Source organism: Nakamurella multipartita DSM 44233 (genome assembly GCF_000024365.1).
Classification (GTDB): Bacteria; Actinomycetota; Actinomycetes; order Mycobacteriales; family Nakamurellaceae; genus Nakamurella; species Nakamurella multipartita.
Genome location: NC_013235.1, coordinates 6,015,487 through 6,060,298 on the forward strand (window position 1 = coordinate 6,015,487; position 44,812 = coordinate 6,060,298).

General features: G+C 71.1%; 39 protein-coding genes (1 of these 39 cut by a window edge). 15 read left to right on the forward strand and 24 right to left on the reverse strand.

What is annotated here, in order from left to right:
- The 6 genes from NAMU_RS26665 to NAMU_RS26690 form a co-directional block, all read right to left on the reverse strand.
- Positions 1-879, reverse strand: partial view of a 2-oxoacid:ferredoxin oxidoreductase subunit beta gene (locus NAMU_RS26665; protein WP_015750440.1) — the 5' portion only. Its footprint begins 255 nt before the window's first position; only the first 879 of its 1,134 coding nucleotides appear in the window; its start codon is at positions 877-879; the stop codon falls past the left edge of the window.
- On the reverse strand, positions 876-2,924 hold the full coding sequence (locus NAMU_RS26670; RefSeq protein ID WP_015750441.1) for a 2-oxoacid:acceptor oxidoreductase subunit alpha: 2,049 nt from the start codon (positions 2,922-2,924) through the stop codon (positions 876-878). Before NAMU_RS26670 ends, NAMU_RS26665 begins: the two co-directional genes overlap by 4 nt.
- Positions 2,925-3,178: 254 nt before the next feature.
- Positions 3,179-4,873 (reverse strand): glycosyltransferase family 87 protein, encoded by a 1,695-nt coding sequence (locus NAMU_RS26675; protein WP_015750442.1) that lies wholly within the window; start codon positions 4,871-4,873, stop codon positions 3,179-3,181.
- A 74-nt stretch (positions 4,874-4,947) separates the two neighbouring features.
- Positions 4,948-5,346: a DUF5318 domain-containing protein gene (locus tag NAMU_RS26680; RefSeq protein ID WP_015750443.1), complete on the reverse strand. Its 399-nt coding sequence runs from the start codon at positions 5,344-5,346 to the stop codon at positions 4,948-4,950.
- 71 nt (positions 5,347-5,417) lie between these two features.
- On the reverse strand, positions 5,418-5,663 hold the full coding sequence (locus NAMU_RS26685) for a hypothetical protein (protein ID WP_015750444.1): 246 nt from the start codon (positions 5,661-5,663) through the stop codon (positions 5,418-5,420).
- A complete protein-coding gene (locus NAMU_RS26690) occupies positions 5,660-6,133 on the reverse strand; it encodes a MarR family winged helix-turn-helix transcriptional regulator (RefSeq protein ID WP_015750445.1) in 474 nt (157 codons plus the stop codon). Before NAMU_RS26690 ends, NAMU_RS26685 begins: the two co-directional genes overlap by 4 nt.
- 221 nt (positions 6,134-6,354) lie before the next feature.
- Between NAMU_RS26690 and NAMU_RS26695 the strand changes: the two genes are divergently transcribed.
- From NAMU_RS26695 to NAMU_RS26705, 3 genes are all read left to right on the forward strand, one after another.
- Positions 6,355-7,044 carry a PadR family transcriptional regulator gene (locus NAMU_RS26695; RefSeq protein WP_407669267.1) on the forward strand — a complete coding sequence of 230 codons (690 nt, stop codon included), beginning with the start codon at positions 6,355-6,357 and terminating at the stop codon, positions 7,042-7,044.
- Positions 7,041-8,120, forward strand: a complete 1,080-nt coding sequence (locus NAMU_RS26700) for an inositol-3-phosphate synthase (RefSeq protein ID WP_015750447.1) — start codon at positions 7,041-7,043, stop codon at positions 8,118-8,120. The genes NAMU_RS26695 and NAMU_RS26700 overlap by 4 nt, the downstream gene beginning before the upstream one ends.
- A gap of 263 nt (positions 8,121-8,383) precedes the next feature.
- A complete protein-coding gene (locus NAMU_RS26705) occupies positions 8,384-9,685 on the forward strand; it encodes an ISL3 family transposase (protein WP_015750448.1) in 1,302 nt (433 codons plus the stop codon).
- A gap of 84 nt (positions 9,686-9,769) precedes the next feature.
- Here the strand turns inward: NAMU_RS26705 and NAMU_RS26710 are convergent, their stop codons facing one another.
- The 5 genes from NAMU_RS26710 to NAMU_RS26730 all read right to left on the reverse strand — a co-directional run bounded on the left by NAMU_RS26710 (position 9,770) and on the right by NAMU_RS26730 (position 14,508).
- The gene (locus NAMU_RS26710; protein WP_015750449.1) at positions 9,770-11,221 is read right to left on the reverse strand and encodes an APC family permease; all 1,452 of its coding nucleotides are present in this window, start codon (positions 11,219-11,221) and stop codon (positions 9,770-9,772) included.
- Positions 11,222-11,331: 110 nt separating this feature from the next.
- Positions 11,332-12,204, reverse strand: coding sequence for an alpha/beta fold hydrolase (locus NAMU_RS26715; RefSeq protein WP_015750450.1), 873 nt, complete (start codon positions 12,202-12,204; stop codon positions 11,332-11,334).
- Positions 12,204-12,779, reverse strand: a complete 576-nt coding sequence (locus NAMU_RS26720) for a hypothetical protein (RefSeq protein ID WP_015750451.1) — start codon at positions 12,777-12,779, stop codon at positions 12,204-12,206. The genes NAMU_RS26715 and NAMU_RS26720 overlap by 1 nt, the downstream gene beginning before the upstream one ends.
- A gap of 4 nt (positions 12,780-12,783) precedes the next feature.
- The gene (locus tag NAMU_RS26725; protein ID WP_015750452.1) at positions 12,784-13,869 is read right to left on the reverse strand and encodes a lactonase family protein; all 1,086 of its coding nucleotides are present in this window, start codon (positions 13,867-13,869) and stop codon (positions 12,784-12,786) included.
- Positions 13,870-13,899: 30 nt separating this feature from the next.
- Positions 13,900-14,508 carry a TetR/AcrR family transcriptional regulator gene (locus NAMU_RS26730; protein WP_015750453.1) on the reverse strand — a complete coding sequence of 203 codons (609 nt, stop codon included), beginning with the start codon at positions 14,506-14,508 and terminating at the stop codon, positions 13,900-13,902.
- Positions 14,509-14,607: 99 nt separating this feature from the next.
- Here NAMU_RS26730 and NAMU_RS26735 point away from each other — a divergent pair, with 99 nt between their 5' ends.
- On the forward strand, positions 14,608-15,495 hold the full coding sequence (locus tag NAMU_RS26735) for an SDR family oxidoreductase (protein WP_015750454.1): 888 nt from the start codon (positions 14,608-14,610) through the stop codon (positions 15,493-15,495).
- A 26-nt stretch (positions 15,496-15,521) separates the two neighbouring features.
- Here NAMU_RS26735 and leuS read toward each other — a convergent pair whose 3' ends face one another.
- Entirely contained in the window at positions 15,522-18,458 is a 2,937-nt protein-coding gene (leuS, locus tag NAMU_RS26740) for a leucine--tRNA ligase (RefSeq protein ID WP_015750455.1), read from the reverse strand.
- A gap of 278 nt (positions 18,459-18,736) precedes the next feature.
- Here leuS and NAMU_RS26745 point away from each other — a divergent pair, with 278 nt between their 5' ends.
- Both NAMU_RS26745 and NAMU_RS26750 read left to right on the forward strand, forming a co-directional pair.
- On the forward strand, positions 18,737-19,348 hold the full coding sequence (locus NAMU_RS26745) for a DinB family protein (RefSeq protein WP_015750456.1): 612 nt from the start codon (positions 18,737-18,739) through the stop codon (positions 19,346-19,348).
- Between the two features lie 10 nt (positions 19,349-19,358).
- On the forward strand, positions 19,359-19,832 hold the full coding sequence (locus NAMU_RS26750) for an SdpI family protein (protein ID WP_015750457.1): 474 nt from the start codon (positions 19,359-19,361) through the stop codon (positions 19,830-19,832).
- 3 nt (positions 19,833-19,835) lie between these two features.
- Here NAMU_RS26750 and NAMU_RS26755 read toward each other — a convergent pair whose 3' ends face one another.
- Positions 19,836-20,417, reverse strand: coding sequence for a YqgE/AlgH family protein (locus NAMU_RS26755; protein WP_052308098.1), 582 nt, complete (start codon positions 20,415-20,417; stop codon positions 19,836-19,838).
- A gap of 118 nt (positions 20,418-20,535) precedes the next feature.
- Here NAMU_RS26755 and NAMU_RS30200 point away from each other — a divergent pair, with 118 nt between their 5' ends.
- Positions 20,536-21,915 carry an MFS transporter gene (locus NAMU_RS30200; protein ID WP_169312561.1) on the forward strand — a complete coding sequence of 460 codons (1,380 nt, stop codon included), beginning with the start codon at positions 20,536-20,538 and terminating at the stop codon, positions 21,913-21,915.
- 31 nt (positions 21,916-21,946) lie between these two features.
- Here the strand turns inward: NAMU_RS30200 and NAMU_RS26765 are convergent, their stop codons facing one another.
- Positions 21,947-23,365 carry a CCA tRNA nucleotidyltransferase gene (locus NAMU_RS26765; protein WP_052308260.1) on the reverse strand — a complete coding sequence of 473 codons (1,419 nt, stop codon included), beginning with the start codon at positions 23,363-23,365 and terminating at the stop codon, positions 21,947-21,949.
- Between the two features lie 221 nt (positions 23,366-23,586).
- Here NAMU_RS26765 and NAMU_RS26770 point away from each other — a divergent pair, with 221 nt between their 5' ends.
- From NAMU_RS26770 to NAMU_RS26795, 6 genes are all read left to right on the forward strand, one after another.
- Positions 23,587-24,063: an NUDIX hydrolase gene (locus NAMU_RS26770; RefSeq protein WP_052308099.1), complete on the forward strand. Its 477-nt coding sequence runs from the start codon at positions 23,587-23,589 to the stop codon at positions 24,061-24,063.
- A gap of 37 nt (positions 24,064-24,100) precedes the next feature.
- Positions 24,101-26,791, forward strand: coding sequence for a DUF6049 family protein (locus NAMU_RS26775; protein WP_041369502.1), 2,691 nt, complete (start codon positions 24,101-24,103; stop codon positions 26,789-26,791).
- On the forward strand, positions 26,788-30,441 hold the full coding sequence (murJ, locus tag NAMU_RS26780) for a murein biosynthesis integral membrane protein MurJ (RefSeq protein ID WP_015750463.1): 3,654 nt from the start codon (positions 26,788-26,790) through the stop codon (positions 30,439-30,441). Before NAMU_RS26775 ends, murJ begins: the two co-directional genes overlap by 4 nt.
- 147 nt (positions 30,442-30,588) lie before the next feature.
- Positions 30,589-31,656 (forward strand): thioredoxin-disulfide reductase, encoded by a 1,068-nt coding sequence (gene trxB / locus NAMU_RS26785; protein ID WP_041371763.1) that lies wholly within the window; start codon positions 30,589-30,591, stop codon positions 31,654-31,656.
- A gap of 70 nt (positions 31,657-31,726) precedes the next feature.
- A complete protein-coding gene (gene trxA, locus NAMU_RS26790) occupies positions 31,727-32,050 on the forward strand; it encodes a thioredoxin (RefSeq protein ID WP_015750465.1) in 324 nt (107 codons plus the stop codon).
- Positions 32,051-32,330: 280 nt separating this feature from the next.
- On the forward strand, positions 32,331-33,482 hold the full coding sequence (locus NAMU_RS26795) for an N-acetylmuramoyl-L-alanine amidase (protein ID WP_015750466.1): 1,152 nt from the start codon (positions 32,331-32,333) through the stop codon (positions 33,480-33,482).
- Here NAMU_RS26795 and NAMU_RS26800 read toward each other — a convergent pair.
- Complete coding sequence (locus tag NAMU_RS26800; RefSeq protein WP_015750467.1) at positions 33,430-34,239, reverse strand: GNAT family N-acetyltransferase; 810 nt, start codon at positions 34,237-34,239, stop codon at positions 33,430-33,432. The two genes, NAMU_RS26795 and NAMU_RS26800, sit on opposite strands and share 53 nt — an antisense overlap.
- Positions 34,240-34,482: 243 nt before the next feature.
- Here NAMU_RS26800 and NAMU_RS26805 point away from each other — a divergent pair, with 243 nt between their 5' ends.
- Both NAMU_RS26805 and NAMU_RS26810 read left to right on the forward strand, forming a co-directional pair.
- Entirely contained in the window at positions 34,483-35,823 is a 1,341-nt protein-coding gene (locus NAMU_RS26805) for an aminotransferase-like domain-containing protein (protein WP_015750468.1), read from the forward strand.
- A 72-nt stretch (positions 35,824-35,895) separates the two neighbouring features.
- Positions 35,896-36,843 (forward strand): D-alanine--D-alanine ligase family protein, encoded by a 948-nt coding sequence (locus NAMU_RS26810; RefSeq protein WP_015750469.1) that lies wholly within the window; start codon positions 35,896-35,898, stop codon positions 36,841-36,843.
- An 85-nt stretch (positions 36,844-36,928) separates the two neighbouring features.
- Here NAMU_RS26810 and NAMU_RS26815 read toward each other — a convergent pair whose 3' ends face one another.
- The 9 genes from NAMU_RS26815 to rpmH form a co-directional block, all read right to left on the reverse strand.
- Positions 36,929-38,062: a ParB/RepB/Spo0J family partition protein gene (locus NAMU_RS26815; protein WP_015750470.1), complete on the reverse strand. Its 1,134-nt coding sequence runs from the start codon at positions 38,060-38,062 to the stop codon at positions 36,929-36,931.
- Between the two features lie 40 nt (positions 38,063-38,102).
- On the reverse strand, positions 38,103-38,990 hold the full coding sequence (locus tag NAMU_RS26820; protein WP_052308262.1) for a ParA family protein: 888 nt from the start codon (positions 38,988-38,990) through the stop codon (positions 38,103-38,105).
- Between the two features lie 432 nt (positions 38,991-39,422).
- Positions 39,423-40,721, reverse strand: coding sequence for an aspartate aminotransferase family protein (locus tag NAMU_RS26825; RefSeq protein ID WP_041371766.1), 1,299 nt, complete (start codon positions 40,719-40,721; stop codon positions 39,423-39,425).
- Positions 40,722-40,890: 169 nt separating this feature from the next.
- Entirely contained in the window at positions 40,891-41,691 is an 801-nt protein-coding gene (gene rsmG, locus NAMU_RS26830; protein ID WP_217180676.1) for a 16S rRNA (guanine(527)-N(7))-methyltransferase RsmG, read from the reverse strand.
- A gap of 49 nt (positions 41,692-41,740) precedes the next feature.
- Positions 41,741-42,304 carry a Jag family protein gene (locus tag NAMU_RS26835; RefSeq protein ID WP_015750474.1) on the reverse strand — a complete coding sequence of 188 codons (564 nt, stop codon included), beginning with the start codon at positions 42,302-42,304 and terminating at the stop codon, positions 41,741-41,743.
- 120 nt (positions 42,305-42,424) lie between these two features.
- Complete coding sequence (yidC, locus tag NAMU_RS26840; RefSeq protein ID WP_015750475.1) at positions 42,425-43,582, reverse strand: membrane protein insertase YidC; 1,158 nt, start codon at positions 43,580-43,582, stop codon at positions 42,425-42,427.
- Positions 43,579-44,013, reverse strand: coding sequence for a membrane protein insertion efficiency factor YidD (yidD, locus tag NAMU_RS28770; protein ID WP_015750476.1), 435 nt, complete (start codon positions 44,011-44,013; stop codon positions 43,579-43,581). Before yidD ends, yidC begins: the two co-directional genes overlap by 4 nt.
- On the reverse strand, positions 44,010-44,402 hold the full coding sequence (gene rnpA, locus NAMU_RS26850; RefSeq protein WP_015750477.1) for a ribonuclease P protein component: 393 nt from the start codon (positions 44,400-44,402) through the stop codon (positions 44,010-44,012). Before rnpA ends, yidD begins: the two co-directional genes overlap by 4 nt.
- Positions 44,403-44,425: 23 nt before the next feature.
- Positions 44,426-44,563: a 50S ribosomal protein L34 gene (gene rpmH / locus NAMU_RS28775; RefSeq protein WP_010849920.1), complete on the reverse strand. Its 138-nt coding sequence runs from the start codon at positions 44,561-44,563 to the stop codon at positions 44,426-44,428.
- Positions 44,564-44,812 lie beyond the last annotated feature (249 nt).

A 44,812-nucleotide genomic window follows, 5' to 3' on the forward strand; every position in this document is an offset into this window, starting at 1 on the left:
GACCACCTCCAGCCGACCCCGGGCGTTGCGGATGACCCCGCGGTGCCCGCCGATGCCGAACCGGATCGGCTTGCCGTGCTCCAGCCGGATCGTCGCCTCGTCCTTGCTGGTGGCGTCCTTGAGCGGTTCGAACGCGCCGTCGTTGAAGATGTTGCAGTTCTGGTAGATCTCCACCAGGGCCGTACCCGGGTGCACCGCGGCCGCCCGCAGCACCGAGGTCAGGTGCTGGCGATCGGAATCGATGGTCCGGGCAACGAAGCTGGCCTCCGCGCCCAGGGCCACCGACACGGGGTTGAACGGGGTGTCCAGCGAGCCCAGCGGGGTCGACTTGGTCCGCTTGCCGACCTCCGAGGTCGGCGAGTACTGGCCCTTGGTCAGCCCGTAGATCCGGTTGTTGAACAGCAGGATCTTGAGGTTGACGTTGCGCCGCAGGGCGTGGATCAGGTGATTGCCGCCGATCGAGAGCGCGTCGCCGTCACCGGTGACGATCCACACCGACAGGTCGGGTCGGCTGATCGCCAGGCCGGTGGCGATGGCCGGCGCGCGGCCGTGGATGGAGTGCACCCCGTAGGTGTTCATGTAGTACGGGAACCGGGCGGCGCAGCCGATGCCGGAGATGAACACCGTGTTCTCCCGGCGGATGCCGAGTTCGGGCATGAACCCCTGCACGGCGGCCAGGATCGCGTAGTCACCGCAGCCCGGGCACCAGCGGACCTCCTGGTCGGACTTGAAGTCCTTCGCGGTCAGGACGCTCTCGGCCTTGGGGATCAGCTTGAGCGCCGGCGCCCCGGCCAGCGACGCGGCGGGGGCCCGCCGAGCGGGCCGGACGGCGGCCGGACTGCTGGTCGCGGTGGTGGTCGTGGTGGTGGGCTCGGTCATCGCGTGCCTCCGTTCGTGGCCGGGCCGGAACCGGCGGGCACCGGCTCCTGGTCCGGCACGGGGTCCGGTTCCCGATCGGGTGGGGTGTCCGCCAGCTCCGGATCGTCGCCGACGGTGATCGACGGGATGCTCGGGCCCGCGCCGTACCGGCCGGCGCTGCCGACCGCGGTGCGGGTGATGGTGCCGTCCAGGGCCGAGCGGATGGCGCCGACCAGGTCGTCGACCCGGAACGGCAGACCTCGCACCTGATTGATGCCGATCGCGTCTACCAGATACAGCCCACGGATCAGCAGGGCCAGCTGGCCCAGGTTCATCTCCGGCACGACGACCCGGCGGTAGCGGCGCAGCACCTCGTCCAAGTTGGCCGGCATCGGGTTCAGGTGCCGCAGATGCGCCCGGGCCACCGAGACGCCCTGGGCCCGCAGGACCCGGACCGCACCGGTGATCGGGCCGTAGGTCGAGCCCCACCCCAGCACCAGCAGGTCGGCCTGGCCGTCCGGATCGTCCACCTCCAGCGGCGGCACCTGGATCCCGGCGACCTTGGCCGCCCGGGTGCGCACCATGTGGTCGTGGTTGGCCGGGTCGTAGGAGATCTCGCCGGTGCCGTCCTTCTTCTCGATGCCGCCGATCCGATGCTCCAGGCCGGGGGTGCCGGGGATGGCCCAGGGCCGGGCCAGCGTGTCCGGATCCCGGAGGTAAGGCAGGAACAGCGGGCGGTCCTCGGTCCCGGCATTGGGCTCGGTGGCGAACTCGACCCGCAGATCGGGCAGCGAGGCCACGTCCGGGATCAGCCAGGGCTCGGAGCCGTTGGCCAGGTACCCGTCGGAGAGCAGGAAAACCGGGGTGCGGTAGGTCAGGGCGATCCGCGCCGCCTCCAGCGCGGCGTCGAAGCAGTCGGAGGCGGTCTGGGCGGCGACCACCGGCACCGGCGCCTCACCGTTGCGGCCGAACAGCACCTGCAGCAGGTCGGCCTGCTCGGTCTTGGTCGGCAACCCGGTGGACGGTCCACCGCGCTGCACGTCGACCACGACCAGGGGCAGCTCCAGGGCCACGGCCAGGCCGATGGTCTCGGCCTTGAGCGCGATGCCCGGGCCCGAGGTGGTGGTGACGCCCAGGCTGCCGCCGTAGGAGGCGCCCAGCGCGGCGGCCACGCCCGCGATCTCGTCCTCGGCCTGGAAGGTGCGCACGCCGAAGTGCTTGAGCGCGGACAGCTCGTGCAGGATGTCGGAGGCCGGGGTGATCGGGTACGAGCCCAGGAACAGCGGCAGGTTCGACCGCTCGGCCGCCGCGACCAGCCCGTAGGCCAGGGCCTGGTTGCCCCGGATGGTCCGGTAGCGGCCAGGAGGCAGGCTGGCCGGCTTGACCTCGTAATTGACCGCGAAGCCCTCGGTGGTCTCGCCGTAGGACCAGCCGGCCTCCAGCGCGACCAGGTTGGCCCGCAGCACCTCGCGACGGCCGGCGAACTTGGTCTCCAGGAAGCGGCGGGTGCCCTCCAGCGGGCGGTGGTACAGCCAGGACAGCAGCCCCAGCGCGAACATGTTCTTGGCCCGCTCGGCGTCCTTGCGGCTCACCCCGACCTTGGCCACGGCATCCACCGTCAGCGAGGTCAGCTTGACCGGGTGCACTTGGTAGTCGCCCAGGCTGCCGTCCTCGACCGGGCTGACGGTGTACCCGACCTTGGCCAGGTTGCGCTTGGTGAACTCGTCGGTGTCCACGATGATCGTGCCGCCGCGGGGCAGGTCGGCCAGATTGGCCTTGAGCGCCGCCGGGTTCATCGCGACCAGCACGGTCGGCGCGTCGCCGGGGGTGACGACGGAGTGGTCGGCGAAGTGCAGCTGGAACGCGGACACCCCGGGCAGGGTGCCGGCGGGGGCCCGGATCTCCGCCGGGAAGTCCGGCAGGGTCGACAGGCTGTTGCCGAAGGCGGCCGTCTCGGTGGTGAACCGGTCGCCGGTGAGCTGCATCCCGTCGCCGGAGTCGCCGGCAAACCGGATGATCACCTCGGAGAGGGTCTTGACCGGCTTGGGGGCGGTGTTGTTCGTCATAGGCATGTCTCCTGGGTCAGGTCGGCGGCTGCGCACTCGACCACGGCAGGCACCTGACCGACATCAACCACGCAGATCGGCGTTCGACGACGCCTGGTGGCAACCCGGCCCGGGCGGATTGCCACTGCACAGGATGTCACCATTCCGCAGGGCCGGTGACCGCGCCTCATCCGGGTTGGGTCGGTTTCACCGCTTTGACCGGCCCGGACCCCGGATCCGCCGACGGAATCCACCCGGTCAGCGCACCGGCCCTGCTACGAGCCGGGCTCGATCCGGGCCGGCGCGACGGCCACCGGTTCGCCGGTCCCGACCGGATCTCCGGCGCCCGACGAGCGACGCCGGGCCCACCACGCCGGGAGCGACGGGATGGTGAAGCGGTCGGGTGCGTCCTCGAGCACGCCACCGGACGGGTCGTCGTCGCCGGCGATCCGGACCAGGTCCTTGTCCGGCCGCAGGATGTCCCGGACCACCAGGTAGACCAGCATCAGCACCAGGGCGTCGCGGACCAGGGCGGCATTGATGAACGGGTAGATCGACAGGCCCTTGTTCGCCTCGCCGGCGAACGAAAGCATCAGCAACACCCAGACGACGGCCTCGGAGGCCTGCCAGAACAGCAGCGGTCGCCACCGGGGCAGCGCCAGCACGGCCAGGGGCAGCAGCCACAGCGAGTATTGCGGTGACCACACCTTGTTGGTCAGCAGGAATGCCGCGATCACCAGGAAGGCGAGCTGGGCGAACCGGGGGCGACGCCGGGCGGACAGGCCCAGCCAGCCGATGGCCACGCAGGCGACGGCGAACAGCGCCAGCGAGAGCAGGTTGACCAGGGTCGGGCTGTCGGCGCCGGGCGCCTTGTCCCAGATCGCGGAACGGGCCAGCGTGGCGTAGATGAAGTACCAGGAGTCGTACTCGGGGGGCCGCTCGGAGTTGAGCCGGATGAACTCGTACCAGCCGGCCGGCCAGGCCAGCATGACCGGCACGTTGACCACCAGCCAGACCACCCCGGCCGCCACCGCCGTGCGGGTCCACTCGCGCATCTTGCCGGTGCGCAGGCACAGGACCAGCAGCGGACCCAGCAGCAGCACCGGGTACAGCTTGGCCGCGGTGCCCAGGCCGAACAGCACCCCGGCCAGGACGGGTTTCTTCCGCGCCCAGGCGAGCATCGCGCCGGCGGTCAAGCCGATCGGCAGCAGGTCCCAGTTGGTGAAGGCGTGCACGACCAGCAGCGGGGCCAGGCACATCAGCGCGGTGTCCCAGATCCGGCGCCGGGCGATCTTGGCCGTGCAGGCCACCGCCCACAGGTAGAGCAGACCCAGGGCGATGGCGCCGATGGTGAAGTAGGCGGCCACGTCCAGCGGGACCGGCAGGCCGACCGCCTTGGCCACGGCGCTATACCCGTGGGACAGGCCAGACATCAGGTACATCCAGAAGCCGGTCAGCACCGGGTACTCCATGTACCGGACCTGGCCGTTGTCCAGCCAGCTGGCCTTGTAGGGCAGGGCCCCGATGTCCAGTTCGTGCGAGCCGAACAGCGGCACCACGTCGGTGTAGCAGGCGGCGATCCACGGCCGCTGCCCGCTTTGGTCGAGCGTGCCGTCGGCGCCGGTCTGGATGCAGGCCGCCTTGAACAGCCACCCCCCGATCAGGATGACGATGGCCATCAGCACGCACACCCGCAGCGGGGTGATGAGGCGATTGCGCCCGACCAGCGCGTGCCGGCCCATCGGACCACCGATCACGTCGGCCGCCCGACGGACGGTCGGGTCGGTCCAGCTCGGGATGACGCGCTCAGTGGAGCTCAGCGACGCCGCGCGCGGCAGGCTGTCCGGTTCGGTCGGTTCGGTCGGTTCGGTCTGCTCGGTCGGTTCCGGTGGTTCGCCCGGTGTGCCTGCCGCCCCCGCTTCGTCGCCGGGTCCCGCCGCAGTCTCGTCGGCCGGGGGGGTCGCAGTCACGGCGCGATGCTACTTGCCGGTCCTGTCAGGCCGGCGTTGCGATCAGGCCTTCCGACCGGTCGGCCGGGCCGGCGTCATTTGACGGCGCGCCGGCGGCGGGGCGCGGCCTCACCCTTCTTACCCATGACGAAGGCCGCCACCAGGTGGTTCCAGGAGCAGGTCCGGCACACCTCGACCTGGTAGACGGAGAACTCGCCGAACGTGCCGGCCATCGCCTCGAGCTCGTCGGGCACCCGGGCGGATCCGGCCATGTGCTTGATCTCGTCGCCGTACACCCAATAGACATGGGTCAGCGGTTCCTTGCGGCACATCGGGCAGACCACGTCGGTGGCGACACCGTGAAACTTGGCTGCCCGCAACAGGTACGGGGACGCGTCGCAGACGTCGTCGATGCCGGCGCGACCGGAGCGGACCTCGGCGAGAAGCGCACGACGCTGCAAGGCGTAGTCCACCAGTCCCCGCTGCGTCCGCACCCGGCCAAGGGTACGCGGGGGGCACCAGCTCGCATCAGGAGTCCCCGACCCGGCCCGACCGGGGGGGTGAGCTACTCCCGTCCGTCCTCGGCGGACCTCTCGGCCGCCGTGTCGGTCGCAGTGTCGGCCGCCGTGTCGGTCGGCGGCCGGACGGACTTGCGCTCGGCGGACCGGTCGTTCATCCGGGCGATGAAGCCCAGCCCGGAGACGACGGCGACCGACAGCACCATGCCCGCGACCAGCAGAATGGTGCCGACGCCGAATCCGTCACCGAACAGACCACCGTCCTGGGCCGCCTGGGCCGCACCGGCGATCATCGGGCAGCCACCGGGCTCGGCCCGGCCGCCTCGATGACCCGGGTCAGCGCACGGTGCAGGGCCTGCAGTTCCTCGATGGACATGCCCAACCGGTCGATCACCGCCGGGGGGACCTGCAGGGCCCGCTCCCGCAGGGCCTGTCCGGTCTCGGTGAGCTCGACCGCCAGGTGCCGCTCGTCGGCGGCGTTGCGCCGACGCACGATGAGCTCGGCCGCCTCGAGCCGCTTGAGCAGCGGTGAGAGGGTGCCCGGGTCGAGCTGCAGCAGTTCGGACAGGCGCTTGACCGACAGCGGCGCATGCTGCCACAGGGCGAGCATGACCAGGTATTGCGGGTGGGTGAGCCCCATCGGCTCCAGGATCGGCCGGTACAGGGCGACCACGCTGCGGGCGGCCACCACCACCGCGAAGCACACCTGCTGGTCCAGGGCCAGCGGATCCGCACCGACTGCGGGTTCATGAATCGTCGTCATCCCACGATCGTACCCCAACGATTGGTACCCCAATCATTGGGGCAAGGCGCGGAGATGGAGTCTGGCGATGGATGGGCGAGCCGCGTCGGGACCGCCGACGCCGCGATGTATCGTGGCGATATACCCAGCCGATGTAGCAGCGGGTCTGATGTGCCTTCACAGTGCCACAGCGGGCCCGACGACTCGCGGAGGCCGGCCCGAGCTCCCGGAGGGGGTGCGCGATCGCCAAGGAAAGTTCGACCGTCTTCGAGCTGGCCGTTCTCGGGCTGCTCGCCGAAGCCCCCATGCACGGCTACGAACTGCGTAAGCGGCTCACCGCCACCCTGGGCACCCTGCGCGCCTTCAGCTTCGGCTCCCTGTACCCGACGCTGCGCCGGTTGGAGGCGGCCGGGCACGTCTCCACCGAGGAACCGGTGGTCGACGCGGACGCGGTGCCGCTGTCCTCGCGCCGGTCCCGGGTCACCTACCGGATCACCGCGGACGGCAAGGAACGGCTGGCCGATCTGCTCGGCGACACCGGCCCGCAGTCCTGGTCGGACGACGGGTTCGGCGTCCATCTGGCCTTCTTCTCCCGCACCTCGGCCGAGGCCCGGATGCGGATCCTGGAGGGCCGGCGCCGCCGGGTCGAGGAGCGCCGCGAAGGGCAGCGTTCCGCCGTCGGGCGGGCCGTCGACCGGTTGGACACCTACACCGCCGAACTGCACCAGCTCGGGCTCGAGTCCTCCGACCGTGAGGTCCGCTGGCTCAACGAACTGATCGATGCCGAGCGCGGCCGGCTGCCCGCGGACGACATCCCCCGCCCGCCACCGGCGTCGGGCACCGTCCCCAACCCCACAGCCTCACCCACCGGAGCACCCGATCACGGGGGGAACCACCCCGCTCCGGTCGACCCACAGGAGGAAACCCCATGAGCAGCATCAGAGTGGCCATCGTCGGCGTCGGGAACTGCGCGTCGTCGCTGGTCCAGGGCGTCGAGTACTACAAGGACGCGGACCCGAAGTCGACCGTGCCCGGCCTCATGCACGTCCAGTTCGGCGATTACCACGTGCGCGACATCGAGTTCGTGGCCGCGTTCGACGTGGACGCCAAGAAGGTCGGCTTCGACCTGTCCGAGGCGATCAACGCCAGCGAGAACAACACCATCAAGATCGCCGACGTGCCGCCGACCGGTGTCGCCGTCCAGCGCGGCGTCACCCACGACGGTCTGGGTCGCTACTACCTGGAGACCATCACCGAGTCCCCGGCCGAGCCGGTCGACGTGGTGGCCGCGCTGCGCGAGGCCCGGGTCGACGTCGTCGTCTGCTACCTGCCGGTCGGCTCCGAGGACGCCGTCCGCTTCTACGCCCAGTGCGCCATCGACGCCGGCTGCGCCTTCGTCAACGCGCTGCCGGTGTTCATCGCCAGCACCCCCGAGTGGGCCGAGAAGTTCCGGGCGGCCGGGCTGCCCATCGTCGGTGACGACATCAAGTCGCAGATCGGCGCGACCATCACCCACCGGGTGCTGGCCAAGCTGTTCGAGGACCGCGGCGTCATCCTGGACCGCACGATGCAGCTCAACGTCGGCGGCAACATGGACTTCAAGAACATGCTCGAGCGCGACCGGCTGGAGTCCAAGAAGATCTCCAAGACCCAGGCCGTCACCTCCCAGGTCGACCGGGACATGGGTGCCCGCAACGTGCACATCGGGCCGAGCGACTACGTGCCGTGGCTGGACGACCGCAAGTGGGCCTACGTGCGTCTCGAGGGCCGCGCGTTCGGTGACGCCCCGCTGAACATGGAGTACAAGCTCGAGGTCTGGGACTCGCCGAACTCGGCCGGCGTCATCATCGACGCGGTCCGCGCGGCCAAGATCGCCAAGGACCGCGGCGTGGGCGGCCCGATCCTGTCCGCCTCGTCCTACTTCATGAAGTCCCCGCCGGTGCAGTACCCGGACGACCAGGCCCGGGACAACGTGGAGAAGTTCATCGCCGGCGAGATCGACTTCTGATCCCGCTTCTCCGGTTCACGGCCCCGTCCCGCCTTCGTGCGGGGCGGGGCCGTTGCCGTTCCCGGCGGCGTGGTCAGTGCGCCCGCCCCAGCCCCGTGCCCCCGCGCGGATGAAGTCGTCGACTCCGGTCCCACCAGTCACATTCGGTGGCTCTCCTGCTGAATCAGTGGGTCGTTTGTTGGGGTGGGGAATGGCAACACGCCGCTCCCGCGCCTAGGTTCTGGGGCTGTCTGAAGGTCCCGGAACGGTGGGCGGAGAGCGGCGTGCGCGGAAACAGGGTATGGCATCGGGCGTTGGGCCTGATGGGGGCGATCGTTGAGGACGTCGACGTCGATGATCCGGACTTGATCGTGGTGCGGGTCCGGCCAGTGAAGAGGTGGGCGGGGCGGTGTGGCCGGTGTCGACGCCGGTCGCCGTGGTACGACCGGGGCGCCGGCCGTCGGCAGTGGCGGACGGTGGACGTGGGGTTGTCCCGGGCGGTGGTGGAGGCTGAGGCCCCTCGAGTGTCGTGCCGTGAGCATGGTGTGGTCGTTGCGCATGTGCCCTGGGCCAGGCACGGCGCGGGCCAAACCCTGGTGTTCGACCGGACCGTGGCGTGGTTGGCCACTCAGACCTCGAAGACAGCCACGACCCAGCTGTTGCGGATCAGTTGGCGCACTGTCGGAGCGATCGAGTCTCGGTACTGGGCCGATCATGAACGGTTGCAGGACCGGTTACGCGGGGTCCGCCGCCTCGGGATCGATGAGATCTCCTACAAGCGTGGCCACCGGTTCCTCACCGTCGTGGTGGACCACGACACCGGTCACTTGTTGTGGGCGGCACCCGGTCGGGACTCGGCAACGTTGCACCAGTTCTTCGATCTTCTGGGGCCGGATCGGTGCGCTCTGCTGACCCATGTCTCGGCCGACGGCGCCACCTACATCAGCACGGTCGTCAAGCAGCGATGCCCGAACGCGGTCCGGTGTGCTGACCCGTTCCATGTTGTTGGGTGGGCTACCGACGCCTTGGACAAGCTACGACGCATCGTGATCAGCACGGCCCGTCGGCAGGCCCGCCGGGCCGCCGTCGACCGCATCGCGGGCGGCTCGAGCCCGGTCGTCACTGCCGGGCAAGCCGGCGCTGACCTGGTCAAGGGCATGGCCGGGGCCCGGTCGGCGTTGCTGCGAAACTCGGAGGACCTCACCGAGAATCAGCAGGTCAAACTGGCCTGGATCGCGCTGACCGACCCCGACCTGCACCGCGCGTATCTGCTCAAGGAAGGCCTTCGACTGATCTTCAAACTGCCGGTCGAGCAGGCCGCCACCGCCCTGGAGAACTGGATCACCTGGGCGCGGACCGCCGGCATCGGCCTGTTCAGCAGCCTGGCGAAACGGATCACTCGACATCGAGCCAGCATCCTGGCCGCGATCGAGCACCACATGTCCAACGGCCGCGTCGAGTCCGTCAACGCCAAGATCAGGCTGATCACCCGAGTCGCGTTCGGGTTCGCCTCTCCACACGCCCTCATAGCCCTGGCTATGCTCCGGCTGGGCGGACACCGCCCAGCACTCCCAGGCCGCGGCTAACCCACAGACACGGCAGGAGAGCCCATTCGGTGCGAGTTCAGCCGCGCCGGGGAAGTTGATCCGCGCGGGAGGGAGGACCCGGGGTCAGTTGCGGGGGCCGGGTTCTTCGGTCAGGTCCTTCAGATCCCGCCAGCGGCTCGGGGAGACACCCAGCTTCTTGTTGATCAACACGGTGACGAAGAACAGCACGACCCCGATCACCAGTAGCCAACCGGCGACGACGTACTGGGTGGACGAGCGGCCGGTGAACGGGGTGACCAGGTACAGGCAGGTGATCATCCCGATGATCGGCAGGGCCGTCGGGGCCCGGAAGTACTTGCGGTCGGGCACATCCCGCCGGAGCACCAGCACGGCCACGTTGACCACGCTGAACACGCCGAGCAGCAGCAACGCGGTGGTCCCGCCGAGCACCGCGACCGCGTCGGCGTTGCCCATGGAGACAAACACGATGAGACCGAACGCGAGCAGGGTGGTGAAGACGATCGCCGTCCAGGGGGTGCAGCGGGTCGGGTGGACCTTGCCCAGCACCGGCGGCAGCACCCGTTGGCGGGCCATGCCGTAGATCAGCCGGCTGGCCATCAGCATGTTGATCAGCGCGGAGTTGGCCACGGCGAACATCGAGATGAACGGCAACAGGGTGTCGATCGGCAGTCCGGGGGCGCCGACCTTGACCACCTCGACCAGCGGGGTGTCGCTGTCGGCCAGCACCCCGACCGGCACCAGGGCGACCGAGACGATCGAGACCAGCACGTAGATGACACCGGTGATGGTCAGCCCGGTCAGCATCACCTTGGGGAAGATGCGCACCGGGTCCTTGGTCTCCTCGGCCATGTTCACCGAGTCCTCGAAGCCGACCATGGCGAAGAACGCCAATGAGGTGGCCGCGGTGACGGCCAGGAAGATGTTCTTGTCGTCCGCGGTGTCGAAGGCGACCACCCGGCTCAGGTCGAAGTCCGCGCCGAAGAACGCCCAGAACCCGACCATGATCACCAGCAGCAGGCCGGACAGCTCGATCAGCGTCAGCACCACGTTGGCCTTGACGCTCTCGCCGACCCCGCGGAAGTTGACCACCGCCACCAGCGTCATAAATCCCAGCGCGATCAGCACGATCGTCCACGGGCCGGCCTCGAAGCCGAAGCCCTGGGCCAGGTTCGCGGCGAACGCCCGTGACGCCGTGGACGCCGAGGTGATGCCGGAGGACATCACGACGAACGCGACCAGGAACGTGAAGAAGTGGATGCCGAACGCCTTGTGCGTATACAGCGCCGCCCCGGCCGCCTTCGGGTACTTGGTGACCAGCTCCAGGTAGCTGAACGCGGTGATGGTGGCGACCGCGAACGCGACCAGGAACGGCACCCACGCGGCGCCGCCGACCTCGGCCGCGACATCCCCGGTCAGCGCATAGACCCCGGTGCCCAGGATGTCGCCGACGATGAACAGCAGCAGCAGCTTGGGCCCCATCACCCGTTTGAGCTCGGGCTGGCCGGAGGGGTCCGCGGGCGCCGCGGAGTTCTCGGCGGAACGTTCCTGGGTCATGACGTCACCGTCACCTTCGTCAGGACTGCTCGGGTGGCCCAGCGCCGACGCGTCGGACCGCCGCTCTGTTCCCGGCCGCGGCAGGAGGCAAACGGCCGACCGCCGAACGGTCAGGCCGGCGCCGCACCCGTCCCGGTGGCCCGGACGATGTCGGCGATCGCGTGCGGGTGGGTCATCGGCAGGCCGTAGTGGGAGGCGTCGGCCAGGGTGTGCACGGTGATCAGGGCCGATCGGGTGCCGGCCCGCCGGGCCGTCGTGCGAGCGTGCAGGACCCGGCTGCGACCGGCCAGCACCACTGCGGTCGGCGCCGTCAACGCGTCGAAGGCGGAGGCGGCGGGGATCCTGGTCGGGACCGTCGAGGTGAGCCCGAACGCGTCGGTGCCCAAGGCGGTCACCTCGAGCCACTGTTGATTGAGTGGCACACCGCGGGTCTCCCACTGGATCATCGCGGTCCGCCGGGCCCCGCTGGGCCGCATCAGGGTCGGGGTGGCCCGGAAGATGTAGCCCTTGAGCATCGGGGTGAAGCACATGGTCGGGTCGAGCAGGGTCAGCCCGGAGACCCGGCCGGGCTCTCCCAGGGCGAAGTTCAGAGCGATCCATGCCCCGTACGAGTGGCCGATCGGGTGGACCCGGGCCAGGCCGAGCCCGTCGAGCACGCCGACGAGCCAACGGCGCAGGTCGGCCGGGGTGGCCAGGGCGGCGTCCCCAGGGACGCTGCGGCCGGGGTCGCCGGGGATGTCGACCGCGTGCAGCCGGTGGTCGACGGCCAGATCCAGGGCCAGGGGGCTCCACTCGGCCGAGGTCGCCCCGTAGGCGGCCAGCAGCAGGACCGGCGGCGCCGATGGCGGCCCGCTCAGGTAGACCCGGGTGCGGCCGAAGTCCGAATCCAGATCCAGCGTCTCGGTGCCGGGCGCCCACCGCCGCATCGCCTCGTCGTAGGCCTGCAGGAAGGCGGCCCGGTCCCGCACCGGTGTGTCGGCCATCAGAGGGTGACCAGGTCGCCGATGCGGACGACGCCCTCGGTGGCGGCCACCGACCGGTACCCCCGGGCACCGTGATCCAGGTCGACCAGCGCCTGCCGGACGTCGGCGTTCACGGTCGAGGCGGGCTCCTGGCCCAGGCAGAACCGGCTGAACTCCACGCAGGGATCGGCGGCGCGTACGTCGTGCAGTTCCAGCGGCCCGTCGGCGGTCGTCACCGTGACCACCGGCGGCAGGCCCCGGCCGGCCAACCCGTCGGGCGCATCCAGCAGCACCGTCTCCCCGGCGATGCCGTCCACCACGTGCGGGCCGTAGCGCGCCCGCAGCGCGACGTAGTCGCCGGTGCCCATGAACAGCACCCCCGCCCGACCCTTGCGGTCCCGGGATTCGGGATGGTCCTGATGGTGCACGTCCAGGATCTCCGCGCCGTCCGCGGTGATCCCCCGCACCCCCCGCGGACCGGCCAGGATGCGGTCCACCGGCAGGATCGCCGCCGGCTCGTAGCTGCGCAGGGGCGCCCAGCCGACCTTCACCGGGCCGCGTTGCACCTGCAGCCGGACGATCCGGTACTCGGCCATCGGCTCATCTCCCGTCGTGCGGGCCGGGCACGGCCAGCAGCTGGGTGGGGCTGGGGGTGTTGAACGTACTCGTGGTGGCGCTCAGGGCGCCGGTCTCGGGATCGATCCGCAGCACGGTCAGCGAGTCGCTCTCCTGGTTGGCCACGTACACCAGGTCGCCGACCACCGTCAGGTCCCGGGGATGGTCGCCGCCGCAGCCGATCTCGTCGACCAGCTGAATGCTCTGGCCGTCCACCCGGAAGGCCGCGACGGTGTTCGGGCCCCGGTTGGCCATCAGCACGAACTGCCCGTCGGCGGTGCGCCCGACGCCGCTGGGGGCGGCCGGTTCCTCGGCCACGTCGGAGCCGCTCTGCAGGTCCAGCAGCTCGAGCTGCCCGGTCTGCCGGTCCAGCCGCAGCAGCGCCAGCTCACCGGTCAGCTCCCCGGCGACGGCGACCCGGTCGTGGTCCAGAGCGACCAGATGGCGGGGTCCGAACCCGGCCGGCAGCGGCGACGTCATCAGCGGGGTCAGGGTGGCGGCCGCCGGGTCGAGCCGGTAGGCGACGATCAGATCCGCACCGAGATCGACGGCGAGCACCAGGGTCTGATCCAGCACGTGGACCATGTGCGCGTGCGGGCCCTGCTGCCGGTCCGGGTGCGGGCCGCAACCCTCGTGCTCGACGAGCTGACTCAACTTGCCGATCCGGCCGTCCGGCGTCAGCCGATGAACCGCGATGCTGCCCGAGGTGTAGTTGGCGGTCAGCAGCACCCGGCCGGACGGGTCGACGGCCAGGTGGCACGGGTGCGCGCCGCCGGTGGAGGCCGAACCAAGCACCGACAACCCGTGCCCACCGGGGGCGACGGCGAGCGCCCAGACCTGCCCGTCGGAGACCTCACCGGCCGCGTACACGTGCCAACCGTCCGGATGCCAGGCCAGGTACGACGGCGACTCGGGCTGTTCGGTCGCGGACGCACCGGCCACCGGTTCGGCCAGGTCCCGGTCCGTGAGCAGCTCCCACCGGCCGGTCTGCGGATCGTGCGCGACCACTTCGATCCGCCGGCCGCGGCCGCCGGCGCCGAAGGTGTAGCAGCCGATCAGGAACTCGTGCATCAGGGCACCCTCGTCATCGTCTGGCCGTCTTCATCTGGCCGTCATCGTCTCGGTGGTGGACACGGCGGTCGTGGCCCCGGTCATCAGCGCGACGAGCTCGGCAGTCGTCCGCTCGAGCAGCTCGCCCATCGATCGTTGCTCGTCCGGGCGGACCCACTGGGCGACCGCGACCGAGAACACGGTGATCGCGGATCGGGCCGCCAGGGTCGCCGCCGGTTCGTCGACGCCCCGCTCGCGCAGCGCCCCGGACAGGGCGGCGGCCACGACGGCCATCTTGTGCTGCTCCCGTTCACCCAGGGCGGCATTGGCCGCGACGACCGACTGCCGCAGTCGCACGTCGGACCGCCGCTGGTCGGGAAACATGGTCGCCGCGGCCCGCAGGCTCGCCGTCACCAGTTCCAAGGGACCGGCCGACGCCGGGGCATCGGCGACGCCGGCCAGGAAGACGCCCAGGAACTCTCCCTGCCCGGCGAAGAGCACCTCGCGCTTGTCGGCGAAGTGCCGGAAGAACGTCCGCTCGCTCAGGCCGATCGACTGGGCGATCTCGGCGGCGGTGGTCTGCTCGTAGCCGCGGGTCGCGAACAGCTCGAGCGCGGCCGCATACAGCCGCTCCCGGGTTCCCGGTTCCCACCGCACCATCGGGCCAGCCTAGTTCAATGTCAGTCGCTGCCATCACGGGTCTACACTGATGGCAGTCACTGACATCAGGGTCATGGCCCGAGAGCAGGGAGTTGCGTCATGCACGTCTTCGTCACCGGTGCCTCCGGTTGGATCGGCCGCGCCACCGTGGAGGAACTGGTCGGGGCCGGACACGAGGTCACCGGCCTCGCCCGGTCCGATGCCGCCGCGGCCGCGTTGACCACCCAGGGAGTGCACGTGCGCCGCGGGCACCTGGACGACCCGGACGGCCTGCGGGCGGCGGCCACCGCCGCGGACGCGGTGATCCATCTGGCCAACAAGCACGACTGGTCGAACCCGGCGGCCTCGAACGCGGCCGAACGGTCCGCCGTGCAGGCCATCGGCGACGCACTCGTGGGCACCGGCAAGCCGTTCCTGCTGGCCTCGGGCCTGCTCACGGCGGTCACCGGGCGCCCGGCCACCGAGGACGACCCGTCACCGTTCCACGGCGCCGATTCGCCGCGTGGGGGCAGCGAGAACCTGGCGTTGGAGTTCGTCGACCGCGGCGTGCACGCCGTCCCGGTGCGCTTCCCCCCGACCGTGCACGGGGTCGGCGACCACGGCTTCATCGCCCACCTCGCGGACATCGCGCGGGCCAAGGGCGTGGCCGGCTACCCCGGCGACGGCACCAACCGGTGGGCCGCGGTGCACCGCTCGGACGCCGCCCGCGCCGTCGCGCTGTCCCTGGCCAAGGCCCCCGCGGGCGCGCGGGTGCATGCCGTCGGCGAGCAGGGCGTGCCCACCCGGGTCATCGCCGAGGCGATCGGCCGGGCCGCCGGCCTGCCGGTGACCTCGATCGACCCGGCCGACCTGACCGACCATTTCGGCTGGCTCGGCATGTTCTTCAGCCGGGACATGACCGCGCGCAGCAGCGCGACCCAGCAGCTGCTGGGCTGGCTGCCGACCGGCCCGACCCTGGTCGAGGACATCGACGCCGGCGCCTACTGACGCCGCCGCCTCCCGGCGAGCCGGGGCTACGGCACGATCGAGACCATCTTGCCGGGGACGACGACCACCTTGCGGGGCGTCGCCCCGGCCAGCAGTTCGACGATCCGCGGCTCGGCCAGCGCGGCCGCCTCGATCGCGGACACGGCGGCCGTGGCGTCGATGGTGATCCGACCCCGGACCTTGCCCTTGACCTGGATCGGGTACTCGACCTGCTCGGCCACCAGCAGGGCCGGGTCGGCCTCCGGGAACGGCCCGTGAGCCAGCGACCGGGAGTGACCCAGCCGCGCCCACATCTCCTCGGCGATGTGCGGGGCCAGCGGCGCCGTCATCAGCACCAGCGCCTCGGCCACCGTCCGCGGCACCGGCGCCCCGGACTTGGTCAGGTGGTTGGTCAGCACGATCAGCTTGGCGATCGCCGTGTTGTAGCCCATCGCCGCGTAGTCGGCGCGCACCCCGTCGATGGTGCGATGCAGCAGCCGCTGGGTCTGCAGATCCGGTTCGGCGTCGGCGACGACGGTGTCCCCAGTGGATTCGTCGACCACCAACCGCCACAGCCGCTGCAGGTAGCGCTGGGAACCGACGACGTCCCGGGTCTGCCAGGGCCGGGACATGTCCATCGGACCCATGCCCATCTCGTACATCCGGAACGTGTCGGCGCCGAAGCGTTCGCACATCTCGTCCGGCGTGACGACATTGTTCAGGGATTTGCCCATCTTCCCGTACTCACGGGTGACCGGCCGCCCCTGGTACTCGAACTTCTCCGGCGCCACCTCGGTGACCTCGTCGGCCGGCACGTACAGGCCGCGCTCGTCGGTGTACGCGTACGCCTGGATGTAGCCCTGGTTGAACAGCTTGCGGTACGGCTCCTCGCTGGAGACGTGGCCCAGGTCGAACAGCACCTTGTGCCAGAACCGGGAGTACAGCAGGTGCAGCACCGCGTGCTCGACGCCGCCGACGTACAGGTCGACCCCGCCCGGGTCGTTCGGCCGGTCGGGATTCTTGCCCATCCAGTACCGCTCGACCTCGGGATCGCAGAAGGTCTTGTCGTTGGTGGGATCCAGGTAGCGCAGCTCGTACCAGCAGGACCCGGCCCACTGCGGCATCACGTTCAGCTCGCGGGTGTAGGTCTTGGGCCCGTCACCCAGATCCAGCTCGACGGTGGCCCACTCGGTCGCCCGGGCCAGCGGCGGAACCGGCTGGGACGTGGCGTCCTGGGGATCGAACGACTGCGGCGAGTAGTCCGAGACCTCCGGCAGGGTCAGCGGCAGCAGCTCGTCGGGCAGGGAGATGGCCACGCCGTGCTCGTCGTAGACGATCGGGAACGGCTCGCCCCAGTACCGCTGCCGGGAGAACAGCCAGTCCCGCAGCTTGTACTGCTTGCGGGCCTGGCCGACCCCCTTGGCGGTCAGCCAGTCGATGATGGCCGCCTTGGCCGCCACCACATCCAGCCCGTTCAGGCTGATCTCGTCGTTCGCGCTGTTGATGGTCGGGCCGTCGCCGGTGTAGGCCTGATCCTCCGGGTGATCGGCCGGCGGCTGCACGGTGCGCACGATCGGCAGGCCGAAGGCGGTGGCGAAGTCGAAGTCCCGGGTGTCCTCGGCCGGCACCGCCATGATCGCGCCGGTGCCGTACCCCATCAGCACGTAGTCGGCGATGAAGATGGGCAGATCGGTCCCGGTGGCCGGGTTGGTCGCGTAGGCCCCGGTGAAGACGCCGGTCTTGTCCTTGTTCTCCTGCCGGTCCAGGTCGGACTTGCGCGAGGCGGCCAGCCGGTACTCGGCGATCGCCTGAGCCGGGGTGTCCGCCCCTCCGGTCCAGCGCGGGTCGGTGCCCCGCGGCCAGCGGGTCGCGGTGATCGACTCGACCAGCGGATGCTCGGGCGCCAGCACCATGTAGGTGGCTCCGAACAGGGTGTCCGGACGGGTCGTATAGACCTCGATGCCGGCCATATCGGAGCCGGATCCGTTGTCCGGCAACCCTTCCCGTGACGTTTCACGCGAAGCAACCGGGAACGAGACGGTGGCCCCGTAGGAGCGGCCGATCCAGTTGCGCTGCATCGACTTGACCGACTCCGGCCAGTCCAACCGGTCCAGGTCGTCCAGCAGCCGGTCGGCGTAAGCGGTGATCCGCATCATCCACTGGCGCAGGCTGCGCCGGAACACCGGGTAGTTGCCGATCGCACTGCGCCCGTCGGCGGTGACCTCTTCATTGGACAGCACGGTGCCCAGGCCCGGGCACCAGTTCACCGGGGCCTCGTCGATGTAGGCCAAGCGGTAGCCGGCCAGCACCTGGTGCTGCTCGACGTGCGACAGCTGCGCCCAGGGCCGGCCGTCCGGGGTCGCCCGGGTGCCGGCGGCGAACTCCTGGATCAGGTCGGCGATACTCCGGGCCCGCCCGGCCTGCTCGTCGTACCAGGCCTCGAACAGCTGGGTGAAGATCCACTGGGTCCAGCGGAAGAACTCGGGATCGGTGGTGGCCACGCTGCGCCGCTGATCGTGCGCGAAGCCCAGCCGCCGCAGCTGCGCGCGGTAGCGGGTGATGTTGGCCTCGGTGGTGGTCCGCGGGTGGGTGCCGGTCCGGACCGCGTACTGCTCAGCCGGCAGGCCGAAGGCGTCGTAGCCGATGGTGTGCAGCACGTTGCGTCCGGTCATCCGCATGAACCGGCCGATCACGTCGGTGCCGATGTACCCCAGCGGGTGCCCGACGTGCAGGCCGGCCCCGGAGGGGTAGGGGAACATGTCCAGCAGGTACAGCTTGTCCTTGGGGACCGGGGAACCGTCGGCCGGAGCCAGCGGTCCGGCCGGGTTGGGCGCCTGGAAGGTGCCCTCGGCCTCCCAGCGGTCCTGCCACCGCTGTTCGATGTCGGCCGCCAGCGCGGCGGTGTAGCGGAACGGTGGCGCGGCCTCGCTCGCCACGGTCGGCACCGCGGCCGGCGTCACCGTCTGGGTCGTCGGGCTGGTCATGGTCAACTCCTGTTCGTCCCTGCTCGGCGGTGATGACAGATCGGGCCACTGATCGCACAAAAAATCCCCCCTGAAGAACAGGAGGGATCGCCGCGTCCGGTCGGATCGCCCGGGTGGGCGGCCGATCAGCGCGGCCGGCGAAGGAGCAAGGACACCGCCATGGGCCGGAGTCTACCCCGATCGGGCCCGTCCTCGACCGGTCCGCCGGCTCGCGAACCGGCCGACTGTCGGGGTGGCGTGGTACCCAGGACCGGACTCCGAACGACAGGGGGACGCCCATGAACGGCCTCGATTGGACCGGCCAGCTCGCCGCGCAGCTGACCTGGCACTGGACGGCTCAGGCCCGTCCGCGCTTGGACGGGTTGACCGACGCGGAGTACTTCTTCGAACCGGTCGCCGGCTGCTGGAACGTGCGTGTCGCCGGTTCCGCCGGGGTGGCGCCGCACTACGGCAGCGGGCCGATGCGGATCGAGTTCGAATCCGATCCGCCGGATCCGGCCCCCGTGACCACGATCGCCTGGCGGCTGGGCCACCTGATCGTCGGCGTCTTCGGCGATCGGAACGCCCGGTACTTCGGCGGCCCGCCGATGGACTACCTGTCCTACGCGTACCCGGCCACCGCCGAGGGGGCCCTGGCCGCCCTGGACGACGGCTACGACCGGTGGATCGCCGGGGTCAATGCCCTGTCGGCGGACGAGCTGGCCGTGAACTGTCGGGAACCCGGCTTCGAGTCCGAGTCGATGGCGGCGCTGGTCCTGCACATTCATCGGGAGGCGATCCACCACCTGGCCGAGATCGCCCTGCTGCGCGATCTGTGGGCCCACGGTCTGCGCCGGCCCGGCCGCCCCGGCGCGGTGGACGGGGCGCCCGGACGAACGATCGCCCAATAGGATGGCGGCTGTGCCGACTGCCTCTCTCGCGCTGACCCTGCCTCTGGCCGCCGTGCTGCTCGTCGTGGCCGGGTTGGCCGGCTCGATGGGGCTGCGGGCCCGGTCCGGGTCGCTGACCCGGGACGGCCGGATGGGGGTGCGCACCCCGGCCAGCCTGGCCAGCGACGAGTCGTTCGGGGTGGCCAACCGGATCGCCGCCCCGGTCGCGTTGGGTGCGGCCGTCATCGCCGCCGTGCTGGCCGTGCTGCTGCTGGTCCTGCCGTTGTCCGCGGCCGCCGCCCTGATCTGTTTCGTGGTCGGCCTGGCCGCCGCGTTCGCCCTGCTGGTGACGGCCGGGGTGCTCGGCGACCGGGCCGCCCGGCATGTGCCGATCCCGGCCCGCCAGCCCGCCGCCAGCGGCGCCGGCTGCGGGGGGTGTGGGTGCGGCGGGGGCGGCTGCAGCAAGCTGACCCGCAACAGCTCCACCGCCGCCGATCCGGCCTGACGCTCAGTTCCGGGTCAGGTCGCCCGGGTGGTACGCCATCAATGACTGCGGGTACGGCTGCCGGCGCAGCACGCTGAACCACAGGTCCGTGCGCGGACCGGCCAGCACGTCGTCGGGCAGGCCCGGCACGACGTACCAGGAACCTTCGATGATCTCGTCGACCAGCTGCTCGGCGTCCCAGCCGGCCCGGCCGGCATAGATGCGGATACCGCGCAGCGACTGGGTCACCGTCGCCGGATCGCCGTCCAGATCGACCAGGACGACCGGGCCGGTCACCCCGACCACGCCCTGCACCTCCCGGGGGTTGGTGCCGATGCGGCACACCCCCAGGCACATCGCCGCCGACGTCTGCACCGGACCACCGGCGAAGACGGCGTGCGGTCGGGCGGTGTGCGAGGCCCAGCCGGGCAGCACGTTCTGCACCGCGGTCTCGCTCGGGCGGTTCAGGATGACCCCGACGGTGCCGTCGACACTGTGCGCGACCAGGTAGACCACGGTGCGCCGGAAATGCGGATCGCGCAGACCCGGGGTGGCCACCAGCAGCATCCCGGCCCGCAGCGACTCGATCTCCCTCATCGTCGCCATTCTCCGATCCCGGCTGCATCCGCGCGCACCGAACGAGGGTGAGTCGTGGCCCTCTTCCGGCCAGTGGCTCACCCGGGCGAGGTGGGAAAGATCGCCGGTTCGCGCGTACCGTTCCAGCGTGAGCGCAGGACCGCCGGCCTCGGAGCAGGGTTCGGCCAGCCGACCCTCGGTGCGGGGGTTGCTGCACCTGTTGCGGGTGCGGGCGCTGCGTCGGCTGGTCTACGTCCGGGTGCTCTGCGCGTTCGGCGACGGGGCGTTCCAGGGTGCGCTGGCCGTGCTGGTCCTGTTCAGCCCGGAGCGGCAGACCAACCCGGCCGACATCGCGCTGGGTTTCGTCGTGCTGCTGCTGCCGTACTCGGTGGTCGGGCCGTTCGCCGGGGCGCTGCTGGACCGCTGGTCCCGACGCCGCGTCATCGTCTGGGCCAACCTGATCCGCTGCGCCCTGGTCGGGATCGTCGCCCTGCAGATCGCCGCCGATCTGCCCAACATCGTGCTGTTCGTGACCGCGCTGCTGATCATGGGCGTCGGCCGGTTCGTCGGCTCGGGCCTGTCGGCCTCGATGCCGCACACCGTCGCCAAGGACTCGCTGGTCGGGGCCAACGCCCTGGCCACGACGTCGGGTGCGATCGCCACCGCGATCGGCGGCGGGTACGCGATCGCCCTGCGCGGGCTGCTCGGTGAGTCCTCGGGCCGGATCGCCATCATCACCGCCACCGTGCTGCTGTTCTACCTGGCCGCCGCGTTGATCGCGACGCGGTTCCGGTTGATGGAGCTGGGTCCGGACGAGACCGACGAGCCCGCGCAGACCATGCGGGCAGTGCTGCAGGGCTTCGCCAGCGGGCTGCACCACGTGATCGCCCGGCCGACCGTCGGGCTGGCCGTCCTGGTGGTGATGGCCGTCCGCTTCTGCTTCGGCCTGTGCACCATGGTCGTGCTGCTGCTGTTCCAGAAGCACTTCACCGAGGGCATGTGGGTGCTGCGGCCGGGTCCGACCGGGATCGCCGAGGTGCTCGCCGTCGGCGCCCTCGGGGTGTTCGGCGGTGCCGTCGTCACCGCCCCGGTGGTCCGGCGGCTGGGCCGCACCCGGTGGCTGGTCATCCTGCTCACCGCGGTCTCGATCATCGTGCTGGCCTTCGGTGGGCTGTTCACCATCTGGTCGACCCTGGTGACGACCTTTGCCGTGGGCTTCGCGTACCAGTCCAGCAAGGTCTGCATGGACTCGGTGGTCCAGGCCGACTCCGACGACGCCTTCGTCGGCCGGGTGTTCGCGCTCTACGACACCGCCAACAACCTGTCGTACGTGCTGGCCTTCTGTCTGGGCGTGTTGATCGTCCCGCCGCAGGGCAACGGGCTGGGCGCGGTCATCCTGGTCGCCGCCGTCTTCCTGGCCACCGGGTGGGGCTACGGCTGGGCGATGCTGCGGTTGACCCGGCGGCCCGGGCGGCCGGTCACCGTGCTCGCGCACTCCGAGTCCGCCCCGCCCGACCGGACCGAGTGACGCGAGCCGGCGAGATCGGGCGAGGGGTGGGTCAGCCGATCAGGCCCTCGTCCCTGGCCCACTGCATCAGGGCGGCCTCGGCGGTCTCGCGGTCCAGCGGCCCCCGCTCCAGGCGGAGCTCCTTGAGGTAGGCCCAGGCCTTGCCGACGATCGGCCCTGGCGGCACGCCGAGCAGTTCCATGATCGCGTTGCCGTCCAGGTCCGGCCGGACGCGGGCGAGGTCCTCCGCGGCGGCGATCTGGGCGATCCGCTCCTCCAGCGAGTCGTAGGAGCGTTGCAGCGCGGCCCGCCGGCCCGGGTTGCGGGTGGTGCAGTCGGCCCGCACCAGCTTGTGCAGGCGGGGCAGCAGCTCGCCGGCGTCGGTGACGTACCGCCGGACCGCGGAGTCGGTCCAGGCCCCGGTGCCGTAGCCGTGGAACCGCAGGTGCAGGAACGTGAGCATGGCGACGTCGTCGATCAGCGCCTTGGGCATACGCAGCGCCCGCAGGCGTTTGCGGGCCAGCTTGGCCCCGACGACCTCATGGTGGTGGAAGCTGACCCCGGCCCCCGGCTCAAACCGGCGAGTGGCCGGCTTGCCGATGTCGTGCATCAGCGCGGCCAGGCGCAGCGTCAGATCCGGTCCGTCGGCCTCCTGGGCGATGGCCTGGTCGAGCACGGTCAGGGTGTGCTCGTAGACGTCCTTGTGCTGCAGGTGCTCGTCGCGTTCCAGGCGCAACGCCGGCAGCTCGGGCAGGATCCGATCGGCCAGGCCGGTGTCGGTCAGCAGTCGCAGGCCCTCCCGCGGGTGCTCGCCCATGATCAGCTTCACCAGCTCGGCGCCCACCCGTTCGGGGGTGATGCGGTCGATCTCGCCGGCCATCGCGGTCATCGCGGCCACCACCCGCGGCGCGGGGTGGAATCCCAGCTGGGAGACGAAACGAGCCGCCCGCAGCATCCGCAACGGGTCGTCCCGGAACGACTGCTCGGGGGTGCCCGGGGTGTCCAGCACCCGCTCGGCCAGCTGGGTGAGCCCGTGGAACGGGTCGGTGAAGGTGTGCCCGGGCACCGACACGGCCATCGCGTTGACCGCGAAGTCGCGCCGCAGCAGGTCGCCCTCCAGGGTGTCGCCGAAGGTCACCTCGGGGTTGCGGGTCTCGCCGTCGTACAGGTCGGAGCGGAAGGTGGTGATCTCCACCCGGAACCCGGCCTTGGCCAGGCCGACGGTGCCGAATTCGATGCCGGTCTGCCAGATGCTCTCGGCCCACCCCTTGACCAGACGGAGCACCTGCTCGGGCCGGGCGTCGGTGGTGAAGTCCAGGTCGTCCTCGAGCCGGCCGAGCAGGGCGTCCCGGACCGATCCGCCGACCAGGAACAGCTGGTGGCCGGCCGCCGCGAAAACGGTCCCGAGCTCGTCGGCCACCGGCGCAATGCGCAGCAGGTCGGCCACCGCCGCTCGCTGCAGTTCGGACAGACGGGCGGATCGCCGGGGCAACCCGGCACCGGGCTGACCGGCAGGCGACGAACTGGACACGACCAGCCACTCTATCGACGTACGCGGGGCCGACCGACCACCCAACGGGGACCGGTGCGCCACCGGACGGCCGCGCCGACGCCCCCGACCAGGTGTTGCGGACGTGTTGCCGACGTCGTTGACAACACGGTCGCCGGGGTGCGTCGCACTACCATCGGCGCATGCCTCCAGCCCGTCGACGCGTGCCGGGGCCGCCCCGACCTCGCCGACCGGCCGACGAGACGTCCGCGGGCGGCCTGGTCGTGCGCACCCAGGACGGGGCCGCGGCCGCCGCGCTGATCGGGCGTCTGGACCGTCGGGGACGCCTGCGGTGGTCCCTGCCCAAGGGCCATGTGGAGGCCGGCGAGACCCACGAGCAGGCCGCCATCCGGGAGGTCGAGGAGGAGACCGGGATCAGCGGGCGGATCACCGCGCGGCTGGGCAGCGTCGACTACACCTTCGTCGCCCAGGGCCGGCGGATCCACAAGCGGGTGCACCACTACCTGATGGAGGCGGTCGGCGGGGAACTCTCGGACGCGGACATCGAGGTGACCGAGGTCGCGTGGGTGCCGCTGGCGGACCTGTCCAGCCGGCTGGCCTACGCCGGTGAGCGGCGCCTGGTCCGGCGGGCGGTCGAACTCCTGGCGGACACGGCATGAGCACCGACCCGCGAGCGACCGAAGAACGCTGTCCGGCGTGATCTCCCGGAGCGACCGGCAACGGAGCCGGCGGCCCAGGATCGGCGCCCGGCCCCGGACGGCCGCGGTGGTGTTCACCTTCCTGGCAGCCGTCGTCGGCACCCTGCTGGGTACCGCGCTGACCACGGCCGGGCCGGCGGCCGCGGCACCGGCCGCGCCGCCCTGGCCGGCCGGCCTGACCGCCGCGCACCTGACCGCCGCCCACCTGACCGCTCCGGACACCGACTATTCGACCCGGCTGACCTTCGCCGTGTCCAGCATCGACCCGACGGTGGTCACCGCCGGTGGCCCGGCCACGCTGACCATCACCGGCACCATGACCAACTCCGGGCCGGAGGATCTGGTCGACCTGTCGTACCGGATCCAGCGGGGCGAGGCGCTGCGCTCGACGGCCGCCGTGCACGACGAGATCGCCACTCCGTCCGAGCCGGTGGCCCGGGTGCCGTCCGGGTTCGAGCCCATCGCCGGGTCGCTGGCCCCCGGCGCGTCCGCCCCGTTCGCCTTCACCGCGGCACTGACCGGCGCGGACGGCCTGGACATCCGGCAGCCCGGGGTCTACCCGGTGATGGTGAACGTCAACGGCGCGGTGGTGCTGGCCAACGGCCCGCTGGAGGCGCGTATCGGCGAGCTGCACCTGCTGCTGACGGTGCTCGGCGTGCCCGGTTCCACCGCCCCGACCCCGACCGGGACGCCGACCCCGTTCAACTTCGTCTGGCCGATGGTCGACGTCCCGCATCTGGGCGTCGACGGGGTCTTCCTCAACGACGACCTGCTGACCGCCATCTCGCCGGGCGGCCGGCTGGCCACCCTGCTGGACTCGCTCACTGGGCCGACCATGTCGACCCTGCCGGCCGGGGCGCTCACCGTCGTCCTGGACCCGCAGCTGCTCGACGAGCTCAACCGGATGACCGGTCCCTATCGTGTCGTCGCACCGCCCGGGGCCAGCCAGCCGCCCCTCTCGGCGATCGACCAGGCCGCGGCCGCCGCCACCAGCACCGCCCCGCCGGCCGCGACGGGCTCGACCGCGCCGAGCACGAATCCGTCCGGTGACCCCGGCGACGCCGGCGCCCTGGACATTCCCGGGACGGTGGCCGGAACCGGTCAGCAGGTTGCCGCGTCCTACCTGACGAGGCTGCGCGCCGTGGCCCAGACCCACCCCGTGGTGCTGCTGCCGTACGGCGATCCCGACGTGGTCGCCCTGGTCCGCGCCGGCATGACCGGCGAGGTGACCGCGGCCCAGGAACACGGACGGGAGGTGGCACGGCAGGTGTGGGGTGATCTGGCCAGCGTGTCCGCCGGCGACCCGACCAGCACGACCGCCTTCCCCATCGACGGCGCGTCCGACGGCGCGACGCTGTCCACCCTGATGGCCGGCGGGGCCCGCACCGGCCTGCTCTCCCAGCCCTCCGTCGAGGTCCCCGCCGACGCCGGAGGCCGGCCCGCCTCGGCCGCCGTCATCGCCACCGACCAGGACGGGCCGGGACTGCCCACGGTCGTGGCCCAGACCGACGTCCTCGGCGGGCTGGACAAGTTGATCACCGACCACCAGCCGACCGGGTGGGCGACCAAGGTCAACGCGCTGACCGCGCTGCTGGCCCAGCAGCGCGCCGACGGCACCGCCACCCCGGCCGTGTTCGCGCCCACCCGCCGCTGGTCACCGGACAGCGCGGCCCTGGGCGGATTGGGACAGCTGCTCGGCGAGCTCACCCGCAGCTCGATGATCGTCGGCGCCCCGCTGGCCACCCTCACCCAGGGCGCGCAGCAGACCGGCACCACCGACTACCCGACGGCCGCCCGCGACCGGGAACTCTCGCCGCAGTACCTGCAGCGAATCGCCACCGACCGGGCCGACTTGGCTGCCCTGCGCACCGCCCTGACCTCGGTCAGCCAGCCGGCCGATCCGGCCACCGTCCTCGACCCGTTGGACGCGGCGCTGGACGCGGCCGCCTCGACGGCCTTCCGGACCGACCCGACAGTGGGCGAGGCGAACCTGGCCACCGTGGAGTCGACGGTGCAGGGGATCCGCTCGGGCGTGCAGATCGCCACCTCCTCGACCAACTACACCCTGGCCTCCTCCAGCTCGCCGCTGGTGCTGACGGTGCAGAACAGCACCGCCTACGACGTGCCGGTCACGGTCCAGCTCACCGGTGGGGAAATGGTCGGCCTGACCACCACCGACCAACCGGTGCAGATCATCCCGGCCGGCCGGTCCCAGCAGGTCAAGATCCCCACCGAGGTCACCCGCTCCGGCCAGTTCCAGGTGACCGCGACCTTGGTCGGCCCGGACGGCCTGACCTGGGGCGATCCGGTCCAGCTGTCCGTGCAATCGAGCGCGTACGGCGCACTGACCGTGATCCTGATGGCCGTCGCCGGCGGCGTGCTGGTGGTCATGGTCGCGCTGCGCATCCGGCAGCGGCTGCGCGGGCGCCGGGCCCGGATCGCCGCCGCCGCGCAGGGCACCGCCGGTCCCGCCGGCCCGGGTTCTGCCGACGCCGGCGGCGACGGACACCAAGACCAACCGGGCGACCGGCGCGGGGACCGACCGCAGGAGCGGCACAGCGACCGGTTGGTCGCCGAGTCCGTGCCGTCTCCCGGGCCGTCTCCCGTTCCGACTCCCGGGCCGACCCCCACCCCGCCCGCCAAGGCCACCCATCAGCGATCAGACCAGCGACAGGACTTCCGTTCGTGACGACCCCCGAGGCCCCCGGCCGCGACGAGCTGGTCCGGGCGTCCGATCACCCGTCGGACCAGCACCCCGATCAGCGGACCGATCGGTACGACGGTCCGGCCGAGACCGGCCGCCCGCACGACGACGTCGCCGGGATGAAGACCGCCCGGACCGCCGGCGTGGTCCGGGCCGGTGCGGTGATGGCGTTGGCCACCCTGGTCAGCCGGGCGACCGGTTTCCTGGCCAAGGTGGTGATCCTGGCCTTCCTGGGCTTCGGCCTGGTCAACGACGCCTACACGATCGCCAACACCCTGCCCAACATCATCTTCGAGCTGCTGATCGGCGGCGTGCTGACCTCGGTGGCCATCCCGCTGCTGTCCCGGGCCCGGGCCGATCGGGACGGCGGCGAGGGTTACACGCAGCGGTTGATGACCATGGCGATCGTCGGACTGATCGGCGCCACCGGTCTGTCCATGGCCGCCGCACCCCTGCTGACCAGGCTGTATCTGTCCGGCAGCGAGTTCGTCGACCACGATCTGGCCAACGGGCTGGCCCTGCTGCTGCTGCCGCAGATCTTCTTCTACGGGATCGCCGCGCTGTTCGGCGCGATCCTGAACACCAAGGAGAAGTTCGGCGTGCCGGCCTGGGCGCCGGTGGCCAACAACCTGGTCGTCATCGGTGTCGGCATCGCCCTGCTGATGACGACGAGCGACCCGCAGAACGTCGCCGACGTCAACGGCGCGCTGACCGGCCTGACCCGCCAGCAGTTCCTGATCCTGGGGCTGGGCACCACCGCCGGCATCGTGCTGCAGGCCGTGGTGATGATCCCGTCGCTGCTGCGCGGCGGGTTCCGCTTCCGCTGGCGGTGGGGCGGTGACCGGCGGTTGCTGGAGGCCGGGCAGCTGATGCTGTGGGCGGTGGCCTACGTGCTCATCTCGCAGGCCGGCTACATCGTCATCACTCGGGTCGCGTCGGCCAACCTCCAGGGCGGTGTCTCGCTCTACGCGTTCGCCTCGCTGCTGTTCCAGCTGCCCTACGGCATCATCGGCGTCTCCATCCTGACCGCGATCATGCCGCGGATGAGCCGGCACGCCGCGGCCGGGCAGTACGAGCAGATGAAGGACGACGCCTCCCTGGGCAACCGGCTCTCCATCGTCGCCCTGGTCCCGGTCGCCGCCGGCATGATCGTGCTGGCGATCCCGCTGGCCATCGTGGCCTCGCTGTACGGCAAGGTCTCGCTCGGCGACGTCGCCATGCTGTCGGCCACCCTGACCGCGCTGGCCCTTGGCCTGGTGCCGTTCGCGGTCACGCTGATGCAGATGCGGGTCTTCTACGCGATGAAGGATGCGCGGACCCCGGCCCTGATCAACCTGGTGATGGTGGCGGTACGGATCCCTCTGCTGATCGCCTGCACCACCTTCGCCCCGAGCCTGGTGGTTCCGGGGATGGCGTTGGGCACCACGGTGTCCTACCTGGTCGGCGCGATCGTCGGCGAGATCTGGTTGCGACGCCGCTACGGGGCGATGGGCACCCGGCGGACCCTGATCACCCTGGCCAAGATGGTGCTGGCCAGCGCGGTCGGCGCGGTCGTCGCCTTCGGCGTGGGCCGGTTGGTCGTCACCGGTGCGGTGGACACCCTCGGGGAGGCGCTGCTGCAGACCCTCGTCGGGGCGTCGGTCGGGCTGCTGGTGATCGCCGGTCTGGCGCTGGCCCTTCGGGTCGAGGAACTCGACCCGATCCGGCGGCGGCTGCTGGGCCGCTTGCCCGCCCGCTGGCGACCGGGTCCGCCGGCCGCTCGAACGCAGAAATCATCCGGATCGGTCAACCCCGATGCGCCTTCGCGCGTCCACGATGGCGGGCATGGCACGCTCGTGGAGAGTCACCGGTCCTCCGGTGACCCGTCCGCGGACGTCACCCTCCCCACAGTGCCCGGACCGTCGTCGATCAGCAGGGAGCAGGTGTCCGAACCGGTGTCCGACAACCGCAGCGGTGGCTCCGCCGCCCAGCAGACCCCGACCGCCGACGATCCGGAGGCGACCACCGAGGTCCATCTGGACGAGGTGAACCGTCCGGCGGACGCCGACGACGCGTCGTCGACCAGCACCCTGGAGAGCACCACCAACGGCAGCCCGACCGCGGCCCCCCACGGCAGCCCGGACAGCGCCGCCACCCAGGCGATCGGCGCGGCCGAGTCGCCGCTGAACCCGGGCATGATGGTCGGCGGCCGGTACCGGCTGGTCAGCCTGGTCGCCTCCGACGGCAACGGGCACTGGTTCTGGCGGGCCAAGGACACGGTGCTGCCGCGGGACATGGCGGTCACGATCCTGCCCGACACCACCGGCACCTCGGCCACCGTGGCCCGCACGCTGCGGGCCGGCCGGCTGCACCACGTCGGACTGCCGCAGACCCTGGACGTGGGCACCGACCACGGTCAGTCCTACGTGGTCGGGCAGTGGGTGGACGGGGCCACGCTGACCGATCTGGTCTCCGGCGGGCCGCTGGAACCCGACGTCGCCACCTCGGTGACCGCGAAGCTGTCCGAGGCCGTCGCCGAGGCGCACCGCAACGGTGTGTCGCTGGGCGCCATCCATCCCTCGCTGGTCCGGGTCAACTTCGACGGGCAGGTCCGCCTGTCCCACGTCATCGCGCATGCCTCGGCCACCCCGGACCAGGACATCCGGGCCATCGGCGGGCTGCTGTACCTGACCCTGACCGGCACCTGGCCGCTCAACGACCCGACCGCCGGCACCGGGGTGCCGCTGCCGGCCGCACCGACCCGGCTGGGCCGCGAGATCCCGGCCGACGAGGTCGTGCCGACCGTGCCCGAGGCCCTGTCGGCGTTGGCTGGCCGGGCCCTGCATCCCGAAGAACCGGACGGCATCCACGCCGTCGGCGCCATTGCGGCCCTGCTGCGCAGCCCGGAGACGACCGCCGGCGTCGCCGACGCCCCCGCGCCGGCCGAGGCCCGGCCACTGTCCGCCGCCGACCGCCGGCTGATCCGCGAGCGGCGGGCCAAGCTGAGCCTGGCCGGTGTCGTGCTCGCCGTCTTCGCCGTGCTGATCATGATCGCGCTCGGTGGGCTGGTGAACCAGTTCACCGCCTCGATCCAGAACAGCGCGCCGGAAGAACTCCCGATGATCGACGCGGGGGCCACCACCACGGCGCCGGCGGCCGAAGCCGCGCCGACCACGACGGCGGCGCCCTCGACCAACGCGGCCGCGGCCGGACCCGTGCCGATCGTGGGCGGGGCGGTCTACGACCCCGAGGGCGACGGCACCCCGGACTACAAGGACTACGTGGACCGGGCGTTCGACGGCAACGACGCCTCGTTCTGGCTGACCTGGGTCTACAAGCAGCAGCTGCCGACCCTCAAGTCCGGCGTCGGGCTGGTCGTCGAACTCGACCATGAGGTCACCCCGGCCCAGGTCACGGTCAAGAGCGCGACCGAGGGCACGGGCATCGAGGTGCGCAGCGCCACGTCGCTGACGCCCGGACCGCTGGCCGCCAACCCCGTCCTGGGCACCGGGACCGTCTCCGGCGGGGTCGCCACCATCGACCTGACCAATGCGCCCAAGTCCAAGTACCTGATCGTCTACGTCACCAAGCTGGGCACGACGCCGGACAAGCAGTTCCAGTCGAAGATCAACGAGATCAACGTCACCGGGAGCTGACCCACCCCGCCGGCGCCGGGAATATCCGGCTCCGGGCGTTGTTGAGCAGACTGAATCAAGGGCCCGGCCGGCCGCCGCTCTATCATCGTGCACGTCTGCGCGCGAGCCGGACCGGCGTGAGGAGATCTCGTGAATCAGTTCGTGTCCATTCCGGCACCCAGCGGCGACCCGGTCGCCGCCTCGGCCGACGAGCACATCCATGACGTGATCGTCGTGGGTTCCGGCCCGGCTGGTTACACCGCGGCCATCTACCTGGCCCGCGCCGAGCTGGCCCCGCTGGTCTTCGAGGGCTACACCTACGGCGGCGCCCTGATGAACACCACCGAGGTGGAGAACTTCCCCGGCTTCCCGGCCGGCATCATCGGCCCGGAGCTGATGGCCCAGATCCGCGAGCAGGCCGAGCGCTTCGGCGCCGACCTGCGCACCGTGGACGTCGAGCAGGTCGACCTCACCGGTCCGGTCAAGTCGGTCACCGTCGACGGCGTGGTGCACCGGGCCCGGGCGATCGTGCTGGCCACCGGCTCGGCGGCTCGTTACATCGGCCTGCCCGACGAGCAGCGGCTGCTCGGGCGCGGCGTCTCGGCCTGTGCCACCTGTGACGGCTTCTTCTTCCGCGACCAGGACATCCTGGTGGTCGGCGGCGGTGACTCGGCGATGGAGGAGGCCACCTTCCTGACCCGCTTCGCCCGCTCGGTGACGATCGTGCACCGGCGGGAGGAGTTCCGGGCCAGCGCCATCATGCTCGACCGGGCCCGGCAGGATCCCAAGATCTCCTGGCGGACCAACGCCGCGGTCACCGCGCTGCACGGCGAGACCAGCCTGACCGGCGTCACCCTGACCGACACCCGCACCGGCGAGCAGACGGAGCTGGCCGCCACCGGGATGTTCGTGGCGATCGGGCACGATCCTCGGTCCGAGCTGTTCCGCGATCAGGTCAGCACCGATCCCGAGGGCTACGTGCTGACCGGCCACCACGTGTCGGCCATCGCCTCCACCGGCACCAGCATCGAAGGCGTCTTCGCCTGCGGTGACCTGGTCGATCACACCTATCGGCAGGCGATCACCGCGGCCGGTTCGGGTTGTGCGGCCGCCCTGGACGCCCAGCACTACCTGGCCTCGCACCCGGCGCCGGCCGGCGACCTGGACGCCCACCGCACCACCGATCCGATGCCCGACGAACCCCGGGCCGCCTTCGAGGACGCGCTGAGCGTCTGACCCAGGCTCGCCCGGGTTCACCCCAGTACTCCCGATCCCCATCCGCAGCACCCACGAGAAAAGAGGCCCCATGGCCACCGTCAAGGTCACCGACGACAGCTTCACCACCGACGTCCTGCAGTCCGACAAGCCCGTCATCGTCGATTTCTGGGCCGAGTGGTGCGGACCGTGCCGCATGGTCGCGCCGATCCTGGAAGAGATCGCGACCAAGCACGAGGGCAAGGTCACCGTCGCCAAGCTGGACATCGACGCGAACCCGCAGATCGCCCAGCAGTACCAGATCCTGTCCATCCCCACGATGCTGGTCTTCCAGGGGGGCAAGCCGGTCAAGCAGGTCGTGGGCGCCAAGCCCAAGGCCGCGCTGCTGGCCGAGTTCGCCGACATCCTGGCCTGACCCACCACGCTGCGTCCGGACGCCGCCGCCGACCGTTTGACCTGGTCGGCGGCGGCGTCCGCGTGTGAGCGGGACGTCTCGGGGACGTGATGTCCGGCAATGCCGGGCATCCGCCCGGATCGGGGGCACAATGATGGACGGCGCGGGCGGGTTCGCCCGCCATGTGAGGTGAATACGGGGTCGGTGTGAACCCCCTGACGGCTGATGCGTCAGTCATAGGGGTGGCGACGACACCCGATGGTGGGCGCTCCGGCCCGCCCGACGAGACTGAGGGAGAGCGATGCTGCTGCGGCGCGGTGATCGAGGGCCGGCAGTGGCCGACCTACGGGATGCACTGGCAAGTCTGCAGCTGCTGCCCTCCCTGAACGGCGTGGATCGCGGATCGGTCGAGTTCGACACGACGGTGGACCGCGCGATCCGCGACTTCCAGCAGCGGCGTGGACTGATCGCCGACGGGATCGTCGGTCCGGTGACCGCGCGTTCGCTGACCGACGCCCGCTGGACGCTGGGCGACCGGGCGCTGTCCTACACCCTGTCGGCGCCGATGACCGGCGACGACGTGATGGCGCTGCAGACCCGGCTGTCCGAGATGGGTTACAACACCGGCCGGCCGGACGGCATCTTCGGGCCGCTGACCGATCTGTCGGTCCGCGACTTCCAGCGCCATCGCGGCCTGGCCGACGACGGGGTATTCGGTCCCCAGACCTACAAGGAGCTCAACCGCATCGGCCGCATGGTCACCGGGGGTCGCCCGCAGTACCTGCGCGAGTACCAGCTGGTCCGCCAGGCCGGCCCCCGGCTGCACGGCAAGCGGATCGTCATCGATCCGGCGCACGGCGCCGACGACCCGGGCTGGTGCAGCGGCGAGGCCCGCAGCGCCGACCTGACCTTCGACATCGCGCAGCGACTGCGCTCGCGGATGGTCACCGCCGGCATGGCCGTCACCCTGACCCGCGGGGCCCATCAGAACCCCAGCCAGGAGGAGCGGGCCGCCTTCGCCAACGACATCGGCGCGGACCTGCTGCTGAGCCTGCACATCGACGGCTCGCCCTCGCCGCATGCGTGCGGGATCGCGACCTTCCACTTCGGCACCGACTCCGGCGCCACCTCCACCGTGGGCGAGACGCTGGCCGGTCTGGTCCAGCGCGAGCTGGTCGCCCGGACCCGGTTCGCCGACTGTCGCGTCCACCACCGGCCCTGGGACATCCTGCGGCTGACCCGGATGCCGGCGATCCAGGTGGAGATGGGCTATCTGTCCAACCCGGTGGAGCGGGACCGGCTGCTGTCCTCCGATTTCCGCAACCAGCTGGCCGACGGCATCCTGGTCGCGGTCAAGCGGCTGTACCTGGACGGCCGGGACGACCCGCAGACCGGGACCTTCACCTTCTCCGATCTGCTGGCCCACGAGCGGCGCATCCGCGACTCGGCCTGATCTCGCACCCGGCCGGTCCGGTCTCGTCCCGGTTGCTGCCGGCGCCGACGAGTTCGCGCACGGCCGGCGGCGGCGAGGCCGGCACGGTCAGGCTGGCGAACAGCTCCTCCAGGGCGGCCTCGACTTCGGCCTTCCAGCCGATGTCGCGACCCAGTTCCAGTCGCAGCCGCGGGTAGCGGTGGTGCGGGGCCACCTCGACGAAGCCGACCGCCCGGGCGAAGCCGGCCGGCAGCACGCAGCCCGGGATGTCCGCATCGTCGGCCGCGTGCTCGGCCCACCGATCCGCCGGCCGGTCGGACAGGTTCTCGGCCCGGTCGTCGCCGGCCGCCGGATCGTCCTCACGACCGAATAACTCGATCGCCCGGACCCCGCGTCGGGTCAGCGTGCCGACGACGCCCTCGAACAGGAAACGGGCCAGGCCCTGCTGCCGGTAGGCCGGCTCGATCCGAGCGGTGGTCAGCAGCACCGCGTCGGGGGACACCGGCGCGGTCGGAAAGGCCGCGGCCCCGGGCACCGCGGTGGGGGGCGCGTACAGGGCGAAACCCACCGGTTCCTCGTCCACCGTGACGATCTGCCCGGCCGAGCCCCAGGTCAGCATCACCCCGGAGAGCCAGACCTCCTTCTCGAACTCGGCCTCGCCCGAGTCGGCGGCCAGCCGGGCCGCCGGCGCCTCCAGTTCCCAGGCGACGCAGCGACGGCAGCGCCCCGGAATCAACCCGATGGTCGACATCGACAGTGGCACCAGCGCTCGCGTCACACCGCTCCCTGTTGAGGTCTGGGCCCACCGTCGATCGTCGACGCGTGCGGGCGCCGGCCCCTGCCCGCACGGGGACCGACCAGACCAGAATATGTCGACTGGACCGGCCGACGATCCCGGGCCGTGGGGCGGCGGCCTCTACCATGAGTGCATCCTTGGTCCCACCACGGCCGCAGGCGTTCGGCAGCAGCCGGCGGTGGCGCATCGAGCCGGGACCTGCGAGCCGACCGACGAGGTGATGGCGTGAATGCAGGGACGGCCGGCGGCCGCACCCAGCCGGTCCATCGGAGCGCCGCCACGGGCACCAGCCTGGATCAGCACATCGACCGGTACGCCCAGCGCACCACCGGGATGCGGGCGTCGGCGATCCGGGCCCTGTTCGCGGTGGCCAACCGGCCCGAGGTGGTCTCGCTGGCCGGCGGCATGCCGTTCCTGCGGTCGCTGCCGTTGGAGGCGCTGGCCGTGGAGGCCTCCGAGCTGGTCGTACAGGACGGGCTGACCGCCCTGCAGTACGGCTCCGGGCAGGGCGTGCCCGAACTGCGCGAGCAGATCTGCCAGGTGATGGCCCTGGAGGGGATCACCGCGCACCCCGACGACGTGATGGTCACCGTCGGCTCGCAGATGGCGCTGGACCTGACCACCCGCATCTTCATCGATCCCGGCGACGTGATCCTGGCCGAGGCGCCGTCCTACGTCGGCGCCCTGGGCACGTTCCAGTCCTATCAGGCCCAGGTGGTGCACGTCGCCATGGACGACGACGGCCTGATCCCCGAGGCCCTGGTCGCCGCGATCGACAGCTGCCGGGCCAGCGGCCGCCGGATCAAGCTGCTGTACACGATTCCGAACTTTCATAATCCGGCCGGCGTCACCCTCTCCGACGCCCGGCGGGCCCGGATCGCCGAGATCTGCCGGGTCGCCGACATCGCCATCCTGGAGGACAACCCGTACGGGTTGCTCGGGTTCGACGACCGGCTGCGCCGCGCGATCCGGGCCGACGACGCCGACAACGTGATCTACCTGGGTTCGTTCTCCAAGACCTTCGCCCCCGGCCTGCGGGTCGGCTGGGTACTGGCCCCGCACGCCGTCCGCGAGAAGCTGGTGCTGGCCAACGAATCGGCCACGCTGAATCCGCCGGTGTTCAACCAGATGCTCATCTCCCGGTACCTGAGCGGCTTCGACTGGCGCGGTCAGATCAAGGCCTACCAGCAGACCTACGCCGAGCGGCGGGACACCATGCTGGCCGCCCTGGCCGAGATGATGCCCGAGGGCACCACCTGGACCACCCCGGACGGCGGCTTCTACGTGTGGGTCACCCTGCCGCCCGGGTTCGACACGGCCGCCATGCTGCCCCGGGCGGTCACCGCGCGAGTCGCCTACGTGCCCGGAACCGCCTTCTACGCCGACGGTCTGGGCACCCGGCAGCTGCGGCTGTCGTACTGTTTCCCCACGCCGGAACGGATCACCGAGGGTGTGCGCCGGTTGGCCGGCGTCATCGCCAGCGAGCTGGACGTCATGCAGACCTTCGGCACCAGCGCGGCCCGGCCGATCTCCGGCCCGTCCTCCCCGTCGCCCGACACCGCCTGATCCCGTGCCCGATTGCTCCCCGAACAGTCCCCGGAACGTCGACCGACCAAGCACGGCAAGGAGTGTGAACGAATGACCCGACACGTGGTGGTGCTGGCCGGTGGGCTGTCCCACGAACGGGACGTGTCGCTGCGGTCCGGCTCCCGGCTGCAGGATGCGCTGCACGGGCGCGGGCTGGAGGTCACCCCGCGCGATACCGACGGCGAGCTGATCGACTGGCTCACCGGGCAGCGCCCGGACGCGGCGATCGTCGCGCTGCACGGCAGCCGCGGCGAGAACGGGGCCATCCAGAGCATTCTGGAGATGATCGGGATCCCCTACGTGGGGACCACGTCGACCAACTGCCGCCTGTCCTACGAGAAGAACATCGCCAAGAACCTGATGCGGCGCCACGGATTCGCCACGCCGGCCTGGGTATCGTTGTCGCACAGTACTTTTCGCGATCTCGGGGCGCAGACACTGATGGGTCTGCTGGTCGGCCACCTGGGCCTGCCGCTGATGGTCAAGCCCCAGCACGGGGGTTCGGCGCTGGGCGCCACGCCGGTCCGCACCGCCGACGAGTTGCCCGCCGCGCTGGTCGGCGCGTTCGCCTACGGGGAGATCGCGGTGGTCGAACAGTTCATCGAGGGGACCGAACTGGCCATCACGGTGGTCGACCGACGGGACGGCCCCCAGGCTCTCCCGGCGGTCGAGATCGCCCCCCACAGTGGGGTTTTCGATTACGAGTCGCGGTACACCGCCGGCCTGACCACCTACTACACGCCGGCCCGGCTGGACGAGGCCGTGGCCACCGCGGCGGCCGAGCTGGCCATCGGAGCGCACCGCACCCTGGGGTTGCGGGATGTGTCCCGGACGGACGCGATCGCCGGCGCCGACGGTGCCGTGCACTTCCTGGAGGTGAACGTCTCGCCCGGCCTGACCGAGACGTCGCTGCTGCCGATGGCGGTCGAGGCCGCCGGCGGTTCCCTCGGCGAGCTGTACGCGGGCCTGGTGGAGCGAGCGGTCGCCCGCGGCGCCTGAGCGCCTGCGGACTCCCTGGTCCGGGCGTCGAAAAAGGAAGGGGGGTACCGGCTTGGCCGGTACCCCCCTTTTTCGGCGTGGTGCTCTATCCGGCGGCGCGTTCGGAGGCCGAGGCCGCGTCGATGGCCGAGGGAGCCATCACCGTGATCAACCGGCGCAGATCCTCCTGGGTGGCGAACTCCACCACGATCCGTCCCTTGGTCCGACCGATCTCCAGCCGGACACGGGTGTCGAACGCGTCGGACAGGGCGCCGGCCAGGTTCTCCAGTCCGGGGATGACCCGCTTGGGGGCGGTGACCCGGCGACGGGAGGTGGTCCGCCCCAGCAGCAGGGTGACGGCCTCCTCCGTGCCCCGCACCGACAGACCCTCAGCGACGATGCGAGCCGCGAGCTGTTCCTGATCGTCGGGGTCGGGCAGCGACAGCAGGGCCCGCGCGTGCCCGGCCGACAGCACGCCGGCGGCCACCCGCCGCTGCACCGGGATCGGCAGCTTGAGCAACCGGATGGTGTTGGAGATGACGGGGCGGCTACGGCCCAGCCGGGAGGCGAGCTCCTCCTGGGTGACGTCGAACTCTTGGAGCAGCTGCTGGTAGGCCGCGGCCTCTTCCAACGGGTTCAGGTTGGCCCGATGGATGTTCTCCAGCAACGCATCTCGCAACATCTCGGCGTCCTGCGTACGCCGGACGATGGCCGGGATGGTGGGCAGTCCGGCGCGCTGCGCGGCCTGCCAGCGCCGCTCGCCCATGACCAGCTCGTAACTCCCCGGTTCCAGTTCCCGGACGACGATCGGCTGGAGCAGGCCGAACTCGCGGATGGAATGGGTGAGCTCGGCCAGCGCGTCCTCGTCGAACACGGTCCGCGGGTTGCGGGCGTTGCGCTGGATCCGCTCGACCCGGATCTCCGCGTATCGCGGTCCGCCCGGAGTAGCTCGCACGGTCGGCGGCGTGGTTGAGCGTTCAACATCCGGCGCAGTGTCCGGACGGGCCGCCGCGGTGGTGTCGTGCTCGCCGTCGCTCGCCTCGCTCGGGCCGGAAGCCAGGACACTGTCAGCCTTTTCGGTGGCCGGCTCGGCCGACGGCGGTACCAGGGCGAGCGGCGGCGCCTCCCGCTTGGCCGGCGTGCCGTTGATCAGAACGTCGGTCACCGTCGTGGTGGTGGGTCCGGTCGGGATCAGTGCGGCCAGGCCGCGTCCCAGACCGCCTCGGGCCTTGCCGGTCATTCGGTCACCTCGTCGTTCCGGTCCGCTCGCTCGTTCACCGTCATGCCAACTCCCTCGTGCCTCGTTCAGCGATCTCCCGAGCCGCGTCCAGGTAGCTCATCGCGCCACGGGAACCCGGGTCGTAGGTCATCACCGACTGCCCGAACCCCGGCGCCTCGGAGACCTTGACCGACCGCGGGATCGTCGTGCGCAGCACGATGTCCCCGAAGTGGTTGCGGACCTCGTTCGCCACCTGGTCGGCCAGTTTGGTGCGTCCGTCGTACATCGTGAGCAGGATCGTGGAGACGATCAGCTCCCGGTTCAGGTGCTCCTGGACCATGCCGATGTTACGGAGAAGCTGGCCGAGACCCTCCAGCGCGTAGTACTCGCACTGGATCGGGATGAGCACCTCGTCCACGGCGGCCATCGCGTTCACCGTGAGCAGGCCCAGCGACGGCGGGCAGTCGACCAGGATGTAGTCGTAGTAGGTGTCGATCGCTTCGATCGCCTTCTTGAGGCGGGTTTCGCGTTCGGGCATCGACACCAGCTCGATCTCGGCCCCGGCCAGGTCGATGGTGGCCGGGATACAGCCCAGCCGGGGTGCGTCCGGGCTGGTCTGGATGGCCTCGGCCGGGGTGATCTCGCCCAGCAGCACGTCATAGACCGACGGGGTGCCGGATTTGCGTTCCACCCCGAGCGCGGTGGAGGCGTTGCCCTGCGGGTCCAGGTCGATGACCAGGACATGCAATCCGGCCAATGCCAGCGCGACCCCGATGTTGACGGTGGTGGTGGTCTTGCCCACCCCGCCCTTCTGGTTGGCCACCGAGAACACTCGGCGATGCCGCGGCCGCGGCATGGTCAGCTCACCCGACCTGATTTCCATGGCGGCCAATGACGCCCTGGCCAGTGGCGTGTCCTCGTCGGGGTCGATCCCGACGGCCGGCGCCATGTCGACGTCGATGCTCACGCTGTCGCCTCCTCGTCCGCGTCGCCCGGTCGGGCACCGTTGTTCAGGTGTCACCGGGTCGTTCCGCACGCTACGGGGCGCACTCGCTCCCGCCCGGACACCACGCCGGGGGGGCGTGGAACACGCGGATTTCGCGTTCGTCGATCGCCGTTTCACGTGGAACGAGCTCGGTCGGCGACCAGGGCGCCGTCGTCCAGGCCGGTTTCACGTGGAACCGTGTGGTTTCCGCCAGCCCGGGCCGCGTCTCGTCGGCTCGTTGTTTCACGTGGAACGCGACCGGAGCAGGCGTATCAACCACCGCGCCGGGTCCGGCCCGACCCCGGCGCCCTCGGCCACCAGACGCCAGCGGCCGGCCGTTTCACGTGGAACGGCCGGCCGCTGGTCGACGGCAACGACGCCGGGAATCAGCGCCGGCTAGAAGTCTCCGCGCCGGACGCAGTCCGCCAGCGCTTGATCGAGGATCTCGCAGCCCAGCGCGATCTCATCCGGCGTACAGGTCAGCGGGGGTGCGATGCGGAAGGTTCCGCCGAGCCCGGGCAACTGGACGACGTTCATGTGCAGGCCGAGCTCCAGGCAGCGTCGGGTGACCTGGGCGCCGAGCCGATCGGCGCCCAGCTTGGTCTGCCGATCGAGCACGAGCTCAACACCTTGTAGCAGGCCACGGCCGCGGACGTCACCGACCACCTCGTGCCGGTCCTGGATGGCCAGCAACCCGTCCCGCAGTTGACCGCCCAACGCGCCCGCGCGCTCGGCCAGTTGGTCCCGCTGCAGCACGTCCAGCACGGTCAGGCCGACCGCCGCGACCAGGGGGTCGGAGACATGGGTGGTGTAGAACAGGTAGCCCCGCTCGTGCGCCTGCTCCTCGATCTCGGCCGAGGTGATGGTCGCGGCCAGCGGCAGTCCCGCGCCCAGCGTTTTGGACAGGGTCAGGATGTCCGGGACCACCCCGTCCCGTTCGAACGCGTACCAGCTGCCGGTGCGGCACAGCCCGGTCTGCGCCTCGTCCAGGATCAGCAGCATGCCGCGCTCGCGACACTTGCGCTGCAGCGCGGCGAAATACCCGACTGGGGGCTCGATCACGCCGCCCGAGGACAGGATCGGCTCGACCAGGCAGGCCGCCAGCGCGCCGACCGACTGCGCATCGATCAGATCGAAGGCGAGGTCCAGTTGCCGCTGCCAATCCAGCTCGCCGCCGGGTCCGGCCCAGTCCGGTCGGTACGGATTCGGGGTCGGCAGGGCGAAGTTGCCCGGGGAGGCGGGGCCGTACCCCTTGCGACCGGAACTGTAGGTGGCGGCCGCCGCGCCCTGGGTCATGCCGTGCCACGAGCCGGCGAAGGAGACGATCTCGTGCCCGCCGGTCACCAACTTGGCCATCCGCACCGCCGCCTCGTTGGACTCCGCGCCGGTCGTCAGCAGCAACACCTTCTCCAGGGGCGCGGGCAGGGTATCGGCCAGGCGGCGGGCCAGGTCGACGACCGGGCGGCTGAGCATCCCGCTGAACAGGTGGTCCAGCCGACCCACCTGGTCCCGGACCGTGGCCACGATCTCGGGATGGGAGTGGCCCAGGATCGCCGACATCTGGCCGGAGGTGAAGTCGAGCAGCCGCCGACCGTCCTCGGTGTAGAGGAAGGCCCCCTCGGCGCGGGCGATGATCTCCGGGGTGAAGGGCGGCCCGTACCGGATCAAGTGCCGATCGGCGTCCGGCCAGAACATCGCCGGGTCACGATCGGCGGGCGGGGAGGATGGACTGATCGGGGAACCGGCGGAGGCCACCCGGGGCTCGGCGGGTGAGGTCGCCATCAGGTCGCTGGACATGGCCAGACGGTACGACGGCGGTCAAGCCCGATGCGGAGCCCCCGGCCCGGACTCCTCGCGAGGCCGTTCAGTGCCCGGTGCGACCACGGGGATTCGTCGGGCGGACCGGCTTGCCACCGGCTCGGCCCCGGTTCGCCCGGCGCGGGCGGATGGGGCGATCGGCGGTGCGCGTGGCGCGGACCACGAAGGCCGGACCCGCCGGGCCGTCGACCCGGACCACGGCCGCGTCGATCAAACCCGCTGACCGGACTTCGTCCGCGTCGCGGACCAGTTCCTCCTCCGCCGAGGACCCCTTCAGGGCGAGGAAGGTCCCGCCCGGACGGACCAGACCCGAGCACCAGCCGGCCAGCCGGCCGAGGGGGGCGACCGCGCGGGACACCACCAGGTCGGCGCCGCCGGCACTCGGCCCGGCATCCTGCGCCCGGCTGCGGACCACCTCGCAGTTGTCCAGCTCCAGCCGATCGATCGCCTCGAGAAGGAACCGCACCCGCCGTTCCAGCGGCTCGACCAGGATCACCTGGACGTCGGGCCGGGCAATGGCCAGGACCAGTCCGGGCAGACCGGCACCACTGCCCACGTCGACCAGCCGCGCGCCGTGGGGGATCAGGTCGGTCAGGGCGGCACAGTTGAGCAAGTGCCGGGTCCAGAGCCGGTCGGTCTCGCGGGGCCCGATCAGCCCGCGGATCACCCCGTCGGTAGCCAGCAGCCGGGCGTAGGCGCGGGCCGTCTGGACCTGGGCGCCGAAGACCTCGACGACAGAGGGCGGCTCAGGCTCGAGGTCGGCCAGATCACCGGCCGGGGACGGGGCCCCCACCGGATCGTCGCCGGCCGACTCGTCGTCGGCCGCGTCGCCCACTGCGGCGCTCACCTGACCCGCCCGGCCGCCGTTGTTAGAACATATGTTCGAATCGTCATGATCAGCCGGTGGGGCTGATCACGACCCGGCGTCGCGGCTCCTCGCCCTCGCTCGAGGACTCCGCCCCGGCGATCCGACCCACCGCGTCGTGCACGATCTTGCGCTCGAACGGGTTCATCGGGGACAGCCGGACGGGCTCGCCGGACGCGACGACCTGCTCGGCCAGGGTGCGGCCCAGCTCGTCCAGCTCGGACCGACGACGGGCCCGGTAACCGGCGATGTCGAGCATCAGTCGGGATCGCTGACCGGTCTCGGCCATCGCCGCCAGCCGGGTCAGTTCCTGCAGCGCGTCCAGCACCTCGCCGTGGTCGCCGACCAGCCGGCTCAGCTCGCCCTCGCCGATGATGGAGACGACCGCGCGCTCGCCCTCGACGTCCAGGTCGATGTCGCCGTCGAAGTCCAGGATGTCCAGCAGCCGTTCCAGGTAGTCTCCGGCGGCGTCGCCCTCGGCGACCAGCAACTCATGTTTGGTCATCGCCGGCTCCTGGCCGACGCCGTCGACGGTCTGCTCGTCGGTCTGCTCGTCGGCCTGGTCGGTGACCAGGGTGGTCGCGTTGTCAGTCATGGTTCTCCCTCTGCTTCACGGTCGTCCCGGTACCCCCGGGATCGGCCGCCCACGCTGGTGATGGGACCGGGCCGTGGGGCGGAACGCACCCACGGCCGGTCATGAACGCCGGCCGCTCGCTCAGCGTTTCTTCTTCGGGCCGCCGCGCGGCTTCGCCCCGGGCGCTGGCTTCGCCCCGGCCGCCTTGTCGCCGGCCGGCTTGGTCATCGACACCCCGTCACCGGCGGCCGGAGTCCCGGATCCCTTCGGCTTGCCGTTCGGGGAGCCGTTCGTGGCTGCCGGACCCGTCCCGTTCGCGCTCGCCTCGCCCGCCGGGTCGGTCAGCTTGGACGGAGTGACCACCGGCCGGTTCGCCGAACCCTTGGGCCGGGCACCCGGCTTGGGCGTGGTGAAGCGGCTGGCTTCCTTGGCTTCTTCCACCACCTGGGCCTGGGCCAGCGCCTTGCGGTCCTGGATGCGGTGGGCGACGTAGAGCTGACCGAAGGTCCACGAGTTGTTGGCCAGCCAGTAGAACAGGATGGCCAGCGGGAAGAACGGACCACCGAAGATCACGAACAGCGGGAACATGTACAGCATCAGCTTGTTCATGATCGCCGTCTGCGGGTTGGCCGCGGCGTCGACGTTCATCTGCGCCTGGCGAGCCACCGAGCGACGGCTGGTCATGTGGGTGGCGATGCCGGCCAGGATGGTCAGCGGCACCCCCCACCAGATGATGGCCTCCCGCACGCCGTCCATGAAGGCCAGCTGGTCGGCCTGCATCGTCATGTAGCCGACCAACGGGGCACCGCCGGGCAGCTTCGCGCCGCCCATGGAGACCACGTCGGCGTGGTTGAAGAAGTAGACGTTCTCGCGGTAGAACCAGACGCTCGGTCCGCCCGGACCGTCGTTGACCGGCTGGAACATGCGCAGCACGTGGAACAGACCGATGAAGACGGGCGCCTGGATCAACGCCGGCAGGCAGGACGCCAGGGGGTTGACCCCGGCCTCCTTGTTCAGCTTCATCATCTCTTCGGACAACCGCTGCTTGTCGTCCTTGTACTTCTCGCGCAGCTGCTTCATCCGCGGCTGGATCGCCTGCATCTTGAGCTGCGATTCCATCTGCTTCATGAACGGCTTGAACAGGATCGCCCGCAGCGTGAAGATCAGGAAGATCACGCTGAGCACCCAGGTGATCGCCTGGTCGGGGCCGAGAACGGCGCCGAAGATCTTGTGCCAGACCCACATGATCCCGGACACCGGGTAGTAGATGTAGTCCAGGGACCAGAAGTTGAATGTCACGCGGCAAATCTCCTGATCGTTGTGTCCGCACCCCGCGACGGCGGCGCGCTGGACAAGTCTGCCCGATTGCGGGGAGTGGGCGGGTCGGACGGATCGTCGGTGAGCGGGGCCGGCTCGGGATCGACCGGCCGATCGGCCTCGAGGTCCTGCTCGCTGGTGGAACTCCCGGCCGAGTCGCCGCGTTCCCGGCGCAGCCCGGTCGCCGGGACGTGATCGATTCCGCCCTCGCTCCACGGGTTGCACCGCAGCAGGCGCCAGATGGTCAAGATGGTCCCGACCACCGCGCCACGGGTGCGCAGCGCGGTGACCGCGTAGGCACTGCAGGTCGGGTAGTACCGGCAGCTGGCCGGCGTATACGGAGTGATGAAGCGCTGGTAGAACCGGATCGGCGCGACCAGCAGCTCGGCCGGCCAGCGCCGGACGGGGATCATCGCCGGACCCCGGCGGGCCGGGCCGCTCCGGGTGCCCGTCGGGCCCGCCGCAATGCCCCGGCCAGCGCCGATGCCAGGTCGACGCCCAGCTCGGCGCTGCTGGCCGCGGCGGCCGCCGGCAACGCCCGCACCACCACGTCGGTCCCCGGCGGCAGCTCCGCCAGCCGCGGGCGCACCAACGCCCGCAGCCGCCGGGTGATCCGATGCCGGACCACCGCGTTGCCGACCTTGCCGGAGACGACAAAACCCACCCGGGGATCCGCAGGCGGTCCCGGGCGGTGTTCGGTCAACAGATGCACCACCAAGCGCGGGGCGGCCGACCGGCTGCCCCGCCGCACCACGGCGGCGAACTGCTCGGAGGTGTGCAGGCGGCTGCCAGCAGGGAGCATGGCGAGTCCGACCTGACCGGATGTCAGGCCGAGAGCTCGGCGCGACCCTTGCGACGACGAGCGGCCAGGATGGCGCGGCCGGCCCTGGTCCGCATGCGCAGCCGGAACCCGTGGGTCTTGGCCCGGCGCCGGTTGTTCGGCTGGAAAGTACGCTTGCTCACGGCTATCTACTCCTACATCCACTGGCTTGCCCACCTGGCTACTGGTGATCGGCGGAGACGGGCCCCGCCGTCCGCGATGAGCGCACGGAAATGCGCTCACACTGAGGGCAGCACGAACCGGCCGGCGATCACCGGTTGACACCAGAGTACGGACAGCCGGGCGCAGGGGTCAAACCGCGCCCGCTCGGCAAGATCGCGACACGCCGTCCGGCCTGTTTGCTTCCCGTTCACTCTTGTGGGAAGCCCGCG

Excerpts from the sequence above, each read along its gene's own strand:
- NAMU_RS26670 (WP_015750441.1), bottom strand. The coding sequence starts at position 2,924 with ATGACGAACAACACCGCCCCCAAGCCGGTCAAGACCCTCTCCGAGGTG.
- NAMU_RS26685 (WP_015750444.1), bottom strand. The coding sequence starts at position 5,663 with ATGATCGCCGGTGCGGCCCAGGCGGCCCAGGACGGTGGTCTGTTCGGT.
- NAMU_RS26690 (WP_015750445.1), bottom strand. The coding sequence starts at position 6,133 with ATGACGACGATTCATGAACCCGCAGTCGGTGCGGATCCGCTGGCCCTG.
- NAMU_RS26700 (WP_015750447.1), top strand. The coding sequence starts at position 7,041 with ATGAGCAGCATCAGAGTGGCCATCGTCGGCGTCGGGAACTGCGCGTCG.
- NAMU_RS26710 (WP_015750449.1), bottom strand. The coding sequence starts at position 11,221 with ATGACCCAGGAACGTTCCGCCGAGAACTCCGCGGCGCCCGCGGACCCC.
- NAMU_RS26715 (WP_015750450.1), bottom strand. The coding sequence starts at position 12,204 with ATGGCCGACACACCGGTGCGGGACCGGGCCGCCTTCCTGCAGGCCTAC.
- NAMU_RS26720 (WP_015750451.1), bottom strand. The coding sequence starts at position 12,779 with ATGGCCGAGTACCGGATCGTCCGGCTGCAGGTGCAACGCGGCCCGGTG.
- NAMU_RS26725 (WP_015750452.1), bottom strand. The coding sequence starts at position 13,869 with ATGCACGAGTTCCTGATCGGCTGCTACACCTTCGGCGCCGGCGGCCGC.
- NAMU_RS26730 (WP_015750453.1), bottom strand. The coding sequence starts at position 14,508 with ATGGTGCGGTGGGAACCGGGAACCCGGGAGCGGCTGTATGCGGCCGCG.
- NAMU_RS26735 (WP_015750454.1), top strand. The coding sequence starts at position 14,608 with ATGCACGTCTTCGTCACCGGTGCCTCCGGTTGGATCGGCCGCGCCACC.
- leuS (WP_015750455.1), bottom strand. The coding sequence starts at position 18,458 with ATGACCAGCCCGACGACCCAGACGGTGACGCCGGCCGCGGTGCCGACC.
- NAMU_RS26745 (WP_015750456.1), top strand. The coding sequence starts at position 18,737 with ATGAACGGCCTCGATTGGACCGGCCAGCTCGCCGCGCAGCTGACCTGG.
- NAMU_RS26755 (WP_052308098.1), bottom strand. The coding sequence starts at position 20,417 with ATGGCGACGATGAGGGAGATCGAGTCGCTGCGGGCCGGGATGCTGCTG.
- NAMU_RS26770 (WP_052308099.1), top strand. The coding sequence starts at position 23,587 with ATGCCTCCAGCCCGTCGACGCGTGCCGGGGCCGCCCCGACCTCGCCGA.
- trxA (WP_015750465.1), top strand. The coding sequence starts at position 31,727 with ATGGCCACCGTCAAGGTCACCGACGACAGCTTCACCACCGACGTCCTG.
- NAMU_RS26795 (WP_015750466.1), top strand. The coding sequence starts at position 32,331 with ATGCTGCTGCGGCGCGGTGATCGAGGGCCGGCAGTGGCCGACCTACGG.
- NAMU_RS26810 (WP_015750469.1), top strand. The coding sequence starts at position 35,896 with ATGACCCGACACGTGGTGGTGCTGGCCGGTGGGCTGTCCCACGAACGG.
- NAMU_RS26815 (WP_015750470.1), bottom strand. The coding sequence starts at position 38,062 with ATGACCGGCAAGGCCCGAGGCGGTCTGGGACGCGGCCTGGCCGCACTG.
- NAMU_RS26820 (WP_052308262.1), bottom strand. The coding sequence starts at position 38,990 with ATGGCGCCGGCCGTCGGGATCGACCCCGACGAGGACACGCCACTGGCC.
- NAMU_RS26825 (WP_041371766.1), bottom strand. The coding sequence starts at position 40,721 with ATGTTCTGGCCGGACGCCGATCGGCACTTGATCCGGTACGGGCCGCCC.
- NAMU_RS26835 (WP_015750474.1), bottom strand. The coding sequence starts at position 42,304 with ATGACTGACAACGCGACCACCCTGGTCACCGACCAGGCCGACGAGCAG.
- yidD (WP_015750476.1), bottom strand. The coding sequence starts at position 44,013 with ATGATCCCCGTCCGGCGCTGGCCGGCCGAGCTGCTGGTCGCGCCGATC.
- rnpA (WP_015750477.1), bottom strand. The coding sequence starts at position 44,402 with ATGCTCCCTGCTGGCAGCCGCCTGCACACCTCCGAGCAGTTCGCCGCC.